Origin of the sequence: Siphonobacter sp. SORGH_AS_0500, from assembly GCF_031453245.1 — a bacterium.
Classification (GTDB): domain Bacteria; phylum Bacteroidota; class Bacteroidia; order Cytophagales; family Spirosomataceae; genus Siphonobacter.
Genome location: NZ_JAVIYT010000001.1, coordinates 4,125,459 through 4,183,129, shown reverse-complemented (window position 1 = coordinate 4,183,129; position 57,671 = coordinate 4,125,459). Strand labels below are relative to the sequence as shown.

45 protein-coding genes (2 of these 45 cut by a window edge) are annotated in these 57,671 nt (G+C 45.9%); 21 read left to right on the top strand and 24 right to left on the bottom strand.

The genetic code is table 11. The annotated features are described in order from the left end of the window. From QE357_RS17720 to QE357_RS17710, 3 genes are all read left to right on the top strand, one after another. A protein-coding gene (locus QE357_RS17720; RefSeq protein WP_106637407.1) for a circularly permuted type 2 ATP-grasp protein crosses the window boundary here: on the top strand, positions 1-1,695 show its 3' portion. The gene continues 864 nt to the left of window position 1, outside the view; only the last 1,695 of its 2,559 coding nucleotides appear in the window; its start codon lies beyond the left edge, outside the window; the stop codon is at positions 1,693-1,695. Continuing rightward, complete coding sequence (locus QE357_RS17715) at positions 1,685-2,581, top strand: transglutaminase family protein (RefSeq protein ID WP_106637341.1); 897 nt, start codon at positions 1,685-1,687, stop codon at positions 2,579-2,581. Before QE357_RS17720 ends, QE357_RS17715 begins: the two co-directional genes overlap by 11 nt. A 134-nt stretch (positions 2,582-2,715) precedes the next feature. After that, entirely contained in the window at positions 2,716-3,648 is a 933-nt protein-coding gene (locus tag QE357_RS17710; protein WP_106637342.1) for a homoserine kinase, read from the top strand. 169 nt (positions 3,649-3,817) lie between these two features. Here QE357_RS17710 and QE357_RS17705 read toward each other — a convergent pair whose 3' ends face one another. Then, positions 3,818-4,837 (bottom strand): SDR family oxidoreductase, encoded by a 1,020-nt coding sequence (locus QE357_RS17705; protein ID WP_106637343.1) that lies wholly within the window; start codon positions 4,835-4,837, stop codon positions 3,818-3,820. Positions 4,838-4,983: 146 nt separating this feature from the next. Here QE357_RS17705 and QE357_RS17700 point away from each other — a divergent pair, with 146 nt between their 5' ends. Next, a complete protein-coding gene (locus QE357_RS17700; RefSeq protein WP_309710264.1) occupies positions 4,984-5,793 on the top strand; it encodes a TerC family protein in 810 nt (269 codons plus the stop codon). Here the strand turns inward: QE357_RS17700 and QE357_RS17695 are convergent. Beyond that, positions 5,780-5,962, bottom strand: a complete 183-nt coding sequence (locus QE357_RS17695; protein WP_307141203.1) for a hypothetical protein — start codon at positions 5,960-5,962, stop codon at positions 5,780-5,782. The genes QE357_RS17700 and QE357_RS17695 overlap by 14 nt on opposite strands. 61 nt (positions 5,963-6,023) lie before the next feature. Continuing rightward, positions 6,024-7,193 carry an MFS transporter gene (locus tag QE357_RS17690; RefSeq protein WP_307141202.1) on the bottom strand — a complete coding sequence of 390 codons (1,170 nt, stop codon included), beginning with the start codon at positions 7,191-7,193 and terminating at the stop codon, positions 6,024-6,026. Positions 7,194-7,304: 111 nt separating this feature from the next. Here QE357_RS17690 and QE357_RS17685 point away from each other — a divergent pair, with 111 nt between their 5' ends. Continuing rightward, positions 7,305-8,513, top strand: a complete 1,209-nt coding sequence (locus QE357_RS17685) for an acetyl-CoA carboxylase biotin carboxylase subunit family protein (RefSeq protein WP_106637346.1) — start codon at positions 7,305-7,307, stop codon at positions 8,511-8,513. Between the two features lie 220 nt (positions 8,514-8,733). Continuing rightward, on the top strand, positions 8,734-8,979 hold the full coding sequence (locus QE357_RS17680; protein WP_106637347.1) for a hypothetical protein: 246 nt from the start codon (positions 8,734-8,736) through the stop codon (positions 8,977-8,979). 53 nt (positions 8,980-9,032) lie between these two features. On the opposite strand, the gene QE357_RS17675 is transcribed toward QE357_RS17680, so the two are convergent. The 3 genes from QE357_RS17675 to QE357_RS17665 all read right to left on the bottom strand — a co-directional run bounded on the left by QE357_RS17675 (position 9,033) and on the right by QE357_RS17665 (position 14,138). Next, positions 9,033-10,319 (bottom strand): hemolysin family protein, encoded by a 1,287-nt coding sequence (locus QE357_RS17675; RefSeq protein ID WP_106637348.1) that lies wholly within the window; start codon positions 10,317-10,319, stop codon positions 9,033-9,035. A gap of 347 nt (positions 10,320-10,666) precedes the next feature. Next, positions 10,667-13,645, bottom strand: a complete 2,979-nt coding sequence (locus tag QE357_RS17670) for an FAD-binding and (Fe-S)-binding domain-containing protein (protein WP_106637349.1) — start codon at positions 13,643-13,645, stop codon at positions 10,667-10,669. Positions 13,646-13,838: 193 nt separating this feature from the next. Continuing rightward, entirely contained in the window at positions 13,839-14,138 is a 300-nt protein-coding gene (locus tag QE357_RS17665; protein WP_309710250.1) for a hypothetical protein, read from the bottom strand. Between the two features lie 135 nt (positions 14,139-14,273). Between QE357_RS17665 and QE357_RS17660 the strand changes: the two genes are divergently transcribed. The 3 genes from QE357_RS17660 to QE357_RS17650 all read left to right on the top strand — a co-directional run bounded on the left by QE357_RS17660 (position 14,274) and on the right by QE357_RS17650 (position 17,669). Next, positions 14,274-15,740 (top strand): leucyl aminopeptidase family protein, encoded by a 1,467-nt coding sequence (locus QE357_RS17660; RefSeq protein WP_309710246.1) that lies wholly within the window; start codon positions 14,274-14,276, stop codon positions 15,738-15,740. 586 nt (positions 15,741-16,326) lie between these two features. Next, positions 16,327-16,833 carry a transposase gene (locus QE357_RS17655; RefSeq protein ID WP_309704884.1) on the top strand — a complete coding sequence of 169 codons (507 nt, stop codon included), beginning with the start codon at positions 16,327-16,329 and terminating at the stop codon, positions 16,831-16,833. A 2-nt stretch (positions 16,834-16,835) separates the two neighbouring features. Further along, positions 16,836-17,669 (top strand): IS3 family transposase, encoded by an 834-nt coding sequence (locus QE357_RS17650; RefSeq protein ID WP_309704883.1) that lies wholly within the window; start codon positions 16,836-16,838, stop codon positions 17,667-17,669. 353 nt (positions 17,670-18,022) lie between these two features. On the opposite strand, the gene QE357_RS17645 is transcribed toward QE357_RS17650, so the two are convergent. Beyond that, the gene (locus tag QE357_RS17645; protein ID WP_106637352.1) at positions 18,023-18,649 is read right to left on the bottom strand and encodes a DUF4230 domain-containing protein; all 627 of its coding nucleotides are present in this window, start codon (positions 18,647-18,649) and stop codon (positions 18,023-18,025) included. 292 nt (positions 18,650-18,941) lie between these two features. On the opposite strand from QE357_RS17645, the gene QE357_RS17640 reads away from it, so the two are divergent. From QE357_RS17640 to QE357_RS17630, 3 genes are all read left to right on the top strand, one after another. Further along, positions 18,942-20,612, top strand: a complete 1,671-nt coding sequence (locus QE357_RS17640; protein WP_106637353.1) for a sodium:solute symporter family transporter — start codon at positions 18,942-18,944, stop codon at positions 20,610-20,612. Positions 20,613-20,791: 179 nt separating this feature from the next. Further along, positions 20,792-22,615 carry a family 16 glycoside hydrolase gene (locus QE357_RS17635; RefSeq protein ID WP_309710240.1) on the top strand — a complete coding sequence of 608 codons (1,824 nt, stop codon included), beginning with the start codon at positions 20,792-20,794 and terminating at the stop codon, positions 22,613-22,615. Positions 22,616-22,670: 55 nt separating this feature from the next. Further along, on the top strand, positions 22,671-24,683 hold the full coding sequence (locus tag QE357_RS17630) for a plastocyanin/azurin family copper-binding protein (RefSeq protein WP_309710237.1): 2,013 nt from the start codon (positions 22,671-22,673) through the stop codon (positions 24,681-24,683). A gap of 63 nt (positions 24,684-24,746) precedes the next feature. Here the strand turns inward: QE357_RS17630 and QE357_RS17625 are convergent, their stop codons facing one another. Continuing rightward, the gene (locus QE357_RS17625; RefSeq protein WP_106637356.1) at positions 24,747-25,859 is read right to left on the bottom strand and encodes an AI-2E family transporter; all 1,113 of its coding nucleotides are present in this window, start codon (positions 25,857-25,859) and stop codon (positions 24,747-24,749) included. Positions 25,860-26,049: 190 nt separating this feature from the next. Between QE357_RS17625 and QE357_RS17620 the strand changes: the two genes are divergently transcribed. Then, positions 26,050-28,194 carry a S9 family peptidase gene (locus tag QE357_RS17620; protein ID WP_309710233.1) on the top strand — a complete coding sequence of 715 codons (2,145 nt, stop codon included), beginning with the start codon at positions 26,050-26,052 and terminating at the stop codon, positions 28,192-28,194. Positions 28,195-28,318: 124 nt separating this feature from the next. Beyond that, complete coding sequence (locus QE357_RS17615; RefSeq protein WP_309710231.1) at positions 28,319-29,167, top strand: TraB/GumN family protein; 849 nt, start codon at positions 28,319-28,321, stop codon at positions 29,165-29,167. A gap of 5 nt (positions 29,168-29,172) precedes the next feature. Here the strand turns inward: QE357_RS17615 and QE357_RS17610 are convergent, their stop codons facing one another. The 3 genes from QE357_RS17610 to QE357_RS17600 form a co-directional block, all read right to left on the bottom strand. Beyond that, positions 29,173-29,337 (bottom strand): hypothetical protein, encoded by a 165-nt coding sequence (locus tag QE357_RS17610; RefSeq protein ID WP_309710229.1) that lies wholly within the window; start codon positions 29,335-29,337, stop codon positions 29,173-29,175. 602 nt (positions 29,338-29,939) lie between these two features. Continuing rightward, a complete protein-coding gene (locus tag QE357_RS17605; RefSeq protein ID WP_309710226.1) occupies positions 29,940-31,793 on the bottom strand; it encodes a hypothetical protein in 1,854 nt (617 codons plus the stop codon). Between the two features lie 54 nt (positions 31,794-31,847). Then, positions 31,848-32,387 (bottom strand): GNAT family N-acetyltransferase, encoded by a 540-nt coding sequence (locus tag QE357_RS17600; protein ID WP_309710223.1) that lies wholly within the window; start codon positions 32,385-32,387, stop codon positions 31,848-31,850. A gap of 112 nt (positions 32,388-32,499) precedes the next feature. On the opposite strand from QE357_RS17600, the gene QE357_RS17595 reads away from it, so the two are divergent. Continuing rightward, the gene (locus QE357_RS17595) at positions 32,500-33,078 is read left to right on the top strand and encodes a Maf family nucleotide pyrophosphatase (protein WP_309710220.1); all 579 of its coding nucleotides are present in this window, start codon (positions 32,500-32,502) and stop codon (positions 33,076-33,078) included. Here the strand turns inward: QE357_RS17595 and mtgA are convergent. The 3 genes from mtgA to QE357_RS17580 all read right to left on the bottom strand — a co-directional run bounded on the left by mtgA (position 33,075) and on the right by QE357_RS17580 (position 35,936). Further along, positions 33,075-33,785 carry a monofunctional biosynthetic peptidoglycan transglycosylase gene (gene mtgA, locus QE357_RS17590; protein WP_307141185.1) on the bottom strand — a complete coding sequence of 237 codons (711 nt, stop codon included), beginning with the start codon at positions 33,783-33,785 and terminating at the stop codon, positions 33,075-33,077. The genes QE357_RS17595 and mtgA overlap by 4 nt on opposite strands. Before the next feature lie 123 nt (positions 33,786-33,908). Beyond that, positions 33,909-35,042 (bottom strand): radical SAM family heme chaperone HemW, encoded by a 1,134-nt coding sequence (gene hemW / locus QE357_RS17585; RefSeq protein ID WP_309710215.1) that lies wholly within the window; start codon positions 35,040-35,042, stop codon positions 33,909-33,911. Between the two features lie 123 nt (positions 35,043-35,165). Continuing rightward, positions 35,166-35,936: a class I SAM-dependent methyltransferase gene (locus QE357_RS17580; protein WP_106637363.1), complete on the bottom strand. Its 771-nt coding sequence runs from the start codon at positions 35,934-35,936 to the stop codon at positions 35,166-35,168. A gap of 226 nt (positions 35,937-36,162) precedes the next feature. Between QE357_RS17580 and QE357_RS17575 the strand changes: the two genes are divergently transcribed. The 4 genes from QE357_RS17575 (at position 36,163) to QE357_RS17560 (ending at position 39,814) form a co-directional block, all read left to right on the top strand. Next, entirely contained in the window at positions 36,163-37,437 is a 1,275-nt protein-coding gene (locus QE357_RS17575) for a GWxTD domain-containing protein (RefSeq protein WP_309710207.1), read from the top strand. Then, positions 37,413-38,255 carry a 23S rRNA (guanosine(2251)-2'-O)-methyltransferase RlmB gene (gene rlmB, locus QE357_RS17570; protein WP_106637365.1) on the top strand — a complete coding sequence of 281 codons (843 nt, stop codon included), beginning with the start codon at positions 37,413-37,415 and terminating at the stop codon, positions 38,253-38,255. The genes QE357_RS17575 and rlmB overlap by 25 nt, the downstream gene beginning before the upstream one ends. A 220-nt stretch (positions 38,256-38,475) precedes the next feature. Next, a complete protein-coding gene (locus tag QE357_RS17565) occupies positions 38,476-39,078 on the top strand; it encodes an RNA polymerase sigma factor (protein ID WP_106637366.1) in 603 nt (200 codons plus the stop codon). Next, positions 39,068-39,814, top strand: coding sequence for a hypothetical protein (locus tag QE357_RS17560; protein WP_106637367.1), 747 nt, complete (start codon positions 39,068-39,070; stop codon positions 39,812-39,814). Before QE357_RS17565 ends, QE357_RS17560 begins: the two co-directional genes overlap by 11 nt. 94 nt (positions 39,815-39,908) lie before the next feature. On the opposite strand, the gene QE357_RS17555 is transcribed toward QE357_RS17560, so the two are convergent. From QE357_RS17555 to QE357_RS17525, 7 genes are all read right to left on the bottom strand, one after another. Beyond that, the gene (locus tag QE357_RS17555) at positions 39,909-42,701 is read right to left on the bottom strand and encodes a CHAT domain-containing tetratricopeptide repeat protein (RefSeq protein ID WP_309710202.1); all 2,793 of its coding nucleotides are present in this window, start codon (positions 42,699-42,701) and stop codon (positions 39,909-39,911) included. Between the two features lie 879 nt (positions 42,702-43,580). Beyond that, positions 43,581-45,539: a maltotransferase domain-containing protein gene (locus QE357_RS17550; protein WP_309710199.1), complete on the bottom strand. Its 1,959-nt coding sequence runs from the start codon at positions 45,537-45,539 to the stop codon at positions 43,581-43,583. 94 nt (positions 45,540-45,633) lie between these two features. After that, positions 45,634-48,027: a TonB-dependent receptor gene (locus QE357_RS17545; protein ID WP_309710196.1), complete on the bottom strand. Its 2,394-nt coding sequence runs from the start codon at positions 48,025-48,027 to the stop codon at positions 45,634-45,636. Between the two features lie 63 nt (positions 48,028-48,090). Beyond that, positions 48,091-49,230 (bottom strand): DUF3179 domain-containing (seleno)protein, encoded by a 1,140-nt coding sequence (locus QE357_RS17540; RefSeq protein ID WP_106637371.1) that lies wholly within the window; start codon positions 49,228-49,230, stop codon positions 48,091-48,093. 33 nt (positions 49,231-49,263) lie between these two features. Beyond that, positions 49,264-50,820: a phosphatase PAP2 family protein gene (locus QE357_RS17535; RefSeq protein WP_106637372.1), complete on the bottom strand. Its 1,557-nt coding sequence runs from the start codon at positions 50,818-50,820 to the stop codon at positions 49,264-49,266. 6 nt (positions 50,821-50,826) lie between these two features. Then, positions 50,827-51,675, bottom strand: a complete 849-nt coding sequence (locus QE357_RS17530) for a hypothetical protein (protein ID WP_309710190.1) — start codon at positions 51,673-51,675, stop codon at positions 50,827-50,829. A gap of 286 nt (positions 51,676-51,961) precedes the next feature. Beyond that, positions 51,962-53,416 carry a sodium:solute symporter gene (locus tag QE357_RS17525; RefSeq protein WP_106637374.1) on the bottom strand — a complete coding sequence of 485 codons (1,455 nt, stop codon included), beginning with the start codon at positions 53,414-53,416 and terminating at the stop codon, positions 51,962-51,964. A gap of 310 nt (positions 53,417-53,726) precedes the next feature. On the opposite strand from QE357_RS17525, the gene QE357_RS17520 reads away from it, so the two are divergent. Both QE357_RS17520 and recR read left to right on the top strand, forming a co-directional pair. Continuing rightward, a complete protein-coding gene (locus tag QE357_RS17520) occupies positions 53,727-54,020 on the top strand; it encodes an ATP-dependent Clp protease adaptor ClpS (RefSeq protein WP_369804180.1) in 294 nt (97 codons plus the stop codon). Positions 54,021-54,121: 101 nt separating this feature from the next. Next, positions 54,122-54,730: a recombination mediator RecR gene (recR, locus tag QE357_RS17515; protein ID WP_309710185.1), complete on the top strand. Its 609-nt coding sequence runs from the start codon at positions 54,122-54,124 to the stop codon at positions 54,728-54,730. A gap of 221 nt (positions 54,731-54,951) precedes the next feature. Here the strand turns inward: recR and ispF are convergent, their stop codons facing one another. The 3 genes from ispF to QE357_RS17500 all read right to left on the bottom strand — a co-directional run. After that, on the bottom strand, positions 54,952-55,431 hold the full coding sequence (ispF, locus tag QE357_RS17510) for a 2-C-methyl-D-erythritol 2,4-cyclodiphosphate synthase (RefSeq protein ID WP_106637376.1): 480 nt from the start codon (positions 55,429-55,431) through the stop codon (positions 54,952-54,954). 148 nt (positions 55,432-55,579) lie between these two features. Next, entirely contained in the window at positions 55,580-56,266 is a 687-nt protein-coding gene (locus tag QE357_RS17505; RefSeq protein WP_106637377.1) for a hypothetical protein, read from the bottom strand. Positions 56,267-56,463: 197 nt separating this feature from the next. Next, a protein-coding gene (locus QE357_RS17500) for an aspartyl protease family protein (RefSeq protein WP_309710179.1) crosses the window boundary here: on the bottom strand, positions 56,464-57,671 show its 3' portion. It continues 40 nt past the right edge of the window; the window shows 1,208 of its 1,248 coding nt (coding positions 41-1,248); the start codon falls outside the window, past its right edge — the gene reads right to left on this strand; it ends in the stop codon at positions 56,464-56,466.

Here is a 57,671-nt window from a genome sequence, read left to right as displayed (position 1 = left end):
GATGATGAGTGGTGCGACCCACTGGAATTGCGTTCAGGTTCGCGTTTGGGAGTAGCCGGATTATTGCAGGTCATGCGGAATGGAAACGTACTGGTGATTAACCCTCCGGGGACCAGTATGCTGGAGAACTCCGCTTTAAATGCTTTTTTACCTTCCATTTCCCGGCACTTTTTAGGGGAGGAATTAATTCTACCTTCGGTAGCTACCTGGTGGTGTGGTCAGGAAAAAGAACGGGCGTATGTACTGGAGCATTTGCATGAATTAATTATTAAAAAAGCGAATCGGAAACAAGTATTTAGATCGGTATACGGAAGGCAGTTAACGCACCAGCAATTGCAGGAATTGAAACAACAAATCCTGCAAAACCCAACGGAATACGTAGCTCAGCAGGAAACAAGTTTTTCAACTACTCCGGCCTTCGTTGAGGATCATATCGAACCTCGTTATGCCGCTATTCGGGCCTTTCTCACGGCCACGCCCACGGGGTATCAGGTTATGCAGGGAGGGCTGACCCGAAGTTCACCTATCAAGGATAAATTCACCTTTTCCAATCAATACGGAGGCTTATCAAAAGATACCTGGATCATTTCGGATGAAGCAGAGGTGATTCGCGAGCGTATCAAGTTACCAGGTTTACTATCTCAGAAAGCTCAGTCTTCGCTGCCTAGCCGAAGTGCCGAAAATCTCTATTGGACGGCTCGTTACGCCGAGCGGACTATGGTAGCCAGTAGCTTTTTAATCATTACCCTTAATGCTCTGAATTTTCAGCGAAATTTTGGCAGTACGAATAAGACCGAACATATCGAAATTCTTCTGAAAACCGTTTCGCGGTTGATTCGAATGGAAAATGGATTTACGGACGAAAATAAAGAAGCGTTTGAAAATCCATATCCCTTGATTTATGAAAGTATTGCAAACGATAATCAACGGGGTACGATAACGTCGAGCATACAGTCTTATATGAAAGCCATTATAGCCGTTCGTGATCGCTGGAATCAGGTAACGTGGCGAACCGTTGATAACATTGAAAACATCAATCAGCGATTAAAAAACATTCATACTCGTCAAAATCCAAACGATATTCAGAACGCGTTGAATACGTTGCAGAATAACCTGTTTACCTTCTACGGACTTGTTAACGAAACGCTTCCTCGAAATCACGGTTATTACCTGTTTGAAGTAGGAAAACTGGTCGAACGTATTCTTTCGAAAGTAACCATTCTTCGTTCTATTTTCAGTACGAAGACGGAACAGTTTGTAGAGACGGAATTGATGGAGGCGGCTTTAATGAGTCACTTTGCCTTAGTGAATTATCGATTAGCGTATAAGTCAAATTTTGAGATGGAATACGTACTGGATATGCTATTATTAGATCAGCAGGTACCGACTTCTTTATCTTATTTATTAAAAGCTCTAAACGAAGCTCTTAGCAAATTACCTCAAAATTCAGAACGATTGAATGAAGCTCAAAAAGCAATTTTACAGGCTTCTACACAGTTACAATTAGTAGATGTTAATGAACTGAATAAGGTTATAGAAGCGGATAAACCGTATTTAAAATTAGATCAGATGCTTTTGGATATTTATGGCCATGTAAGCACCGTTTCCAACTTCATTGCGAATCTATATTTTAAACATACGTTCACGCAGCATTCAATTACAGATACTTTAATGGATGTAGATAATGATTTATAAGCTCATTCATAAAACGCAGTATAATTATACGGGTGATGTCAATAGTTATCACGGTATCGCCTGCGTTATGCCCAAGACGTTTCCTAAGCAGAAGGTTACTAATTTTTCGCTGATTATTAGTCCGATGCCGGATGAAATTAATCAGCGAATGGATTATTTTGGTAATACATTACATCACTTTTCAATTCATAAACCACACCAGCAACTGAGCGTATTAGCCACTAGTTTAGTGGAAACCCGCTCTACAATTATTACGGATTTATTCATGACGAATCGCCAGGTTCGGGAGCAAATTCAGCGGAATCTGGTGGTGAAGAATGAAGTGCTGGAATATACCCTGCCAAGTCCCTACGTGCAGTGGGATGCCGAAATCAGGGATTATGCTTCGGAATGTTTTCGTGAGGATCAGTCATTTTATCAAAGTGCCCGGGAGCTGTGTCATAAAATTTACACGGATTTTAAATATGTTTCGGGCTTCACGACGATTCATACGCCTTTGAAGACTGCTTTTCACGAACGCAAAGGCGTTTGCCAGGATTTTTCTCACCTGGCTATTGCCTGTTTTCGGAGCTTGGGCTTTGCGGCTCGTTACGTAAGTGGGTATCTGGAAACCAAACCGCCACCGGGTAAAGTTAAGTTGCAGGGGTCCGATGCTACCCATGCCTGGGTTTCGGTGTATGCTCCGGGTATTGGCTGGTGTGACTTTGATCCGACCAATGATCTGGTTCCGCAGGAACGGCACATTACCACGGCCTGGGGGCGGGACTTTGGGGATGTTTCCCCGCTTAAAGGTATTCTTTTTAGCGGCGGCAAGCATACCATTAAAGTTGGAGTGGATGTCATTCCGGTTACTTCGGACGAAAAGCAACTTTTGAATACCTTCTAGGGATGGTTTAAAATTCAGGATAAGCGTTTTTTAGACGGTATCCATCAAACTCATTTTGTACATTTGTCGGAAGTTCTCACCCTCACGTATTGAGGCGACTTTCGCAGAGAAAGGCCTTTAGTTCTATTCTTTTCATGGAATCCATCAAAGTTTTCGCTCCGGCGACCGTAGCCAATGTAGCTTGCGGATTTGACATATTTGGTTTTGCCGTCGATAATCCCGGCGACGAAATTATTCTTCGTAAAAAAGCTACTCCTGGTTTGGAGATAGTGAAAATTGAAGGTGATCAAGGGCGTTTGTCGCTTAATCCTGAAAAAAATACGGCCTGTATTTCGATGCTGGCTTACATGAAACACCTCAATGCCAATCAGGGGGTTAGTATTGAGTTACGTAAAAAAATGCCCCTGGGCAGCGGTCTGGGCTCTTCGGCGGCGAGTTCGGTGGCCGGTGTTTTTGCTTTGAACGAACTGATGGGTCGCCCTATGGAGCAAATTGACTTGTTGCCTTTTGCGATGGAAGGCGAGCGTTTTGCCAGTGGTACTCCCCACGCCGATAACGTAGCTCCGAGTTTGTTAGGTGGTTTTATTGCCATTCGTAGTTACGAGCCTAAACTGGATGTGATTAAAGTAGATACCCCAGCCGAACTTTTTGCGACGATTGTCCACCCACAAATTGAGGTGAATACCCGGGATGCCCGTAACATTCTTCGCAAGGAAACTTCGCTTAAAAATACGATTACTCAAATGGGTAATGTGGCTGGTTTAGTGGCTGGCTTGATGAAAGGTGACTACGGTCTGATTTCCCGCAGCTTGGTAGATGTTATCATTGAGCCCGTTCGCTCCATTTTGATTCCCGGATTTAATGAAGTGAAAGCCGCGGCTATCGAAGCAGGTGCTTTAGGTTGCAGTATTTCAGGAGCGGGTCCTTCGATGTTTGCTTTAAGTAAAGATCGGGATTCGGCTAAGAAAGTGGGAGAGGCCATGCAACGGGCCTTTGCCAGTGTAGACATTGCCAGTGAAATTTACGTATCCAGCATCAACCAAAATGGTCCGGTGGTGATTGGTTAAATTTTTACTATACTTGAAAAAAGGATCGCCAGATTTTAAGTTCTGGCGACCCTTTTTTATTGAAGAACTTTCCGAAAATGAGTCGGATGATAACTCAACTATAGTAAGCTAACTACCCAGACGCGATAAATCGGCGTCTCTACGAAGGTAATTCAAAACAGTAAACGAACTAGATTTCGTTATTCTGAATCGCCGCTTCGTTGGTTGGTTTTGAGAAGCCGTTGTACGTAAGCTTTGATTCGACTTCGTAGCCTTTTTTTCGGGGATTCATGGCTTCAGGGACGGCATCGGGTAACAGACGATTCAGCAGGCTGAACAGATCTGTCGATAATTCCGGGAATCGATGGTCCAGGAATGACAGCACTTTTGCAGGCCAGCTAATGGTAACTTCGGCTCGGCCCTGTTTTAGGCCTTCAATAATTTGCTCCGCCGCATATTCAGCACTAACACTTAATACTGGGAGCGAATCAGCAATTTTAAACCAGGCGTATTCTTTGTGGTGTTTGCCCTTAATGATGGCGTTTCGAGGGCTTCCCGTTCGCATCAGTCCGGGGTAAACGGTGGTAACGTGAATACCCTGACTCAGTAACTCGGCCCGAAGCCCTTTGGAAAGGCCGCTTAAGGCGAATTTACTGGCTGAATAAGGCAACAGATGAGGAATGGCTACTTTTCCGCCAATCGAAGAAATGTTAACGATACGTCCTTCTCCACGACCTTGCATATGAGGTAAGACCGCCCGAATGGCGTGTAGTGGACCGAAAAAGTGAGTTTCCATCGCTTCATCATATTCCTGAAGCGACATATTATCGATGGGTCCTACCTGAATAACGCCAGCGTTATTAATCAATGCATCAATTCGACCGTAGTAATCGAGCGTTTGCTCGATCATTTCCTCTACTTCTTCCGGGTTTGTCATATCACAGGCCAGGGTAATTACCTCAGCCCCCAGATCGGCAATGTATTCTTCGGCTCGACGGAGCTCATCCAAATCGCGAGCGACCAGTACGAGCTTCGCTTTTTGACGTGCCAGTTGGCGGGCTAAAACTAATCCCAGACCCCGTGAACCTCCCGTAATGACGAAAACTTTATTCTGAACTTCGAAGCGACGGCTGGAACGAACCATTTGTCGAATGGCCCAAACGACGCTTACTCCGATAGCGAGAGAAATAAAACGAGAGCTGCGTGCCATAGTATTTTCAAGATTGGTTTGTTTTACATTTAATCAAAAATCCATTCCAAACCGCTTATTCACCTTCGATCCTATTCCGGGTGGTGGAACGGCAGTTTTAATCCAGATTTAAGCTTTCATTATTATCAATTTATCCACAAGAGATCATGGACTTTCCCAATTTGGCCGATCCCGCAGTACTCATAAGCTTATTAACGCTTTCGTTTCTGGAAATTGTTTTGGGGGTGGATAACATCATCTTCATCTCCATCATCGTTGGGAAGCTCGAAAAGGCCCAGCAGAAACAGGCCCGAACCATTGGTTTACTACTTGCGATGGTGTTTCGGATTGTTTTGCTTTTCGGGATTACCTCGCTATTACGGCTGACGACGCCTTTGTTCGAAATACCCTTTTTACACGAACACAACTCTGAGGAGCTGGTAGGTATTAGCTGGAAAGATTTGATTTTGCTGGCAGGAGGGTTATTTCTGGTGGCGAAGAGTACGCTGGAAATTCACCACAAATTAGAAGCGTCTTCTGACGAAGCTAGTGGTGCAAAGCCCAAATATTCTAAACTCAGTGCGATTATCGTACAGATTGTACTCGTGGATGCGGTCTTCTCCATCGACAGTATCCTGACCGCCGTTGGACTGGTTGAGAACGTCTGGATTATGGTTATGGCCGTTGTCGTTTCCATGGCAATTATGCTGGCCTTCTCGGGTGTTATTGCCGATTTTATCAACCGGAACCCAACGCTTCAGATTCTGGCTCTGTCTTTCCTGATTGCTATTGGAATTATGCTCGTCGCTGAATCCTTCCACCAGGAAGTGAATAAGGCCTATCTCTACGTAGCAATGGCCTTCTCGCTAATTGTCGAACTGATTAACATGCGAATGCGGAAGAATACGGAAATGGTGAAACTCAATTCCGACCGCATGCCGTTTGAAGATCGCGAAGAACCGCTTAAGCCGCAGTGAGGCTATATTTTCGGCGAAGGGGATTAATCAGAAATTTCTTTTGAGCCGTAAAACTGTCTGGATGCATTTGTTCGAATAACTGTTTCCATTCTTCAAAACGCTCAGGTTCTGCTTGCTGGAAGGCCTGAGCGTTTATTTTTTTCTGGGTAAGGTAGGCTTCAAAAGTCATTGGCGTTTAGCGTTTAAAGTTGCGAGTCTAGCGTTTTGTGTAGTAGCTTCTATTCTTTTTCTCAACGTTGCAAGGCTGGGGATTTTCGGAAGGCCATGTAAATCCAGGCTCCGAAGGTAATAATTGCCGCTATCAGGAAATTGACAAAGTAGCTGTTTCGTAAGTTATTATGTAACCAGCCTGAGGTTAAGGCCCCAATGCCGATGCCTACTTCCAAAGCAATGTACGTCGTAGCCACGGCTCTGCCCCGATGAAGTGGATTGGAAAGATCGACCGTCCAGGCTTGCAGGGCGGGAATGTTAAGTCCCCAGGGAATACCAAACAGAATCGCCATCGCTAACACCATGTAAATAGTAGAGGCAAAAGCCAGCCCAGCCATCGCTGCTACCTGAATCAACACTGAAATCCGTAACACGGCTACCCGTCCGTAGCGGTCGGAAGCTTTGCCCGCTACCAATCGGATCAGTAAGGATGAAACGGTGTAGGTCATGAAAAACAGCCCCTTGTTGTAAATTCCCACGGATAAGGATAAATCCGGGCCAATGGTTAAAATCAGTCCCGTAGCATAACTAACCAAAAGCGTTACCAAAGCCGGAGCCAATACTTTGGGGTCAAAAATTTCGTGTTTTTTAATAAGTAATAATCGCGGAGAAAACCGATGCCGGTGTTGAAGCGTTTCCTTCAGATTAGCCAGAATACCAATCGATAAAAAGGCAAAAAGTGATGAAACGTAAAACATGGTATCGATGGAAAAGGCAGCCGTTAGCCAACTGCCCAGTGGAGGACCGGAAGACATGCCAATACTGGCCGAGATTCCCAGCATACTCAGAGCTTCGCCGCGGCGGTCTTCGGGCATAACGTCGGCAACGTAAGCGGAAGTAGCGGTAGGCTTAAATCCCGTTGAAAAACCATGAAATAACCGCAGTAATAAAAAAGCATAAACGCTGCTCATGAAGGGATACAGCAGTCCGCAAACAAAACAAACCAGCGAGCCGAAAGCCATGATAGGCACGCGGCCAATGGTATCCGTAAGTTTTCCTGAAAAGGGTCTGGAGATGCCGGCTGTCAGCGTGAAGAGACTAATAACCAGACCAACGTATTCCCGACCTCCGAGGGCAGACAAGTACCCCGGCAGTTCGGGAATCATCATGTTAAAGCTGGCCGTGAAGAGGAAATTACTGGCACAGAGAAGCCAGAATTGAAAACTATAAATACTGCGGCTGGAATCCATCCCGCAAAAGTAATAGATTGCCAATGGCCCGGAAGAATTGTTTTTGATTTGGCCGCGAATCCGCCCGGGAAGTTCTATCTTCAGAAACCGTTAGACCAAAACCAGCTCTCTATGTCGCTCTCTTTTTTGTGCATTGCTACTTACTTCAAGGGAAATGAATTTTTGAAATCCTGCAAAGAAGCGGGAAATCAAGTGTATTTATTAACCGAAAAAAAACTGGAACATAAGCCTTGGGTTCGGGAATTCATCGATGAAATTTTTTTCGTAGAAACACCCGAAAATGGAGTCTTAAATCTGGAAGAATTAGTGAAAGGTCTGGCTCATACCATGCGAAGCAGGAAGATCGACCGCATTGTAGCTCTGGATGATTTTGATGTAGAGAAAGGGGCTTTTCTAAGAGAAACATTCAGGATTCCGGGCATGGGCCAAACCACCGCTCGTTACTTCCGTGATAAACTGGCCATGCGGATGAAAGCCGCCGAAGCGGGCCTGCGAATTCCAGCGTTTACGGCTTTATTTAATGACGTAGAAGTAACCGCTTTTGCTGATTCAGTAACGTATCCCGTCGTCATAAAACCTCGGGGCGAAGCATCGACTTCGGGGATCAAAAAAGTGTATAATCGGCACGAACTCTGGGAGGCTGTCCATGCGTTAGGCGAGCGGCGGCATGAATATCTGGCCGAGCAGTTTAAACCCGGTCATGTATATCATGTGGATGCTTTAACGTATCAGGGAAAAGTGATTTTCAACTGGGCGAGTCAATACCTCGACACGCCCATGGAGGTAGCTCACGGCGGGGGCATTTTTCGCTCGGTAACGGTTCCTTTCGATTCGCCGGAGTCGAAGGCTTTGCTGGCGTTTAATGAAGAATTGTTACAGGCATTTGGGCTGGAATATTCCGCCAGTCACAGCGAGTTTATTCACTGCCACGAAGACGGACAGTATTACTTTCTGGAGACGGCTTCACGGGTGGGCGGGGCTCATTTAGCAGAGATGGTAGAGGCCGCCAGCGGCATTAATCTCTGGCGGGAATGGGCCCGGATGGAAACAGCAGTTGCTGGAAAGTTAACCTATACTTTACCTGAAATCCAACCTAACTATTCGGGTATAGTGATCTCCCTCATCAATCAGGCTCGCCCGGATTTAAGCAGCTATGACCGACCCGAAGTCTATTGGAAAATGGATGAAGAGTATCATATTGGATTAATAGTGAATGACCTAAGTCGGGAGAAAGTCTTGGCTATTTTAGAAGAATATACGTTAAAAATATACCATGAGTTACATGCCTCAGCACCCCTCCGGGATAAACCTACTCATTGATAGTTAATGACTACTTAACTGTTAGGCTGCAAGCATACTAAACATCGGCTATTTACTGCACCTCATCGGGTAAAATTTGAAATTCGTGTAAAATGCTCCGCTGGCTTTTTTAAAAGTTGTTGATTTGCAAATATTTCTTCCCGATGATATCCAGAAAGTAGTGTGCACACACTTATTAGTGATGATTTATTTCCAATCTACAGCCCTAACAGTTATGAAAATGTCAAGTTCATTAAACCCTTCTGCTAAGCCTGCCAATGCCTTCTTTTTTGACGGAAATTTATGGTTTGGACTTGTTGATTCACAAGAGCGTTTAGTAGAATTACAATCATACTATCCTACGAAGAAATATTTACAGGCTCGCCTGTTTACGAATGAGGGCGATGCGTATCCTTGTTTTGGCTTTAATGGAGACGGTATTTCTCTGGAAGTGTTTCTTACTCAACAGGAAATGGCTATTGGGTAAATAAGGTTGATTGCCAAAAAAGAGGCCGTTCCACTGGAACGGCCTCTTTTTTATTACTCATCAAGATCGGTTAATTCCGAAACCAGTACTTTATCAATGCGTTGGCCGTCCATGTCGATTACCTCAAACATGAGGTTACTCCAACGGAAGTGCTCGCCTTCCACTGGAATTCGACGGAGATGGTGAAGAATAAAGCCAGCTACGGTAGAATAGTCTTCTTCCAGAAAATCACGGATGTCCCGGCGACCCATGCGGGTTAGAAAGTCAATAAAGGGCATTTGAGCTTCCACCAGGAAAGAGCCGTCTTCCCGTTTGACGAAGGTAAAATCAATCACCTCCGCATCGGGCATGTGGCCTACAATGGCTTCAAAAATATCATTAACTGTGACCATGCCCTGCAATACGCCGTATTCATCCACAATAAACCCGTGATGAACTTTAGATTTTCTGAATTCATCCAGTACCTGATACGCCGAAATGTTTTCGGGGAGGAAGACAGGCTTATGAATCAGGCTTTTAAGCGGTGTGCCGGGTGAGGCCAGATATAGATCTTTAACGGTGATAACGCCTATCATTTTGTCGAGAGACTTATCACCGACCGGGTACACCGAATGACGTTCCTGCTTGATTTTCTGCTGTACCTGTTCTACCGTATCGTTGATATCGATCCAGGCCAGATCACTGCGGTGCGTCATGAGCGAAACAATGTGCCGATCACTAACATTAAAAACGTTCTCAACGATTTCCTGCTCAATTACGTCAATCGTGCCCTGTTCCAGTCCTTCATTGACGATGGCTTTGATTTCTTCTTCTGTAACCATGCTGTCATCGCCCCGGCGAATGCCTAAAACTTTAACAATCAGATTAGTAGAAATAGAAAGTAACCAGATAAAAGGGTACGTCACGCGGGAAAGCAGCGACATAGGCAGAGCCAGGGTCTTGGATATACTTTCAGCTCGGGTCAGGCCAATGCGTTTCGGAACCAGCTCACCGATTACTAAAGTGATGTATGTAATGAAAACCAGTAATAAAACCCGGGAAATGGTATTTGCATAAGGGGCGATAATCGTAAACTGACGAAGCCATTCGGTGAGGTTACCTTCCAGTTTTTCCCCGGAATAAATACCCGTCAGAATACCGATAAGGGTAATCCCAATCTGTACGGTTGAAAGAAAAGTATCGGGTGCTTCGGCGAGTTGGAGGGCCTGACGGGCTCGGGTATCGCCTCGTTCGGCGTCATTTTTAAGACGTATTTTTCGGGCCGAAACTAAAGCAATTTCAGCCATTGAAAAAATACCGTTAACAACAATCAGGAGTAATAAGATAAGTAGTTCGGTCATGGACGAGCCGGGAAGTTCAGACCAAATATCCGCTAAAAAACATTGCCAACAGCAATTATTTTCATGAACGACTTTCTGATAGGACAGTTTGTCAAATAACTAGGTAAAAGGGGAGATACCCGGAGCTCGGTGCAAATACCTTAATGCTGCCAGCAAATTGCTGGCAGGCATTCTTAAGGACTCCTTTTTGGCGGTAAAGGAGGGCAAACAGTATCGGAATGATGTGAAGTACTTATCTCAATGAATATAAAACCTTAGGGAATTAATAATGTTTTTATTTGCTTAAATAATAAATGAAGTTATTCTTAAGTGTTTGTTTATCAATTGATTGTAGTTAGATAAAGTGATTATTTATATTCGTTACTAATAAAAGCTTCCCAAAGAATTTCGGCGGGATGTTGAGCTATTCTACCCGTTCCATCTTTAATCTGATGTCGACAGCTAGTGCCGGGAGCGGCAATGGTTACGTCATCAGGCTGTTTCCGAACGGTAGGGAATAAGACCAGTTCACCAATCTGCATGGAAACTTCATAATGTTTGGCTTCATACCCAAAACTACCTGCCATGCCGCAGCAACCTGAAGGAATCAGATGAACTTCGTATTGGCTTGGTAATGAGAGAATTTTCTTTGTGTGGGTTAAGCTGGACAAGGCCTTCTGATGGCAATGCCCGTGCAGTTTGATGAGCCGTTTTTCGTACGTAAACTGATCGGATTTAATGTTTTTTTTGTCTACTTCCTGAGCCAGAAACTCATCGAAAATGAAAGCCCGTTCGGCAATTAGCTTCGCCTGTTCTTTTAATTCCGCAGGCACTAGTTCTAAATACTCATCGCGAAGTGTCAAAATGGCCGAAGGCTCCAGTCCAACGATGGGGGGGCCGTCTTTGATCGCTTCGGTTAATAATTCAACGTTTTTAATGGCAATTTTACGAGCTTCTTTCACCATACCTTTAGACAGGTAAGTGCGGCCAGACTCAACGTGGTAAGGAATCTCGACCTTATAGCCCAAGCCACTTAGTAACAGAATGGCTTTTTTGCCGACTTCAACGTCATTATAGTTGGTAAATTCATCACAGAAGAAAAGAATCCGTTTGAATTTAACCCGTCCCGTCGAATTCAGACGGAATTCGTGCTGGGCAAACCACTGCCGTAGGGTTTGCTGGGCAATGAGCGGCATGGAGCGTTCAGGAGCAAAACCCATCACTTTTTTGAGTATCGAAGACGGGAATTTGCTCGTCATGGCCCAGTTATACAGACGCGGCATACGACTACCCATGCGGGACAATCGGGTAAAGTTACCGATCATTTTAGACCGGAACGGAACGCCGTGAGCATCGTAATAATGCTGCTGAAATTCAGCCTTTAGCTTGGCAACATCAACGCTACTGGGGCATTCGGACTTACAGCCTTTACAACTCAGACATAAATCCATTACATCCTTAATTTCCGGATGATCGAATGGATTCTTTTGGGTTGAATTCGTCAGAAATTCCCGAAGAATATTCGCCCGGGCCCGGGTAGTATCGTGTTCGCTGCGGGTAGCCATGAAGCTGGGGCACATGGTTCCGCCGCTTAATTCCGTTTTACGGCAATCGCCAGAACCCGAACATTTTTCAGTTAAGCGAAGGATGTTTTCCTGCTTGCTGAAATCAAAATAAGTATTGATTTTTCGAACGGGTTTGTCAGCTTCATACCGAAGAAACTGGTTCATCGGCGGGGTATCGACAATCTTACCAGCGTTGAAAACACCATGAGGGTCAAAGAGTTGCTTGACTTCGCGGAAGAGGGCATACACTTCCTGACCCATCATTTGCGGAATAAACTCGCCGCGTAATCGTCCGTCCCCGTGTTCCCCCGAAAGCGAGCCCCGGTATTTCTTCACCAGTTCAACGGTTTCCGCTAAAACCTGACGAAATAACTGCTGCCCCTGGGAGGTTTTCAGGTTAATCATGGGCTCCACGTGCAGTTCTCCGGCTCCCGCGTGGGCGTAATAACTGGCGTGGATGTTATGCCGACGAAGCATCTCTTCGAGCTCGGCAATATAATGGGGTAACTCCTCGGGAGCTACGGCACAATCTTCAATCAGGTTGACGGGTTGCGTGTCGCCGGGCAGGTTACGAATCAGGCCCAATCCTCCTTTTCGTACTTCCCAGACCTGTTTGGTTTTTTCACCAAAAATGACCGGAGCGGCAAAGCCAATTTGCTGATTTCTCAGGCTCGTCACAAACTGATCTACCTGTTGCTGAAGATCCTGTGGTGTTTCGGCCATGAATTCAACCATCAGAATAGCCGCCGGATCGCCTTCAATAAAAAAGCGATTTTTACTCTGCTCGGGGTTATCCTTCGTGAAATCCAGAATGTACTTATCCACCAGTTCCGAAGACATCGGTTGGTACTTCAAAGCAACCAAATTGGCCTGAAGCGATTCCTGAATGGATCGGCAATGCACGCAAACTACGGCTACTTCGCTGGGAGGTAAAGGGATGAGGTTAAGCTTTAACTCCGTGGCCAGAGCCAGTGTCCCTTCAGAACCGGCGAGTAAATGGCATAAGTTAAAGTCAGCTCCCCCGGCGGTAAAGGGCTCGTTCTCAAGTAAAGAATCGAGTGCGTAGCCCGTATTGCGACGGGTAAGCGATTTTTTAGGAAAACGATCTCTGATCTGCTGTTGATTCGTGGGGTCGGACAGGAGCGTATGAAGCCCCTGATAAATCGAGGTCTCCAGCGAATGCTCCTCAGCTTCCCGCTTCAAGTCATAACGCCAGGGAGAAAGGGCCTTGAATTCTGCTTCCGAACCATCGGCCAGGAATACTTTCGCGGAAAGCAGATGGTCGCGGGTGCTGCCCCAAACCATACTATGCAGACCGCAGGAGTTATTGCCCACCATGCCGCCAATCATGGCCCGGTTGGCCGTAGACGTTTCGGGCCCGAACATGAGCCCGTAGGGAGCGAGGGCTTTATTTAAATCATCACGAATAACGCCGGGTTGTACACGTACCCAGCGAGCTTCGGCATTGATTTCCAGAATTTCCGTGAAGTATTTGGATAAATCAACCACAATTCCCGAGCCAACCACCTGCCCGGCTAGTGAAGTGCCAGCGGTTCGCGGAATTAGGGTAACCCGATGATTACGAGCAAAGGTCAGTAGATTCTTTACATCCGTAATCGACTTTGGGATGGCGACGGCCAGTGGTTTTTCGCGGTAAACGGAAGCATCGGTAGCATATAGAATTCGCTGAGCTTCGTGCTCTGTCGAATTCGTATAATACAGTTCCCCTTCAAAGGCTACTCGCAGTGCATCGAAACTGGAAGCCGTAATCGTATCAGACATGTTACTTTACCCAACACAAGGCATGCACGGTAAACGATGTGTATGCCAATCAATAAATCTACAAATTTCAAAGACTGTCTTAACCGGATACGGTGGGAGTTAATTTATAAACAAAGTTAATGCACTTCGGGAATTGACGGGCGGATGCTAAAGTAAAATCTGAAAATTTCAATGGTTCGTGCAGGTAGACCCCTTAGGAGAGGAGGGATAAATGGTGATGAACCAGACTTTCCCATTCTTTGTCAAGACTGCCAGAAGGCATCGATGCTGCTGCCCGACGATACCAGTAACCCGCGTTCCACTGATCGCCTTCTTTCCGATGTAGATAGGCGTGGATGCGGTCGTAGGCAGGGGTTCCTTCGGCAGACTGGGCAATCTCATGGGCTGATTCCCAGTCGTCTTTACCGTCATGCCATAAAGCTGTTAGTAAAGGGGATAGGCCAGCAGGGGGTGTGTCGAGCGAAAGACTTTGCTGAAAAGCTTCGTAAGTCATGGTTGATTTTTTAATAAGTCATGAGTACTAGCGAAACTGATTTTGTCGATCAGACTTCAAATGAGCTTCACAAAATATGCATACCTTAGATTTAAATAGCAGTCAAAACTAATGAAACTGTAAACGATTTTGAAAATGAATTTTCTGGCGGTTTCCCAATTCTCTGCGGATACGCAAACCATTATTTATCCGGTACGAAAAGAAGAACTGGCTTCTCAACTGGCGGTTATTGCCGAACAGACGGCCTTACCCCTGGCAGTGCTTGAAACAGAGGTAAAAGCTGAAAAAGCGGAGATTACTACTTTTTTTTCGGGCGAAAAGCGAATCTATGTGCTGGGCTTGGGCTCGGAGGCTAACTCCCATCACCTCATCAAAGCCTTCCGAACGCTGATTTTCAAGCATAAAACAAAAGTAGGTTCGCAAATCGGTATTTCGTTGCAGAACCGGCCCGCCGACTGGACGGAATTCGTTGTTAACGGAATCATCTTAGGGACTTACGATTTTGGCCTCTACAAGTCTGATCCTAAAACGCCAGTTGCCTTATTCGAACAAGGAACGGTTGAGCTGTTAAGTGCCGAGGTCAACCCTGAACTGATTGAAAAAGGCAAGAGCATCGCCGAAACGCAGTTGCAATTATTCACGCTGTTGAATGCTCCCTCCAATTTCAAAACGCCACAAACGCTGGCAAGCTGGGCCATGCATTCGGGCGAGAAATATGGGTATAAAGTTCGGGTTTTTGATTCCGGTGAATGTCATTCCCTGGGCCTGTTTGCCCTGCTGGCCGTAGGACAGGGAAGCAAAAGCGAACCTGAGTTTATCGTCATGGAGTACAAAGGCGAAGGAGCAACCCAAAAGGTGGGACTGGTGGGCAAAGGAGTAACCTTCGACACGGGCGGCATTTCCATCAAGCCCTCCGAAAACATGCACCTGATGAAATCCGACATGGGCGGAGCGGCGGCGGTATTAGGAGCGGTGGAAGTAGCGGCCAAACTGAAGTTACCCATTCACCTGATCGGGATCGTCCCGACTACCGAAAACAGCGTGGATGGCGAAAGCATGAAGCCCGGCGATGTGATCCAGTCCTACGCTGGGAAAACCATTGAAGTAACTGACACTGATGCGGAAGGCCGCCTGATTCTGGCCGATGGCTTAACTTATGCCGTTAGAAACTTCAAGCCTGACGTATTAATTGATCTGGCAACTTTAACGGGAAGTATCATTCGAACGCTGGGGTATCACGCCGCCGGATTATTTACCACGAGCGATCTCTTGGGTAAAAAACTCAAGCGGGCGGGAGAACGCACGGGTGAGCGGCTTTGGCGATTACCCATGTGGGAAGATTACGCCGATCACCTGAAGTCAGACATTGCCGATGTTCGGAATTTTTCGGGCGTGCCGCATTCTCAGGCCATAGCGGCTGCTAAATTTTTAGAGTTATTCGTTGAAAACCATACCGCCTGGGCTCATTTAGACATTGCCGGTACGGCTTATGGCGATATGGATCTGGCACCCCAGCGGGCCGGTACGGCTTATGGAGTTCGTCTGTTAACGGAATTTCTGACGCAGTTAATCAATGACAAAAGTCAGTCTTCGATCTGGTAATAAGCATTCCTTTAAAGACGCTTTCCGTCGACCTTTGCAGAGCATTTCTTAAGGTTGTGCTGGAACATTCGACTTAGGGTCTCAAAGCTGAATGTACCGTGTCTCTCAACCGGGCAACTCGTTTTATTAACGATACAAGTAAACAAAAACGCCAGTCTGTCTCAGGCTGGCGTTTTTTTTGAATGTTTGAATGTTTGAATGTTTGAATGTTTTTGCTTTCAGGGATTGATGTTGGGGTAGAGGCGGTTTTGGTTACTCCCGCTGTGGCTGGTGTCTTCACCAGCCATTAACAGTGGTTGGTGAGGACACCAACCATAGCAGATGATTGCCAATCCGCATAAGTATAGCAATCAATCATTTCAAGTAGAGCCGCGATTTTATTGCATCTGGTTAGAAGCGGTTTGGGGTACTTCCACCCTGGCTGGTGTCTTCACCAGCCATTAACAGTAGTTAGTGAGGACACTAACCAGGGCGGATGCTTCTGAATAAGGGGCGATTTTTAACACCCCTACGTTACTTTCATCTCCCAGCTAGAGGCGATGAAGTGGATTGCCCCCGAAAAGTTAGACATTAACTGAAAGGAGCAATGCAAAAGAAAAAGAAGTATAGTTATGCCTTTAAGAAAGCAGCGGTGGAAGCGGCCAAGTCGAGTAAAGCATCGATTCACGCCCTAGCCCGAGCTTACGGTATTCACGAGTCCATGCTACGACGATGGATCGATGGGTATGAAGCCTTTGGGCCATCGGCTCTGGCATGCGTTTCGCATCAACATCGCTATTCCGAATCGATCAAAACTGCCGCCGTTGCCGCTTTTCTGACTCAAGACTTATCTTTGCGGGAAGTTTGTTTGACTTTTTCTCTTCGCTCGACTAGTGTGCTTCGGGGTTGGATTAACAGGGCCCTGGCAAATTACCCCCAGCAGAGCGATGAGCTTAACGATTTCCCCCCTATGGCTTCATCCCAATCGAGTCGAGTGCCCGCCAGTGAATACGAGCGAGTCGTTGAGGAGAATAAACGACTGCAGGCGGAGGTGGCTTACCTAAAAAAGTTACGAGCCTTGATTCAGGCCCAGAAAAAAGGCAAAAAGCCCTGATTGTGCATGAATTAAGGCCTGATTATGATCTATCGCTGCTACTAAGGGCCGCTCAGCTCGCCCGCAGTACGTACTACTATCAACTCAAAAGCAGGGATAGGTTAGGCAAGTATGCTCCCCATAAACAGCGGCTGAGCCAGCTTTATCAGCAACATCAGGGACGCTATGGCTACCGACGCCTGACCTCTGTTCTACGGGCAGAAGGCTATACGCTCAATCATAAAACGGTGTTCAAACTCTTGGGAGAGTTGCAGCTCAGAAGCCGGATTCGCCTCAAAAAATACCGGTCCTATCGGGGAGAAAAGGCTCCCACCACTCCCAACCTACTGAATCGGGAGTTTACAGCAGAAAAGCCTTTTGCCAAGTGGGTGACCGATGTCACCGAGTTCAAAGTGGGTGCTCAAAAACTGTATTTATCCCCCATACTAGATCTTTACAATGGTGAGATTGTCAGTTATGATCTCTCGGAGCGAGCCAATTTTAAACAGGTAAGTCGGATGCTGGAAGAGGCCTTAGCTAAATTGCCTGCTCCTACGAGGCTCTTGTTACACTCGGACCAGGGCTGGCAATATCAGATGAAACCCTATCAGAGAAGACTGAAAAAGCAGGGTCTGATCCAAAGTATGTCCAGAAAGGGGAATTGTCTGGATAATGCGGTGATGGAAAATTTTTTTGGTACGCTTAAAAGTGAGTTATTTTACCTTAACAGTTATGAATGTATCCAGGCTTTAGAAAAAGACATCAGGCAGTACATTCACTATTACAATCACCAGCGAATCCGTTTGAACCTACAGGGTATGAGTCCCGTAGACTTCCGCATCAACGCTGGCTTTTAAAACAACCGTCCAACTTCTTGGGGCTAGTCCAAAGTCGCGTCTCTACGATAAAAATAGAATCTAAATGTCTGTTTGTCTGGGTTAGAAACGTGAATGAACATGAAGTATTAACCATACTTTTCATCGCGTATCTACCGTAATGAGTCAGCCATTTATAAAGACTGATAAAAGTCATTTTCTTCAGGGAAAGGATAACCCAATTTTGTAGTAAACATGGACAGATGAAGCAGTTGTAGAAACACGCCCCGGGTTTCTATCTACCAACTGTCAGGAGTGAAGTAGGCCGTCGAAAGACCCTTTGACTCATCTGAATCATTGCGTAACAAGTGGATTAATAGAAAAGCCGTTCTGTTTCAGAGCGGCTTTTTTAACGCCAGGGCTACTTCAGTACTAATCTGATCCTGACCTGAAAACTCAATGGTCCAGCCGGAAGTAATCGCCAACTGGCTCAGTAATAACTTCACCTGCTTTTCAGCTACAGCAGGCAACTCTGATGCCACCGCTTTATTATGAATCACCTGCTTGGCATCCGAGAAAAGCTTGGTGTATTCGTCTTTATTAAAGCGGTTGAACATGCCCTGATCGATGTCATAAATGGTATAATCCGAGTCAATGCTCAGAATTTCAGGTTCGGGTAATGATTCCACGCGAATGTGACGTTGGCCTTCTACCCAATGCATCCGCACCTTCATGAAATCATATCCCACCAACACCTTCGCTCGGGTTACGATTAATGCCTTTTTAGACCCCGCCTTCAAACCCATGAATAAATCCCGGCGGTCATTGTAATCGTGAATTTCTGAGAAATGCCCTTCTGCCAGCACAACCTTGAAAACTTTCTCAATCCGTTCGAGTAATACAGCCGATTCCGAACGAAGCATCTTATCCTGATTCCGGCGGGACTTTCCAAACACAAAAGCAATTCCAAAACCCGCAACGGCTCCTAACAAACCGATCCAGAAAAGCGATAGAAAATCCATAAAGACAGGGGTTGATGGTTGAAGTAAAAATACAATAGAACCGTTAGGGTAACTGCCTGTAAACTTGTCGTAATGCTGGTTTCGCTGATGATACCCTGAAAGGGATTCTTTTGTTTAATGATTGAGTAGCCTTCCACTACCGGTTTTAGTACAAAACATTGGTAAATACCGCTAATCCTACCTATTAATTTGATTATTCCGCGAAAACTATATTACTATTATCGGATATAAGCGGAAAACCCTTATTTTTCGAAGAATTTTTGTGTTAGGAATTCATATAAACTTACAACTAATGCCAGCTAAACAGCTAGATACGCTTGATTACATAGTCTTCCTGGTCTATTTTCTCATTGTTGCCGGTTATGGGTATTACATCTACAAAAAGAAACAGTCGGCTACCATGTCGACAACCGACTTCTTTTTAGCGGAAGGTTCATTAACCTGGTGGGCCATCGGGTCTTCTTTAATTGCCTCCAACATCTCTGCCGAGCAGTTCATTGGAGCTTCCGGTGATGGTTTTGCCATGGGGCTTGCCATTGCGACGTACGAATGGATGGCTGCGGCTACGCTGATTGTCGTAGCGGTCTTTTTTATGCCGATTTACCTAAAAAACCGCATCTTCACGATGCCCCAGTTTTTGACACAGCGGTATAACAACACCGTTTCCATGATTATGGCCATTTTCTGGCTGTTTCTCTACGTGTTGGTTAACCTGACTTCTATTCTCTTTTTGGGTGCATTAGCGGTTTCTACCATCTCGGGGCTGAACTTCACGGCCTGTATGTTTGGGCTGGCCATTTTCGCCATTATCATTACCATCGGTGGAATGAAGGTTATTGGTTTTACCGACGTAATTCAGGTTTTCTTCCTGATCATGGGTGGTTTAGCAACGACGTATCTGGCAATTAATCTGGTATCTACTGAAAATGGAACGCAGGGGTTAGTGGAAGGCTTCGATTTGATGTTAACCAAATCGGCGGATCACTTCCACATGATTTTCCCGAAAAATCACCCGCATTATGCTTCCTTACCCGGCCTGACCGTATTATTCGGAGGCATGTGGATTGTAAACCTGAACTACTGGGGTTGTAACCAATACATTACGCAACGAGCGTTAGGGGCTGATTTAAAAACCGCTCGTGAAGGAATTCTTTTCGCGGCGTTTCTGAAACTCCTCATGCCTTTGATCGTGGTATTACCCGGTATTGCGGCGTACACGCTGTATCAGCAGGGTTTATTCCAGCAGGAAATGCTCGACGCAACGGGCGAGGTGAATAAAGACCATGCGTATCCGGTGTTATTGAACCTATTACCGACGGGTCTGAAAGGCTTATCTTTTGCTGCGTTAACGGCGGCGGTAGTAGCCTCGCTGGCGGGTAAAGCCAACTCCATTTCAACGATTTTTACCCTTGATATTTATCGTAAATACATCGCTCCCGAAGCTTCCGAGCAAAAATTGGTAAACATTGGTCGGATCACCATCGTGGTGGCGATGATTATGGCCATCTTCATTTCTCCTTATATGGGGATCGATAAAAAAGGGGGATTCCAGTTTATTCAGGAAATGACGGGTCTGGTATCTCCGGGGGTGTTTGCCGCCTTTATCCTAGGTTTCTTCTGGAAAAAAACAAACTCAGCCGGAGCCTTATTTGCCATCGTAGGGGGCTTCCTGCTGTCTCTGTTCTTCAAGTATCAGTTACCTGAGTTGGTGAATCTCGAATTCCTGGCTCCGACGGGATTTGCGGTACAAAACGCAGAAGGCCTCTATGTGATTCCGTTCCTCGATACCATGGGCTTCGTCTTCCTGATTTGCGTGGCGGTCATGATTGTACTAGGCTTACAAAAACCAAGTAATAAAGGTCTGGAAGTAGACGCGGCCATGTTTAAGGTAAATCCAACTTTCGCGGTTGGAGCCGGTGCTATCCTGGTTTTAGTAGTGATTCTTTACACTATTTTCTGGTAGAAAACGAAAGCGTATTCCTTTTGATAAAACATTAATAATGCTCTTTCATGAATTCAAAAACACCCCGGTCTGTAAGGGCTGGGGTGTTTTGTGTTTAATTGACAATTAATTTGTGGGTTGGATGAGTATGTGAGGATTATTTTAGCATCTTGTTATAAAAATAGACAAACCAAAGTACAATGACACCTCTAATAAAACCCAAGACGACACTGCAATGGTTGTTGGGGTTAAGTTTGGGCTGGACGAGTTTATCCGCACAAACGACTTTGCCCTTAACCGACGTGTCGGCTTTTAAAAATCCTTCCAAAACCTGGGCTATCGTTGGGAATGTAAGTGGTTCCCCCAAAGAGACTTCTCTGAAAACCCAAAAAGGCACGGGAGTATTGGTGGCCATACCCGGAAAACAGGCCGGAGCCGCCGATCAACTGGTTACTCAACTGGAACACGGCGATGTAAAAGTATCGCTCGATTTTATGCTTCCTCAAGGTTCTAATTCGGGTATTTACCTGATGGGACGTTATGAAATCCAGTTATTCGATAGCTGGGGCGTGCAAAGACCCAAGCCTTCCGACTGTGGAGGTATCTACGAACGTTGGGATGAAAATCGCAAGCCACAAGGATACGAAGGCCATGCTCCCCGACAGAATGCAGCGAAAGCCCCCGGCCTCTGGCAACATCTGGACATTGAATTTGAAGCTCCGAAATTTGATGCTTCGGGTAAGAAAACGGCCAATGCCCGTTTTGTGAAAGTAGTACTGAACGGAACTACTATTCACGAAAATATTCAGTTATCGGGCCCTACGCGTGGTCCTCTTTTGGCTGAAGAAAAAGCCCGAGGTCCGTTGGTTTTTCAGGGCGATCATGGAGCAGTAGCTTTTCGTAATATTTCCATTGAAACACTTGATAAAGCTCCGGTGAAACTGGGACCCGTGCAGTATGCTTTTTATACGGGCAGGTTTAATACCATTCCTAAACTGGATACCCTAAAAGCAAAGCCTGTTCGGACGGGAACGGTCGAGAAACTCAGCAGTACGCTGGCCGATGGGAGGTCAGATTTTCTAATCGTCTTCAATGGGACGTTACAAGTTCCCGAAACCGATCAGTACGAATTCATCCTACAATGGATGGAAATGGGTCAGTTGATGATTGACGGAAAAACGATTTTCGATGGAATGCTTTCCTTTGATAAGCCCCGTACAATTTCTGTCCCCTTAACCGCTGGCGAACATAAATTTACACTGCTGCATTCTAAAACGATGTCCTGGTTACCCAAGGTAATTGGTATCTACGTACAACGCAAAGGGGCTCATCGTCAGGAGTTACATGGCTTTGGCTCCGTGCCCGATACTGATCCGGTACCGGTTATCGCCGTTACACCCAAAGATCAGGTGGAGCAGATTCGCTCCTTTGTCTATGAGCCGGGTTATAACGAAGGCGATGGTCATAAAAAACTACGGGTATTACACATCGGTGATCCACAGGGCATTCATTACAGCTATGATTTGGATCAGGCTACGGTATTAACAAGCTGGCGGGGTGATTTCATAAACATGAGCGACGCCTGGCACGAACGCGGCGAAGCCCAAACGAGCGAAGCTTTAGGAGCCGCCCTATTATCCCTCTGGGGGACAGCTCCTGTGGGTACCACCGGCTCAACCACACCTGATTCTACCGCTGGATTGACCTATAAAGGTTACTTGCTGGACAATTTGGGACATCCTACCTTCCAGTATCAACTATCAGGTAGTGAGTTTATGGATTCCATTCTCCCCTATGAAAATGGTCGCGGCTTAAGCCGGACAGTTTCGCTGAAAAATGGAAACAACCTCGAATACCGATTGGCTAAGGGTAAGTCTATTACCTTGTTACAAAAAGGTTTATACCTCGTGGACGGACAGTACTATGTGCAAACTCCGGCTAAAGCTCAGGTAGTAACTAATAATGGCGGGCAAGAACTGCGAGTATCGAACAGCCCTTCAGTTAGCTACGATGTCATTTGGTAAATGCTTCCAGGTCAGAGCAAAAGATCCCGCAGGTTTACCTCTATCAAACAATACGATGAAGAAAATTTTTCGATCCTTAACGATAGCTTTTTCGCTGGCGACAACGGGCCTATGGGCTCAAACGCCAGCGACCGAAAATGATTATTACCAGTTACGAACGCTACCCATTCCGCAGGATGCCATTCTGGAAGTAGGGGGAATGACCGTATTACCCGATGGACGTCTGGCGGTTTGTACGCGTCGGGGTGAAATCTGGTTGATTGAGAACCCGTATCAGCAGAAGGGAACTGCTCCGTACTTCAAACGTTTCGCTCAGGGTTTGCACGAACCTCTGGGACTAACCTTCCGCAATGGTTCGTTTTATACCTCCAACCGGGGGGAGTTAACCAAGATTACGGACGAAGACGGCGACGGTCGGGCGGATCATTACGAAGCCGTGACGCAGTTACCCATCGTCGGTAATTACCACGAATACAGTTATGGCCCGCTGTTCGATCCTAACGGCGACATGCTCGTGACGCTGAACGTGGGTTGGGTGGGTTACGGAGCCAGCCTTACCAAATGGCGGGGCTGGTTGGTGAAAGTGTCTCCTGATGGAAAAATTGAACCCATTTCAGCCGGATTACGCTCCCCGTCGAGTTACATGTATAATTCGTCAGGAGATCTGTTTTATTCCGAAAACCAGGGTGACTGGGTCGCTTCAGGCAAAGTTTCCCAACTGAAAAAAGGAAGTTTTAACGGTCACGGCGAAAGTCTGAAATGGACGAGTGACCCGGCTTCACCACTGAAACTAACCAAGGAGCAGTTACCTGATACGGGCGAACCCGTGGCGACGGCGGGGGAGAAGATTCCGCATTACCAGTATCCGGCCTGCTGGTTTCCGCACGTGTTGATGGGCATTTCCACTTCCGATATTATTGAAGACACAAAGGGTAACCTCGGCCCTCATTTCAAAGGCCAATACTTCGTCGGCGATCAGGGACACTCCAAAGTGATGCGGATGTACCTGGAAAAAGTGGATGGGGAGTATCAGGGAGCCTGTTTCCCTTTCCGTGAAGGCTGGGCCTCAGGGTTACTGCGTTTGCAATGGGGATTAGATGGTTCGTTAATTGGCGGCATGACCAGTCGCGGCTGGTCTTCAACGGGTAAAGCTCCGTACGCAATCCAGCGGTTAATCTGGTCGGGAAAAACGCCTTTTGAAATGCAGGAGATCCATTCCAAACCCGATGGTTTTGAGATTGTGTTTACCAAACCCGTTGATCCTGAAACGGCGGCTAATCCGGCGAACTACAAAATTTCGAGCTTTACGTACAAGTACCATCACCTCTACGGAAGCCCCATTATCAATGCGGAAGAAAGCAAAATCAAAGGCATCAAGGTAGCAGCCGATGGGCTTTCGGCCCGAGTGGTGCTGGAAGGAGCTTTCCGTAAACATTACATCTACGAGATCAAACCCGAAGGCGTCAAGTCAGCCGATCAGGAGTCGGTTCTGCATCCGGTAGGCTATTATACGCTGAATGCAGTAGCTAAGGGGGATTTGGTAACGGCTTCTCAATTTACGCCTTTCAAGGCTACGGCTGCGGTGCATCATCACGAAATGGCTGAAGCAAAAGCTGAAACTACGAAACCTGGAAAAACGGCAACGAAAGCCAGTTCAGCCAAGCGGGTAACAGAAATGCCTGCCAGTTGGTCCGCTCCCGATCAGGTCATTACGGTGGGAACCAAACCCGGACTGAAATTTGATGTTTCTGAAGTACAGGTACAGGCCGGAGCGAAGATCAAGTTTATCTTCAATAATAACGATGACATGACGCATAACTGCGTAATCGTAGCTCCCGGAGCGGTAGATGAAGTAGGAATGAAGGCTATCAACCTGGGCTTGAAAGGGCCTGATTTACAGTATGTGCCCGCTTCACCCAAAGTGTTGTTTCACACAAACTTGCTACAACCCGAATCCACGGAAACGATTTACTTTACGGCCCCGTCACAGCCCGGCGATTATACCTTCGTGTGTACCTATCCCGGTCATCACACGGTTATGCAGGGTAAACTGAAAGTAGTTAAGTAAAGGCTTGTTCATACGAAGGTCATTAACGAAAAAGAGGAAGCGAAATCGTTCGCTTCCTCTTTTTCATTCCTGTTCTTCCAGGGTAATATTTTTGGTGATTTTATAGACTCGTCTTTTTCGGTAAGGGGTTTCTTCTTCACCCATCAGCCGGCCCCAGGGTTTAAGCTCTTCCACCCGGTCGAAGATGATTTTCATAATCGCCAGATACGGAATGCAGAGGAACATACCGGAAATCCCCCAAAGCATTTCGCCGATGATGATGCCTAAAAAGGCAATGAGCGGATTGATTTTTACTTTGGAACCTACCACCAGCGGCATAATGATATTTCCATCCACGGCATGCACGGCGATGTAAACAATCAGTACCAGCACTACTTTCCCCAAACCAGCAGTGGCGAAGGTAATGAGCGTACTTAATAACAAAGCGGTGAAAATACCCAGGTAAGGAACCACATTGAAGACGCCCGTAATCACGCCCAGTAGTACCGCATATTTAACGCCGAGAAGCGATAAGACAGTAATGAAAAGGGCCGTGACAATCACCATTTGAATGAAAAGCCCAGAGATGTATTTTTTGATAATCGACTGAACCTGAGAAGAAATATCAATGACTTTCGCTTCGTGTTTTTCGTCAAAAACTGAGGTTAAGAACGTGAACAGGATGCGACGGTAATTGAGTAAAAAGAAAGTGAAAAGCAGCGTAAAACCCAGAAAAAGTAAAGTAGAAGAAAGCGTAGCCAACGTTGTAGCGACGACTACCGCACTGGTAGATAAAGCCTTTTCTGCACTTTCATTTAAGTACGTTAATTGTTTCTTAGAGTCAACATTAAACGTGGTGGTAATCCAGTCCTGTAAGTTATGAATGGAAAGGGCTACCTGCTTTTCCAGCAAGGGCCAGTCCGCCCACAAAGCACTGAGTTGATTACCAATGAAATACATAATTCCCGATACTACGATAATCATGAGCACCACGCAGATAATGGTACTCATGCTGCGTTTCAACCTCAGTCGATGTTCGAGAAAATTGGCAGCTGGCAAGAGCACCAGGGCCATTAAAAATGAAAAGAGCAGAGGTGCCAGCAGCGAATGCCCCAGAATAGCCAGGTATCCTAAGCTGATGAGTACTACCAGCACGAAGGCTAATTTCTGGATGAAAGGCAATTGGGTAGTTTTCATGGGGTGTTGATTTGAGGTAAGTACTCGATCAGGTAGATTTTTGTTCGAGATTAGGGAGAAAATAAATGGATTTTAATTTAAGCTACCTGTTAAGAAGAAATCGGGGTAGCAAAAAATCCTTTTTCAGTAAACTATGTATATTTAAACGGCTACTGTTGAGCCCCTTTGTGAGACCTTTCTACAAAAATGTATGAAACTTTTCTATTCACTTACGTATTTAGTAGCCATGGCAGGTCTATATTCCTGCACCTCTCAGTCAACCAAAGAATTAAGTAACGTGCCTACTCAAAACGACTTTCCTAAACCGCCCATAGCCCTTAAAAAGCCTGAAACCTTTACCGAACACGGATATACCCGGGTAGATGATTTCTTTTGGCTGAAAGACAAGAAAAATCCAGAAGTTCTTCAGTATCTGAAAGCTGAAAATGCGTATGCTGATGCGGTAATGGCGGCTACGAAGCCTCTTCAGGAAGAGCTCTACAAAGAAATGCGGAGCCGTATTAAAGAAGACGATCAGTCGGTTCCCGTGTTTTCGAATGGATATTATTACTATTCCCGTACCGAAACGGGGAAGCAATACGGTATTCAGTGCCGTAAAAAAGAAAGCTTATCGAATCCAGAAGAAGTGATTCTGGATGGTAACCAGCTTGCCGAAGGTCACGAAGCTTTTATCCTGTCTGGTATGCAGGTGAGCGAAAATCAGAACTTACTGGCTTATCAAAGTAATACTACGGGTTCTTACGCTGAATTTACGTTGAAAGTAAAGGACTTACAGACGGGCCAGGTATTACCCGACGAAATTGAAGACATCAGTGGATTTGTCTGGGGAACGGATAACCAGACGCTTTATTACATTACTTATGACGAGGCTCTGCGTCCGTATCGATTGTATCGCCATACGCTGGGTTCGAAAACGAAAGATGTTTTAGTATACGAAGAGAAAAACCCTTTATTCACGCTGAGTATCAGTCGGTCGAAATCTAAAGAGTTTATTATCCTCTATTCCGGCAGCTTCACGACTTCGGAGGTTCAGCTATTACCTACCTCAGATCCGAACGGGACGTTTGAGGTGTTTCTGCCTCGTCAGCAGGATGTGATGTATGGAGTGGACGTTCACCCGCAGCATTTTTACCTGACCTATAAGGACAAGCAGAACCTGAACCAGAAAATCTATGAGCTGCCCCGAACGGGTTATCAGGATCGGAAAAGCTGGAAGGAAATTGTGCCCCATGATCCGAAAGTAAAGATTGAGGATACTGACGTTTACGAGAAATACCTGGTCATTGAGGTGCGTAATAACGGCTTGCTGGAAATGCGGGTGCGTGACCTGGCCTCAGGAGCAACCAAGGCTATTAACTTTCCTGAACCGGTGTATTCAGCGTATGCCTCTGGCTTACCCGATTTCAAATCAACGAAATTCCGATATGGATATACTTCGCTGAATCGGCCCATGAGTATTTTTGAATATGACATGGAAAGCGGAAAAAGCACTAAGCTCAAGGAAAAAGAAGTTCCTGGCGGCTTTAACCCCGATGCCTACGAAGTAAAGCGTCTTTGGGCGAAAGCAAAAGATGGGGTGAAAATTCCAATGGCAGTAGTCTATAAGAAAGGCCTCGAATTGGACGGTAAAAATCCGGCTCTGATGACGGGTTATGGTTCGTATGGCATGTCTTCCGATGCGTATTTCGATAGTGATGTATTTAGTCTGGTTGATCGGGGTTTTGTCTACGTCATTGCCCAGATTCGGGGCGGTAGTGATTTAGGGGAGCAGTGGTACGAAGATGGAAAGTTACAGAAGAAGATGAATTCCTTCACTGACTTCATCGCCTGTGCTGAATACCTGATTCAGGAGAAATATACTGCTGCGGATCGCTTCGCCATTCAGGGGGGGAGTGCCGGTGGTTTGTTAATGGGAGCGGTTGTCAATATGCGACCTGAGTTGTTTAAGGTCGTCATTGCCGAAGTACCTTTTGTAGATGTGATTAATACAATGCTGGACACAAGCTTGCCTTTAACCACGCAGGAATACGAGCAGTGGGGCAATCCTACAGTAAAGGCTGATTATGACTACATCCGTCAGTATTCGCCTTATGATAATCTAAAGGCTCAAAAGTATCCCAATATTCTGGCGACGGGTGGTCTGAACGACTCTCAGGTAGGTTTCCACGAACCCGCCAAATTTGTAGCCAAACTACGGACCCTGAAAACGGACGATAATATTACCTTACTAAAAACCAACATGGGCTCAGGTCACGGCGGGGCAACGGGCCGCTTTGATTACTTAAAAGAAGTAGCCTTCCAATACGCATTCATCATAAACCGAATTGGCTTGTAACTAATTTGTTTAGAGTTTGGTGTTTAGGGTTTTTGAGTTATCTAATTACACATCTTGCTTTTGAGCATACAAATTATCAGATAATTTTAACCCTAAATACCAAACTCTAAACCCCCAACCCATTATGCGAAACTTCTTCCTCCTTATCTGCCTGATTTGTTCTTTTCAGAGTTTTGGTCAATCTGGTGAAAAGTCCTTGTTGTACGAAATTTCCGGCAAAGGGCTAACGCATCCTTCATACATCTACGGTACTTTTCATTTACTGTGTCAGCAGGATTTGAAATTGAGTCCTGTTACGCTGGAAAAAGTAAAAAATAGCGATCAGGTTTATCTGGAACTGGATATGGACGATCCGAAGGAAATGATGTCTATGATGAACAAAATGTACATGAAAGATCAGGGACTGAAGGATCTGGTTTCTACTTCGGACTATGAATATCTGAATGGCTTCTTTAAAGATTCGCTGAAAATGAATCTGGAATCGATGCAGAAAATGAAGCCTTTTGTCATTATGTCGATGATGTATCCCAAAATGCTGGGCTGTACACCCGGTTCGCCAGAGCTATTGTTTGTTCAACAGGCTACAACTGCAAAAAAGCCCGTTTTAGGACTAGAAACGGCTGACTACCAGTTTTCGATTCTTACCAAGCCCGGTGATAAGAAAGCCGCTGAGCAACTGGTTGAATTCGTGAAAGATTTCCAGAAGTCAAAGAAAGAATTTAATGAATTACTGGCTTTGTATAGAAGTCAGGATGTTGAGGCACTATACCTGGCGACTCAAAAAGACGAGCAATTTAAAGATCAGATGGAAGATTTGCTCTGGAACCGGAATGCCAACTGGGTTCCCATCATTACTAAAGCTATTCAGGAAAAGCCCAGCTTTTTCGCCGTCGGAGCAGGGCATTTGGGGGGCGACAAAGGAGTAATTGCTTTGCTGAAAAAGCAAGGGTATAAGGTCAAAGCGGTGAAATAGTTTGACTAGCGTTTGATTACGTTGGAAGAGGTTTGATGGTTCTCCCGCAGTCGCTCGGCTAGAGCTGAGTGACTGCGGAGGTGGATATGAAGCGTTAGACGAATGATGCCAGCGAAAAAGCTGGTATCGGTTGAGCTGAAGTATTTGGGGGTTGCCTCTCCTCCTGTCATCCAGAGCGAAGCGAAGGACCTTACTTAGGATTGAGTAACACTTTCTGGCTGCAAGTTAATCTCCCGCAGTCGCTCGGCTCTGGCCGAGTAACTACCTGGCTCTAGGCCTCTGCTGGTATGATTCAAGCCCGTATCAAGTTGCAAAACACGTTTACCGACCCAAAACAAGCTTGCTAACCTGAGCCAGAGCCAAGCGGCTGCTAGGGAACCTATGATGTAGTGAACGTAATTTAACCCGAAATTTTGATTTTGAATTGTAGAGACGCGACTTCATCGCGTCTGGCCGGGAAATGAAAAGAGCCCCACCGTGGTTGGTGAGACACTAACCACGGCACCGCTCTTTCGGATTTGCAATCCGAAAGCCTTCTGTAAGGAATTTGTAATCCCAATCAGCAACGATAACTGCCGCGTAACCAGACGAGATGAAAAGGCAGGTTCCACCTGCTGTTATCCCAAGCCTGTTAGTTCTAGGAAAGCGAAGGAACGCATTCAGGCCTTCGATTCTAAATGTTAGACAGCTTTTTAAGTTTTCGGGAAGTTTTTTATTGATCAAACTTCAAACCGAATCAAACCCTTCAAACTATAGACTAATGTTGTTCAATCTACCTGGCGGTTCGGAAGTAATCGGTTCGGTCGGGGGCTTCAACTCTAAAATCGGGCATTTGTAGGGTGGCTTCTCCGCTGCCCTGCGTACGGAAAGGCATGGTATTCCCGGGAATATTGGGATAATAACCCAGTCGAATCTGAAAGGTATTGAAGTTCAGGTTTTCGTTTCTGAAACGAATGCCCACCCCATACCCCTGATACATGTGCTGAAACAGGTTTTTGTTCGAAAAAGAAAGAAAACCCAGATCGGCGTACGTGTAGATTGCGGTTCGGAAGCCCATAATCTGTAAGGGAGAGAAAAACACACTCTGGAGGTTAATCACCAGTCGTTTATTGCCCCGTAAGAAGTTACTACGAATGCCTCGTAAGCCCTCTTCGTTATTGAGCGTCAGGTATTCATAGGCAAAGCGGTTAACACCACCGGTGTATTTAACGGTGATGAAATGTCTAAAATGCGACCGCTTGACCGCCATAAGCGGACTAAAGTAATTGCCTTCAATGTGAAAAGTGCCCTGCTGAGGTTCTCCATCTTCCATGTAACCACCGATAGACCCTAACCCATACACGTAGCCACCCTTTTTGTCGTTGATATAGGTGCCATGAGCCAGTCGTAGGGCCGAGTACGTTCGCAGCCCAAGGTCTGACTTCTCCTTACCCCAGGTCCAGGAAGCCAGGAATCCGATGGGAACGTCTTCGGTGCGACCGAAACCGTAGATCAATACGTCCCTTTGGTAATTTCGGTTAGAGTAACCTACACTGCCCAGGTATTGTCGGGACGTTGGAAAGAGAGGAGCCGCCTCTTCGGGAAGGTTATCCCGATTGATGTAACTATAACCGCTGGTGCGAAGAGCCACAATTAAACGTGAACGACGATCCAGTTTACGATCCCGGAACCCCAGCCGGAATGCTCGCCCCAGCCAGGCATCCTGATACCAGTAACGCAGAGTAGAACGAACCGTAGTATCAGAATTCGGGTCAATGAAAACAAATTTATTTTCTACCAGATAGGTGGCTTCAAAGGCTCCGGCGTACTGAATTTCGGGACGAATGAAGTCCTTCTCAATACGTCCGCCAAACCGTTTACGATCCCGAAAATCTTCGGCATAAAACTGTGTTGTCGTCAGCGAGCGACCAATGTAGGGCAGGGTATAACGGGAGAAAAATTCAAAGGGTTGGTAAGGAGCAGTGGCATTATAGCTAATGCCCGTTTTCCAGGCGTGAGCCATGCCTTGCACGTTTTTTTGTTCGACGGCAAAACTAAAGTTATTAAAGCCACCCGCACTGCCATCAGGAATCAGCGACCAGACATCTTGTGTAATTACCAGCACATCCACCAGGTCGCGACTACCCGGTACCGGAATCAGGAAAATACGAGCATCGTGAAAGATCGGCGTTTGCCGCATGATCCGTTCGTTATCCTTTAGTACATCGGGGTTCACTTCGTCGCCCGATTTAAAAAAGAGCAGCGATTTGGCAATGGTGCTTTCGCGAGTATCGTGGTGAAGTCGGTTGCCTAGTTTTTCTATCCAGCCCTGAGCAACACGAGTTGTATCGTAAACGGTAGGGCCAAACACTTCCAGCCGTTTGATAGAGATATTACGGATGTGTTTACCATCGTGAACCTTAAAGGGATTGTCTTCAATTTTAGATACACTCTGGCTCTGGGCATTTGTATTGTAAGGGTATCGAAACAGTAAATCATAAATTCCGCTGGTCCACTTCCGTTTTCGCATGGAATGGCGAAGGTTGGTGTAACGAATACTGTCTCGTTCGGCTGGGGTTAGTATTTTGATGGAATCTGCAACGGTTTTCTTAGGTTCCTGAGCCAGACAAGTATATGGCAATGCCATACATCCGATCAGGAATAGAAAGAAAGAAAAGATGCGTCCCGAAGCGATCAACTGTCACAAATATTTAACCATCCAAAAGTCACGTTGGCGACCAAATCCAAAGAGAAAATAGTGCCAGCCAAAACGTTCAAAGCCCATTTCTTCGTAAAAATTCAAGGCCTGTTCGTTTTTCTCCCAAACGCTTACAAAAACCGCCTGAAATTTATCCTCTCGAGCTTGCTGTAAAGCCAGTTCCAGTAACTGTTTTTCAAGATCGGCCCCTTTGTTTTTTTCGTAGACGTAGAGTCGCTGAAGCTCAACGGCCCTGAATCCTTTGAGGTTACGGGGCTTTTCGGTTTTACGATTCAGCTTGGCATACCCTACGGCCTCTTCCCCGTCCAGAGCAATCCAGAAGGGATGGTTTTTAGGATCTGCCAACTCCGATTGTACGCTTAATTTATGAAAATATTGGGTGATATATGCTTCCGTATCGGCTGAATTTTCGTGCTCGGCGAAAGCTTCTCTCAAGGTTTCCGTGGCAAGTTTTGCGATAATCTTTGCATCTTCTTTGGTGCCCGGACGAACCTGAACCGGTACTTTTGCGGTGTCGCTCATATCAAAAAAAGTTAGATCGTATCAACCGATCTGATCAGGGGGTTGTTTTAAATTCAGTGAAAACCTTTGGGTATAGCTGATCCAACAACCCCGGTCAATGAAATTCTAAACTATGCTTTTGCTCAATCAACCCTTAATTCTGGGTTCTAACTCTCCGCGTCGGCAGCAAATTCTGCGGGATGCAGGTTTTTCTTTTCAGGTACAGGTATTACCTACGGAAGAAGATTTCCCCGAAGATATGCCTAGTCAGGAAGTGCCTGTGTTTTTAGCCCGAAAAAAAGCAGAAGCATTTCGGCCTGTGTTAGAAAATAACCTGGTGTTAACAGCAGATACAGTTGTTCGAATCAACGAAAAAATATTAAATAAACCTACTGATCCAGCCGATGCCCGGCGAATGTTAAAGCTGCTTTCGGGTCATACTCACGAAGTAACTACGGGTGTATGCCTGATGAGTGCGGAACAGACCTTAAGCTTTGCCGACACAGCCCGCGTCCATTTTCGGGAATTAACGGATTGGGAGATTGATTATTACCTCGAAGCCTGCCGCCCTTTCGATAAAGCCGGAGCCTATGGCGTGCAGGATTTTATCGGAATGGTCGGTATTGATCGTCTGGAGGGATCTTATTTTACCGTGATGGGCTTACCCATCCACCGGGTTTATGAAGCCCTTAGTGCTAAGATCAGACGTTAAAAAACCAGGTAAGTTTTGCCGCCCAACGCTCGCATCTGGCGGGTAATAGCATTGGTGCGGCGGATTACATAACCGGAAGGGTTGGTAACTGAAAAGCGGTTGGGGCTGGGTAATACGGCGGCAATGCGGGCGGCTTCACTGCGGCTGAGCTGAGCGGCCGTTTTTCCATAAAACCGCTGGGCAGCAGCTTCTACGCCAAAAGTCATGGGACCCGTTTCGGCTACGTTGAGGTAGACTTCCAGAATTCGCTGTTTTCCCCAGATGACTTCGATTAACAAAGTAAACCAGGCTTCCATGATTTTTCGGAAGTAACTGCGGCCCTGCCAGAGAAACACGTTTTTAGCTACCTGCTGGCTGATGGTACTGGCTCCTTTGATGCGTCGGCCTTTCAAATTACCCTTGAAGGCATTCCCCATCATTTCAAAATCAAAGCCAAAATGCTGGGGAAAACGCTGGTCTTCTGAGGCAATGACGGCCAGGGCCATTTCGGGCGAAATCTCATCGTAGGAAGTCCAGTCGTAATGGATGGTGCCGCCATTACTGATTTTCCGATCAAGCATCGTCCAGGTAAAGGGGATGGGTACAAACCGGAAAATCAGTGTCCCGCCGATGGAAATCAGCAGAAAATAGAAAAGGATTTTGCCAAAAAAACGAAGAACCTGCTGAGGCCAGGAACGGTAGGTATTCGTTGGTTTGGGAGCGGGCATAGAGAACGTTGAGTAGTGGTCAGCTCTGCGTCTGAATAGGGTTTCTTCGGCAGTCAGCCGGGACGAGAGTACAGCAAAAATACACGCTGGCGGCAATTTTGACGAACGTACCCCTAAAAAACCCTAAACCCAGAATAACTCCTCGGCTACGCGATCGGCAAATAATTTGCCCGCTTCGGTTAAGTAAATCATGGATTCTTCTTCCCGAATCCAGCCTTTGGCTTTTAACTCAGGTAATACGGTTTCCATGAAGCTAAAACCTGCTGAAGAAAGTTCACGCATCCGTTTCAGACTCGTTCCCCAGTGGGTACGGAGGCTGGTTAACACGTATTCGTTAATCAAATCCTGTTCACTAAGCTCTTCGATCTCAGCGGGAATCTGTTCCCGTTGAATAGCAGAGACGTACTGCGTGTTGTGCGAAAGATTGTGCTGTCGGCTCTGCTGTCCATCGTAACTATGAGCCGACGGCCCAACGCCTAAGTAAGGGTGCTGAAGCCAGTAACTGCTATTATGCTGGCTATGACGACCAGGACGGGCAAAGTTGGAAATTTCGTATTGCTCATAGCCGTGTTTGCGTAAGGTTTCCAGTAAAATTTGAAACTGCTCCGCCGCGAACGAATCGTCAATGGGGGCAATACGTTTGCTTTTTAGCCATTTACCAAAAACGGTTTGCGGTTCGATGGTCAAGCAATACGCCGAAATATGGGGCACGTTTAAGTCCATAGCCTTAGCCAGATCACTTCGCCAGATGGCGTGCGGATCGGCTTCGCTGGATGGAATGGCGTAAATTAAGTCGATAGTAATGTTTTCAAACCCCACGTCCTGGGCCATACGCACGCAGTGCTGAGCCTCTTCTGCCGAATGAATGCGATGCAGATGCTTCAAATGGGGTTCGTGAAAAGACTGAATGCCAATGCTTAATCGATTAATCCCCACCCGTTTGAATATCCTTAGCTTTTCCAGTGAAAGATCATCAGGATTGGCTTCCAAGGTAATTTCAGCGGCTGGGTTAACCGAAAACTGCTCGTGGATGGTGCGAAAGATTTGCTGAAAATCAGCTTCTTCCAGAAGTGAGGGAGTACCGCCGCCAAAGTAAATGGTGTCGAGTTGAGGGCTGGGTAGGTAATTCCTCCGCAAAACAATTTCCCGGCTAATGGCTTCCACCATGTCAGTTCGTCCGTTCAGAGACGTACTGAAATGAAAGTCACAATAATAACAAGCCTGCCGGCAAAAGGGAATGTGGAGGTATAAATGCATTCAGTTTACAATTTTCAGTTGTCGGTTTTCAGTTTTAGTAAAAGAGTGTTATGCTCTCTCAGTTAATGCCAAGCTAAAAATGGTCAGATCATTAATTGAAAACAGAAAACCGACAACTGAAAACTACTTGGTTGCAACGTAAAAAAAGTCGAAACAATTCTCGGCGTCGTTGTTTAGGAAGTAATCTTTGTAGGTAATGTCAGAAACGAGGGTATTATCAGACTTCTGAATGAGATTTCGGCTTAGTCGATTGGCAATGTCGTAAGGAACCTGTAACCAGCGACGGGGCAGGCGATGCTGAAGATCGAAAATATCGAAACGCGTAATCTTCTGAACGGACTTTTTATTCTGCTCGTAGTAACTCCAGACTTTTTCATTGCCATGAATACCCTTGGTATCAATGGTGGGGAAGTACTTCAGGATTAGATTTTTTAACTCCGTAGCCGAGTATTCACGAACGTGCCAGGGGTTCACTGACAGGGAATATTTCCGGTTAACCGTGGTCAGAATCAGTTTTCCTCCGGGCTTCAGAACCCGATAGGCTTCACGGATAAAAAAGTCGTCATCTTCGATGTGTTCGATTACCTGAAAAGTAACGATGTAATCGAAATGATTATCGGGAAGATTCTTCAGTGGTGGCAGAAACATATCAATGAACTGAAAAGCCGGATATTGCTGACTTAACTTGTTCATCAAAGGCTCGTTTTTATCCACGCCCGTGTAATGCTGAACCGAAGGAGCCAGTACTGCCACGCCGCGGCCCGTACCGCAACCGATTTCCAAAAGATTTCCACTCACCAGCCCGGCGGCTTCAATGTAGGGGAATAACAAACGTTGGTGAATGGGGTTATCTGAGGCAATTTCAGAAGACGCAATCTCAGTGGTTTTGTACATGGTATCAGTAAAACGGACGAGTAACGTATCTGGATAGAAACGAATTCCGCTTAAAATTTCGTGATTCAGGATTCAAAAATACCACCTTCCCGTCAAAACCGGAAAATTTCTGAGCGATTGAAAGTGAGAAGTAGCCATTTTTTCGTTATAGCTTTCAGACAAGCCCCTCATTTTCGGGGTGATCTTAAGAAAATAACGCATCTTTGTACCATTCGTCCATGAATTCATGAAACACCTGATTTACCTAAGCTCCATCTTGATCGTATTGGCTGGCTGCAAGTCGTCGTCCGTCAAGACCCAATCGCGTACGGCAGTGCCCGGGGGAAGCTCCGTAAACCGTTCGTCTGATGCATTTTTGTTTTCAGTACGAAGCCGTTTCCTGGATAATGGTTCTCAGATTCGTACGTACATTCACATTCAGCCGGATCGCGAGTTATCAGCGGCTGAATTCGCTCAGGAATTTCGGGTTCGTTTTAAAGTATTACCCGATTATAACAGTCGTCAGGAATTACAGTCCAACAAGCAACTTACCTTAGCCGAAGGTCAGAACTTCACCCGAAAGAAAAATGCTGAAGGATCTTACTTCACCGTCTGGTTTGATGTTCCCAAGCCGGAAGGGCAGGTTTATACGGGCGTTGTAATGACGGAAATTACCGATGCCAAGGGAGGCATGTCCACGCACGATACCTTCGTTCGGTTCCGTTCGGGAAAAGTAGGCGATTATTATGCCCTTTTTGACGCTCAAGGAAAAACGCCCTTACTGGAAAATTTCGTTCGCCAGGGCGATACGGTTCAGCTCGCCAGTTTGAATAAAATCGATACAAGTTTTTATATCTTTCATTACAACTTCGATTTTGACGTCGCCCTGCCGCCCATGGCTACACTGAGGCCTCAGCCTAAGCGACTTTTTGTAGATTCTTCCGCTCGGATTGCCACGAATAAAACCTTCCGCATCAATCAGGAAGGGTTGCATTACATCGTTCGGGACACGACGGATACCTATGGAATTGGTATTATTGGCGTGGCCGATCGATACCCTCGGTATACCTATCCGCAGCAACTGGCCCGCCCGTTGGTTTACATGAGTACCAATCAGGAAATCAATGACTTACGGAATGGACCTGAGGCTAAACGTTCGCTGGATCGGTATTGGCTGGCGGTTTCCAACGGAAATCAGCAAACAGCTAAACGGACCATCGCCTCATTTTACCGACGTGTAGAACGGGCCAATGCTCTGTTTACGTCTTACAAGGAAGGTTGGAAAACCGACCGAGGAATGGTCTATATTATCATGGGGACACCCAATCGTGTTAATCGCAGTAAAGACCGCGAAGTATGGGTGTACACCAAAAGAAATTCACAATTTTCAGAAATAAATTTTACGTTCAATAAACGGAACAACCAGTTTGTGGAAGACCACTATGAACTTTCAAGATTCGTAGAATTCCAGCCGATCTGGTATCCGGCCGTCGAAGCATGGAGAAACGGGGAAATCGAGTAGAGGGTGATGAGCCCAGAGCAAGGGTAGAGGGTGGCGAACATCGCGAGAAAAAGCCTTTTTATGCCCGGCCCAGACCAAGGCCACAGGGCGAGGCAAAGTCAGAGTTTATATTTGGTATTCAGCCCGTACTGGAGGCAATCCGGGCGGGAAAGGAAATTGATAAGCTTTTAGTTCAGCGAGAGCTGGGTAACGTAGAAGTGCTGGAGTTTGCTCGTTTGAGAAACATTCCTACGCAGAAAGTTCCCAAGCAAAAGCTGGATCAGATTACCCGTAAGAACCACCAGGGGGTTATTGCCTTTATCTCAGCGATTCATTACGCCAAACTGGAAAATGTCGTTGCTGATATTTTTGAGCAGGGTAAAACGCCCTTACTATTGGTGCTGGATCGGGTCACGGACGTTCGAAATTTCGGAGCCATTGCCCGTACGGCTGAATGTGCCGGAGTTCAGGCTTTAGTCATTCCCGCTAAAGGGGGAGCCCAAATTAACTCTGATGCGATGAAAACGTCGTCAGGAGCTCTGAACTTCTTACCCGTCTGCCGGGAAAACGATTTACTGGAAACGGTTCGTTTCCTGCAAAATTCGGGTATTCAGGTAGTCGCCTGTACGGAGAAGGTTTCCAAGACTTTGTACGAAGCCGATTTTTCGGTACCCACGGCCATTATCCTGGGGTCGGAGGAAGATGGCATCTCAGATCAGTTACTACGCACCGCCGATGAATTGGTAAGTATTCCAATGGCGGGGCGAGTGGCTTCGCTGAACGTATCCGTAGCGAATGGAATTATTCTGTACGAAGCCATCCGTCAGCGAATTTCATAAGATTTTCTTAAAATAACAGGAAGGCCATTCTACCAAGAATGGCCTTTTTTTACGCCTAACGGCAAAAACAGATGGCTTGAATTGACTGGAATCAGAAACTCGGAGGAGTTCAAGTTTGTTATTTTAATTAAAAATTAAGTATCTGAAAATCAGATGTTTGTAAGTAGAGTTAAATTTTTTTTAGAAAGTTAAGGTTACATTTTGCTCGCTCGATTGATATATGCAAAATTTCAAGGTATTGACAGGAACTCAGAGCCAGGAACAGTTAGTCGCTCGGCTCCGTTCGAATGATCGTCGCGAATTAAATGAGGCTATTCGGGATGTATATAATCATCATATCAGCCCTGTTCGATACTTCGTTATGCAAAATGGGGGGGATTCCCACGATGCTGACGACTTAGTACAGACTACGGTTCTCAACTTCGTACAGGCTGTTCGAAAAGGCAGCTTTGAACTGCAAGAGGGAACAACGATTGAAGCGTTTTTATTTGTATTGGCCAAGAACCGTTGGCGGAATACATTAAAACAGCGTGGGTTGATGCGTGAGTACGTTCAGGAGATGGAAGCAACAGGTAAAGGACAGGATTCCTGGGATGCTTCTGCCCAGCGGATCATGGAAGAACGGGAAGAACAGGAACGTTATATACAGTTATTTAAGCTCCTTGGGGAGAGGTGTCAGACGATACTGACAGCCTATCGCCGAGACGGGCTTTCTATGAAAGAAATTGCCCAGAAGATGGGGTTCGAAAACGAACGCGTTGCCATTAATGAAAAGTACAAGTGTTTACAAAAACTCAAAGCCCTCTTTCGCTATGAGACCTAAATCAGGCCAGGAGCAAATGGAATGGATTGAATCCTACCTCCAGAATGCTCTCTCTCCCTCCGAACGTGAAGAGTTCGAAAAGGAGTTGAATACCAATGCTGAATTTGCCCGCGAAGTTGAATTTATGCAACAGGCCGATTCGGTAATCGATGATTTTTTGCTGGCTGATCTGGTCGCAGAAATTCATGCGGAAAAAGTAGAAGAATGGAATACAGAAACTGAGGAGACTGAAGAAGAAACCCCTGTTATTCCTTTACATACCCCCAATCGGGCCGCTGTGCCTTGGTGGAAATGGTCCGCTGGTACAGCCGCTGCGGTAACGATAGCTTTCACGACGTATATTACCCTCAGTCCAATTCGTGTAGGTGATACGCTGAATCAGGCTTTACGGGGCGGCGAGGCCAGAATTTCGGAGCAACCCAGTCGTATTTGCTTTGAGAATTTCTATGCCGGTCGATCGTTCGTTATGACTCAACAACCGACTCATGCTATTCCAAGACTTCAGCAAGTGATTGATTGTGAGGTTCGTCCTTACTTCAAGGATGCTTCCAGATGGTATCTGACGGTTGCCTATTTACAGGATAACCAGCCTGAAGAAGCAGAAAGCATGTATCAGCAAATCATCAGCAACCCCGAATTTAGCTATGACATTAGCTGGTTAGACCGGCAAAAAATTAGCTGGCAGATCAGAATCGCTAAATGGTTCGGTAAAAGTGAAGAAAAAACAATAGGATAGGATTCCTGTTCAACCTATAACCATCTGTTAAAAAATTAAAGAGTACAAGCAACATCCAACCCCAAAACCCTTCCTTCGTCCCGGGGAAGGGTTTCTATTTTTTAGAGGTTAATCGATGGCGAGCCAGAAAAATAAGGAGGAAAATTCCGCCGAGCAACGTAAAGCCTAAAGCAATGCGGCCTATGTTTGTCCAGTGCGATTGATAGACGACCGATGCGTCGCCAATCAGCACCAGATTGGCCCAGAAATAAGGATGATCGTAGGACGCTCCGAGTGGGGAAGCAAAAAAATCCAGCTTAGCTTTTTGTAGAGCCTGATCGATGGGTAACCCCTGGTGCAGATGAAAATAAAGTCGTTCGGATAAAAAGGCCGAAGATTGATCGTGGGCATTCCAGAGCGTCGTTACTACACTGGGACAGCCGCCGTATAAAAACCCCCGGGCCAAACTCATCAGTCCTTCTCCGCGATGCAAACGTCCACGACCTGTTTCGCAGGCACTCAGCACTACCATTTGTGTATGGCTGAAGGAAAGGTTGTAAAGCTCGTCGGTATAAAGTTTATAGTTGTGATTGTTAGGATAGAATGCAATAAACGAACGCTCTGCCTCTTTATCATCCGTTCGGGCATGGGTAGCGAGGTGAATGACTTCTGCTGCTTTATAATGGTCTAAAAATTCAGCTTTAGTAGCCCCTTTATTCACAAACTGCGTTCCGCCAACGGCCTGAATTTCTTCCAGCGAAGCAGGTAATGGATTTAGGGATTTGTCCCGCATGGGATTTTTCTGGACGGAAGAATCCGAAAAAGGAGCCATCGCCAGAGCCTGTTTAGTCCCTCTGGTCAATCCGTTGATCTGTTGGATCTGAGCCATAGAGGCTCCGTAGGCATAACGAATAGAGTAATTTTTCAACAGGTAATCCCGACCACTGGTACTTTGCTCCAGCACTTCAAAAGGCAGATAATTTAACTCCTTATCCCGAATGATAATGAGACGATCAATTTTGGACAAGAATGCTTTAATGGGTTGGAAAAGACTATTATAGGCAAGATTGGCCCATTTGTGGCCCTTATAAGGATCTAGTCCGGGGTTATCATAAAGACATTGCTGAAGATGGGCAATGACGTTTCTTTCATTAGGTCCGAAAGGAATTTCAACCCATTTAACCTGTTGCGAAGTAATAACGAATGCGTACAAACTACGAGCCGTCATAACGTACGAAAGCAAGGCTGTAGTAGGATCGAGGAGGTCTTTCTGAAGGGTAGCAATCTGCACGGGTTGACTAGCCCGAAGCTGTTGCAAGGGAATGAATTTTCGAAGCTTTTGTCGGAGCTTATCCAGCTTTAGCTCTTCTTCGAGCATTTTATACTTAATCGGTTTTTTTTCCTGTTCCGACAGGGGCTGCATTAATTGAACCTTTAATGCCGAAATCGAAGATTTAAGCTGACTTTCTTCGATCCGCAGCGGTTCCGGAACAAACGTTTTCTTCAAAGCCTGTTCTCTTCTGGCGTCTGAAAGCGTTGAACCTCTGGTGCTTTCAGTAAAATGAAAAGCCTGCTTTAAGTAATAAGGCTGCTTTGTTTTCTGATATAAATCAAAGGCTGCCGACAGAGCTTCTTCACTGACGGCAGCTATCTGTTGACCGAACAAAAGTTTAGTATCAGCTACATCGTAATTCAGACGAATACGTTCGGCCAGTTCTAAGGCTAACTGGTAGGATTGAAAGCTGGGTTTTAAGTAAAGATTCTGGTTAGGTAATTGCCTGAGAACAGCAGCTTGGCCAATGAGCGATTCAAGCAAATCAGGCTCTGAAATTATGCCATTATTCAGGTCGGGCAAATCCTGAAACGACTGGAGTGTCGAGCCTATATATACGGCATTCATCGCATAACGATAGTTATTCAATGCTCCGGTTAAATCATTTTGCTTTTGCAGAAGCTTAGCTTTATCTCTGTAGATGAGGGATAGATACGTATGGTGTTTTCCCCACCTTCTCAGGCCCAGTTCAAGCGATCTATTATAAGCCGATAGAGCTTTCAAGTTTTGGTCAATTGCGGCATAATATTGTCCCCAATTCCTCCAGAGCATAGGTTCTGAGTCAAATGCTTCTTTAACGTCTTCCTTCTTGTATAAATTAATAAGGTTCTGAGCCTTAGTTAAATATAGTTTTACCTGGGGGAATTTGTTTAACAGAAAATAGATATGGCTAATATTGATTAGGTAAGAAATAGTTGTGACCTTTTCCTTACTGTTCTTGAGGCTGGGCAATGCAATGGCTAAAGCCTGATCATACTTCCCCAGATTGACATAAAGTCCGCTCAAATTATTTTCAAGGTAGGTGTATAATGCCTCAAGCTTGTATTGATAGGCTACATGAAGGGCTTTTTGAAAATTGATTTCAGCCTGACTGAAGTCACCAATATTGTTATAATCCATGCCGTGCTGATTATAATAAGCAGCCACGTACATGGGGGTCTGATTAACTAAAACCGGCTTTTGTTCCAGAAGCCGATCGGCTAGTGAATAGTAATATTGGGCAGAGTCGTTTTTGTAAAGTGTTGAATAAAAGTAGCTTAGGTTTGAGAAAGCTTTGAATCGAGTAGAATCTAAGGAAGATTTAGGAATGATTTTTAAGGCTTTCGAGCAATAATAAATAGCCTCGGAAGAGTTACCATTGGAAAAATTGAGATTACTGGACTCCACTAATAAATTGGCTTCTGAAGAAATATCTTTTGCCTGAGCGGCTAACGATATAGCCTGATTATATAACGCTACAGCTTTATCATTGTATCCTTTCTGATAAGCATCTTCTGCACCGGCCTGTAAAAGCTGAATTTGTTGCTGATAAGACAAAGATTTTTTCTGTGCGGACGCATTCGTTAGAATGAACATCAACACCCCTATAACATAGCTAAGATTGATTCTATTCTTTCCGAATAAAAACATATAATTATTCGCAATTTTTTGCTTCAGCAAAATAAAGCAAAATACAAATAAACCCTTAAAAACGCCAAAACCTTCGGAAGCCTGGCGGTGCGTTCCGAAGGTGATATTTTGGCTAATGCAGTACTGCTTAAATGCGGATGCGTTGGATACAAAGACGCAGTACTATATTTTTAGGGCAGGTGGAAATTCCGTGTGTCCTTATATTGTTATTCTACCTATCGACGAATGATCGGAGTAGGAGGGAAATCGCTTTCAGAGGCATCTTGCACGACTCCTGACTTGGGCTTTGTAGGAGTGATTTCTTCTTCACGCTGGCATGAAGTAAACGAGAAAAGACTAACTGACAGCAACAAGCTGTATACAGAAAGGCGTGCAATTTTTTTCATTTTATTAAGTTTTATGTCCCGAATTCACACCTATATCAATCGGGAAGGCAAAATGTAACCTAGGGAAACGAAATTTTTTTTTACTTATCGTTTAATAATTTTATAAACATCTGACTATTAATGATTTGTGATAATAAAAAAAATATAAAATTTTTCAGAAAAGATTTTTTGATCTTTCTATCCAACCCTGTTTTCTTAAGTTGTTGATTGTACTTTTCTAAGAAATACTCCTTAAGTAATCTTTTACTTAGGGCTGTTTTTTATCGCTTCTTTGCTCATCCGCTTCCGGCTCAGGATTGTTTAGCTATGAGCTACTTCGAGACAAATGCATGGCTCTACAGCTGAAGGCCGCAGAAGCTGAATGTAGAGCTCAGGTTAAAAGCAAAATGCATTGCACGAACAAGCGGCATCCGTTACTACGCTATACGTCTCTTCAGAACTAATCTTCAATTCGAAAGAGATGCATGGGTAAAATAGTGGGGTCGAGCTCAATGTAATTCCATTCACCCTGCCATTGCCAGCGGTTATCCGTTAATAAGTCATGAACGGTGAAGGGTTGATCTGCCTGTTTTCCGATTAAGGAGAGCGGAACTTGGATTCCCGCCGATTGCCGATGGTGCGGGTCCAGATTTACAACGCATAAGATGCGATTCCCATTCGGATGAGTTTTTAGATAAGCTAGTAAAGCATCGTTGGTAATGGGAACGAAGCTTAGATTGTTCGTTCGTTGCAAAGCTGAATTTTCCCGGCGAATACGGTTCAGTAGTCGGATGAAAAGCGTTAGTTTGTTTTCGAGCGTCCAGTCCCAATGTCTGATTGCATATTTTTCAGAATTCAGGTATTCTTCCCGACCCGGATAGGCTTCGTGAACCATATGCTCAAAACTGGGCCCGAAAATGCCGCAGTTGGAAGACAAAGTGGCAGCCAAGAAATAACGAGTCAGGAAAATGGGCTCCAGACCTGTTTGCAAGCTGTATGGGTTAATATCATGCGTATTAGGCCAGAAATTGGGGCGTAAATAATGCCTGACGTTGGTTTCGGTCAACTCTTTCAGATAATCGGTTAATTCTGATTTATGATTTCTCCAGATGAAATAGGTATAACTCTGATCAAAGCCCAGTTTTGATAATTCCTGCATTTTGGCCGGACTGGTAAAAGCTTCGGCCAGGTAAATCAGATCAGGATGGGTTTGTTTCGTTTCTGTAATCAGCCATTCCCAGAAAGCAAAAGGTTTACCGTGGGGCTGATCGGCCCGAATAATGCGAACGCCCCATTCGGCCCATTGGAAAACCAGGTCGCGAATAGCTTTCCATAGATTCTGCCAATCATCGGTTTCAAAATTCAGACAATAACTGTCTTCGTATTTATGCGGTGGATTTTCGGCAGTTTGAAAAGTACCGTTATCCAAAGCAATGAACCAGTCGGGATGTTGCTTAACCCAGGGATGATCGGGCGAGCATTGAATGGCTAAGTCCATAGCAATTTCAATACCCTGCTGCTGGGCTGCTCTGATTAAGGCCTTAAAATCAGCCAGCGTGCCTAGTTCAGGGGCAATGCTGTCGTGGCCTCCCTGCTCGTTTCCTACGGCATAAGGAACACCCGGGTCCGTACTTTGGGCAGGAGCTGTATCATTTTTTCCTCTCCGAAAATGACGACCAATGGGATGAATCGGTGGCAGGTGTAATACGTCAAATCCCATTGAAGCAATTCTGGGTAATACCTCAATGGTGGTTTGGAAGGTCCCTGATTTTAAAGGGTCGGTAGAAGTGGAGCGGGGAAAAAGTGAATACCAGGTAGAAAAAACGGCTTTTTCCCGACTTACAGATAAAGGGAAGGGTTGAGCATATGTGCTGACGTGATCGATAAGGGGATAATTCTCAATCCACTGCGTCATTTGCTGACTCAGAGCTTTGGTAACTGCTTCCTGATGCCGATCGGGATTTTGGAATAATCCAATGGCTTCCTGAATGAGGTAGTGATCTTCGGGTGAAACCTGAGCTAAAATGCGTTTCAGGTAATGAATTCCTATTTTCAATTCATCTTCGACGGGCTGAAAATCGCGGGCGTGTCGGGTAATGTTTCGTTGCCAGGTTAGAAAATGATTTACCCAGGCCTCGAAAGTATACGAATAGAGTCCGATTTGCTGGGGGTAAAACGTGGCTTCGTACCGATCATTTCCCAGCGACTGTAAAGAAACACGCTGCCATTCCGTTTCGGATTCGTGTCGGAAGAGCAGGTAACCCGAAGGCAGATCAAAACCGTCTACTAATAAATCCACCTGAACAGAAACAGGATCATTTACAATCGCTTTGACGGCAAAACGTCCGCCGTCTACTTCAGGACTTACCCGGGTAATTAATACCCGTTGCTGACCTGCCCAATGCTCTAAGGAATGCATAGTAACTAGCCGAAAATGAAAAGGTGGCAAGGAAATTCTTTTGCTAAAAAAGTGAAGAATTTCCGTGCCACCTTATTAAGAAGGCTGGTTAATTTTAGATTTTTAATCCAACCGTTACCTGTACACTACGACCATCTGATGACCAGATGCCCGGTCCGGGATACATGGTTGGACGTTTGGTAAAGTAACTTTTGTTAGTGAGGTTACTAATTCCACCCCGAATCGTCAGGCTTCGATTGAGGCGATAAGTAGCATACCAGTCGATCAATACATACGCAGGAACCAGGCCTACGCCACCCGTTGCCGATGGTTTTACCGTATTTAAAGGATCGGCATAGGTTTTGGATACGTAGCTGTATTGCAGGGTGGTTGAAAAGCCCTGATGACTCACTTGCAGGCCATTCCGACTGATCCATCGAGGAACGGACTCAATACGATTGCCGCTGATATTAATATTCTCAGCTCCGTTCGAAACGAAACCCTTGATATAACGGCCATCCATGTAGGATGTAGAAGTAAATACTGAAACGCGGGTACGGGGACGCTGGATGAACGCGTATTCTGCGTAGGCTTCAATCCCGCGAGTGCGGCTATCTCCAATGTTGGTTTTATAGATAAAGGACTTCGCTCCTTCGGTAATAATCTGACTGCCCAGACGGTTCCGATAGAGTAGATCAAAAGCGGTAATATCAAAAGTGAGGCGATCATCGAATTCTTTTCCACGAATCCCCATCTCAGCATTAGAACCACGAGCGTCGGAAGTATTAGGGTTGGCTCTTTCAAGAATGGAACCGGGAATAATGTCCTTGAAAACCGCTGGACGATACGCCTGGGCCCAGCCACCATACAGATTTACACTTTTGCTCAGGCGGTACTGGCCATTTATACTTAACAGAGGAAAACGATGACTCAATTTGGGTGGAATGGCTGAAGCATCTGTGTAAGCCAGTCGTCCAGAAAGATTTGTAACCCCAGTTTCTACTCGAATGCCGGGCGTAAGACTGAACTGAGGGGTTATCTGAAAAAGGTTTTCCGCAAAAAATGCTATGTTATGCGTTTTGTAGTGCATGTCGCGTCCATAATCACCAGTAATGCTCAGATCGTAATCAGTGCCCGTGGTACCTCGGCCTAACTGACGACGATGAAGATCGTTATTAATTAACTGCACGCCGCCAATGAAAGTAGCGGACATACGCTGAATTTGATACCGATGCAGCATTCGTGTTTCGAAGGTATAACTATGAAACTGATCGCGGTCTACCTGACGATTAGCATATTGACCCGTTACGCGACTGATGGTATCTAGCCGAGTAGCAAAACCTTCGAAGGTAACACTGTTTCGCTGACCCAATACAGCCGAAGCCGTAGCCTGGAGAGTTGTTCGGGGAGAAATAGTCCAGTCGAGCCGTAAGGAAGGTAAATAAATATCAGGACTAAAGTAGTTGCGGGAACGAGTGGATTGACGCGGGTCCTGAGCAAACTGAGCATCCGTCAGCGGACCAGGAATGTGATACTGGTAATAGGACCGGCCTAACTCAGCCCGTAGAACGAGGTTAGAACGGAAGGCATAATTCAGACTTACAAACTGTCCTTCAGCAATAGAATTTCCATTTTTACGATACCCATCCGAAGTCCGGCGGTGGTAATAGGCGTTGTAACTCAGCTTTCCTACGGTTCCGCTGAGTCGATGGAAGGTGCTTTGTAAACCGAAAGAACCGATGCTGTTGATGGTTTCGTAAGCAACCGCCCGGCTTGAATCGGGCCCTTTCAGCACGTAGTTCAACATGCCGCCAAATTGAGCTCCGTATTGCAGGGAAGCGTTTCCACGCACCAATTCAATCCGTTCGACAGCTTCGAGGGGTAATGAAAAGTGACTGGCTGGATAGCCGTATAAATCCGAATTGGTCAGAACGCCGTTGGTGCGAATGTTATATTCCCAGCCCCGGTGCGGATCAAGACCCCGGGTGGCCAGGTTAATCTGGTTTCCCGAACCATCCATATCATACGCAAAGGCACCCGGAATTTTAGCAAAGACCTGGCGGACGTTTTTTTCGGGAATATTGGCATCCACCTGATTCAACGAAATGACCTCCGAGCGTTTGCCTGAAAGCAGATACGTGCCCTGCACATCCGCCATGGGTTTTACAGAACGGTCGGCCCCTTCCCGTACGGATACTTCCTGTAGGTTTTCAATGAATTCATTCAGGGTAATGATCAGTTTTTGCGAAGGACTTTTCTGAACGGTAATGAGCTGCCGAAAGGTCTGGAAACCAATATGAGAAGCCCGAAAAGTATGCCGCCCGGCGGGTAATTCGATTTGGAAATTTCCCGCCGCATCACTTTCCAGCGTTTTTCCGCTGACCCGAATAACCGTACCGGGCAAGCCCTCTCCATTCGTTTGCTGAACCCGTCCCTGAATAAGGGTTTGAGTGAAAGCAAAGCAGGGGAAAAACCATAGAATGAGGAAAAATGAAGTAAAATTTTTCAAGGGTGTTCTGGGGATAAAGTGAAAAAACGGCTGAAGATTCTAAATTCTCAGCCGTCAGAAAAGTTAATACCTCTCGGTTTTGGGATGAAACGTTCGCCAGCTATGCCAGAATTCCTGAGAAGCCAGCAGAGGTCGCAATCGTCCCGAAGACGAACGTCCCGCCAGATCATAGGCATGGCCCGTAGTAATAAGTGAATCCTTTTCGAGGTGATAAGTGGTATTCACGTCGGGTCGCTGATAGGCGAAGAAGCTGGCATTATCTTTAGCCAGTACGAGCAAGACGGGAACGTTACCCACGACATCATTAATCACATGCTGATTTTTCAGACGGTTCCAGTCGTAAGCCTTCGAAGCCTGACCTGCGTCAATACCCACTACCCAGGATTTATCGTGCCAGGATTGATGATCGGTTCCTGTTAGCTCATCCGTCTTCGTGCCTTCTTCGTACTTGAAATCCGTTTCATACTGAGCTGCATACGCAGGATCACCCTGGAAAATCAGACTGTTGGGATGTAGCGTTAACCATTCGCTCAGGGTTGCCTGCTGGCTTACCACTTCGGGTAAATGCGTTCCGGTTAATGAACCAATCACGGCTTCCCCGTTGGCTTGTCGCCACCAGCTATGCGTATGGGTATCTTCAAAAAGAGCATTGTAATGATCCATTCCTACCAGCCGGAACGTTTCAGGCTGACCATCCACGAGCGAACTAAACACACGTCCCGTTCGACAAACGGAGCAATAGGTAACCAGGATGGGCGTTCCGGCAACAGTATCCCGAACCTGATGGTGATAGGCGAGAAACGGAATAGGATAAGCCCGGGCTTCCTTACCCATCACCACGCCGAGAACCAAATGTTTAGGATCGACGTGATTACCAGAGGCGGGGGCTAACTGAACCATATCCGGCTCATGAAAGAGTTCTGCCGCGTCCAATTTATAGTGAATCAATGAAACGAGTACGGCAGTAATAAGCATAGAAAGGATAGGGATCCATTTTTTACCGTAAGCCGTAAACGTTGGGATAACACCGATTAAAATTAATAATGCAGCCCCAACGCGAAAGGACCACTGCCAGCGGTTAAGAAAATAAGCCACTTCCAAGTGGGGCATTTCCTGACTGCCGGGCAGCGGCATAATGAAATAAATGTGCATTAACTCAAATAATACCAGACCGACTAATCCAGCATAAAATAAAATCTTCATAGTGAGCAAGGGTAATGAAAAGTAATCAGTGACTTAACGCCCGGCTCCGTCACTCTGAGCTCGCTTAATGGCGTACTGACCGATGGCATTTCCATGTGTTAATCCTACTTCCGAATCCGAGCGGTAGTGAATACAGCCATAAATCCGGGATATAGAGGCTTCATTGGCTAGAACCATCATGGCATCAGCTTCGTTCGGAAACAGGTAGGCTAAAACGGTAGATGCTGCTCCCGAGAACGTTGAATGACCAGAAGTGAAGCTGGGGAAGTTTGGTGTGCCAATCGTTGAGCGTACCGCATGGTCAACCTGAAAGGGCCGTGGGGTATAATAATAAAACTTCGTATCCCAGCAGGCAATACCGGCATCCATTAACGAAGTGCCTACCAAAGCCATGGTACGGGCAGCCCGTAACTCATTTTCTTTATACTTGCGAGTCAGGTTAGCGGCTTCGCGATTCCAGTGTCCGGGAGGGGTGAAACTGCCCACGCCGTCCGACCAGTAGGAAGCGATGCGGTGTTGCTCGCGGGTCAGGGTTTTGCCCATCCCACGTAGCTCCTGAAGGTCTTTTTCAAAACCTGCCGATCCCAAAGCTGGCGGCGGGCTGGGCCGCATGGCTACTTTTTGAGTTTCGTTGAAATTCCAGGTTTTTACATTACCAAAGGTGGGCAACATCGGTGGCCGGGCTGGTGCATCCAGACTTACCCATTCTGTTTTCAATCCACGAGCTTTGGCAGCAGAGATCATAGCCGGAACCGCCGACTGATTATTGGCTGCTCCCATACCATCGGTTTTGGCTCGGGCGATTACCTTGGCAGCTATGGCTTTTCCTAAAGCTTCACCCGCATCCAGGTCGCTCTGAACATTGGCTTTGCCCCAGATCCGGCTGTTACGGTGGGCTTCGTAATAAGCATTGAGTTTATCCACTTCACCGGGAAACATCACCTTCAAAATTTCCAGCGAAGCCGCCGCCACCACCGCATCTTCGGAAGGGTAGGAAGGTAAACTGCTGACGGGTAAAGTAGCAGTAATACTGGCATCTACTTTCGAAGGAGCCAGGCGACTGTATTGGTATTTATACTTCCAGGCCGCTACCAAAGCGTCGTACTGGGCTACGCCCAGATAGGCAAACATCCGGGAAGCATACGGAGGGTTACAAAAGGGAAATTTAGGTTCGGCCTTTGGGTTCGCGGGATCGGGGACGGGATATTTCTTCTGAATTTCGTCGTATACCGGTGGGAGGTTATAATTAGCTGCCAGCGTCCGGGCTATTTCGTTCCAGCGATAAACGCCACCAACAGCCCAGAAATCAACCGTTTTTTGTTGTTCAGGCGTAATTTTTAAATCTTTTAAGGACTGAAGTTCAGCTTTATAGCTGGATGATTCGAGGGCTTGTGGAGCAGAAACGGTTACCTCGTCGGTAGAGCTCAGCACAATGGTTTTCCACTGGCCCCCATTTTCGTCGAGCCCGGCAGGCTCATACACTTCCAGCGTAGGCTGGTCAACGCTTTTATCGCAACTAGCCAGAAAAAGTACCGATCCGGCCAGGGTTAACAATCGTAGAAATTTATAAGGCATGGTTAGGAGAGTCATAAGGGCTTACATAATGATTTTTTTACCTGTCACACTAAACGTATGCTGAATACCCACGGTATACATTCGGGCCTGACCTACGTTTCGTCCTGCCGTTACCTGACCATACTGACCGAAGAGCGAAAAGAACGTCCCGTTTTTCAGGTATAAATGAACCTTGGCCATACCACCCAGCGAAGTCTGATTCATGCGGTTGGTAGGAAAGGGCATGTCCTGCCGACGAATATCATCGCCGCTCTGATTAGTCATGTTCTCGATAAAGCCTTCTACCTGAACGTATTTGTTTATGTAACCTAAACGAGCCGAAGCATCTACCACATCTGGCACGGCCACTTCATGGGTATCATACACTTTGCCACCTGCCTGATAAGAATCGCGGTCAATTTGGATATTACTGCGGCGAATGTACCCTCCGTGAGCGGTCAGGTAAATGCCTTTGATTTTGTAATGAAAAATACCTTTGATTGACGCCGTTTTCGAACGAAGACCAATCGAGTAAGGCAACATGTCAGGGATATAGGTGTTCATCGGAATAGAGACGCCGCCCGTGGCCAGTAAGCCAAAAGTGCCGATGGAAGTTTCTGCTTTTAAAGGCCGGTATTTTAACCACAACGAAAGATCCTGAATACCTTCCTGACGAGAAAAGTGACCCCCGTCGGACTTATTCCAGATGTAGGGTAATCCGGCCATAACGTTGAGATTTTTGGTGAGCCCGTACGCACTCATCAGCATGACGTTCTGACCAGTAAAGGTGCCAAGGTTGGCATTGCGGCGTTTAAGCGTGCCTTCCCAATACTGATCCCATTGACTGTTGGAATAACTGGCAACGTTACAAATCAGGGTTTTACCCATCATGATTCCGTCAGTGGGAGTTTGTGCGTAAAGGCTACTAGTCCACAGGAGAGTAGCCCATATCCCTAATCTAAGTGATCTTAGATAAGTAAAAAAAGGCATATAGTATGATTTTGGGGGAGTGAATACTTAAAATTTGGGTTTAAAGATACTATACAGTTTGGATATAATGAACGAACGTAAGTCTTTGAAAAACAAATTTTAAGCAAGGTATATTCCAACAAAAAACGCTACTTCCCTTCAAATGATAGAGAAATAGCGTTTTTACTCAGATTTAGCGGAGTAATATTTAGAAAGATAATTCGCGTTCGGGCTTTTTAAGTAATAATAATCCGCCGAAAGTAAGCAGTCCGTTTAACAATAGCTTTTCGAAACCGAAGGTATAATGGAACCACTCCTGCGAATGATCCACCAAAATGTACGTGACGAGGGGAGAGATTAGACAGACAAAAGGCACATAACGATCTTTCACGGACCATTTGGTGTAAAGCCCGAACGTATACAAACCCAGCAAAGGCCCGTACGTATAACCAGCCAGGTCAAAAATCGTCCGAATCATAGATTGGCTGTTGAGCTGTTTGAAGAGAATAATCACCAGCAGGAATAGAAACGAAAACATCAGGTGAACCCAGGTCTTGATGCGTTGGCGTTGTTTTTCGGGGTAATTCTCAATATTCAGGAAATCAATGCAGAACGAAGTAGTAAGGGCCGTCAGGGCGGAGTCGGAGCTGGCGTAGGTAGCAGCGGTAATGCCCAACAGGAATGTAATGGCTGCAATAGGTCCGAAGTGATTACCCAATGCCAGCATCGGATATAGATCATCTGATTTGGCCGGAATGGCAATACCCATTTGTTCAGAATAGACCAGTAATAATGCTCCCAGATTCAGAAACGCAAAGTTCACGATTACCAGCACGACGCAAAACCAGAGGATGTTTTTCTGAGCTTCTCCGATATTCTTGCACGTGAGGTTTTTCTGCATCAAATCCTGATCCAATCCCGTCATTACGATGGCAATGAAAGCTCCAGAAACGAAATCTTTGAAGAAGTTATTCTTGGGAGCCCAGTCCCACACAAAAACTTTAGAGTAACTCTTGGATTGAACGGTCGTCCAGAGCGAGCCAAAATCCAGATTTAACTGTTTGGCAATCAGGAAAACGGTGAGGAAAACAGCAGTGACCAGAAAAAAGGTCTGGAGCGTATCCGTAATGATGATGGTTTTAACACCGCCTTTGAAGGTATAAATCCAGATGAGGAGAATGGCGAAAACGACCGTTCCCTCAAAAGGAATACCGAAACGATCAAAAATGGCCAGTTGCAATACCTGCACGGCAATAAACATCCGTCCCGCCGAACCCACCGTTCGGGAAAGCAGGAAAAAGCCCGCCCCGGTTTTATACGACCAGAACCCAAACCTTTTGTCCAGATAGGTATAAATCGAGATCAGGTTCAGCCGGTAATACATGGGCATGAGTACCGTGGCGATGACGAAGTAACCCACCAGATAACCCAGGATGACCTGAAAATACGTGAATTGGGAGGTACTCACATTCCCCGGAACGGAAATGAAGGTAACCCCGGAAAGCGAAGTGCCAATCATTCCAAACGCCACCAGATACCAGGGCGATTGTTTGTTGGCGGTAAAAAACGTGTGTGTGTCGGCTCCGCGGGAAGTATAGAACGAAACGGCCACCAGCACTGCAAAATAACCCAGGAGAATAGCAAGAGCCAGGTAAGCATTCATGAATGAAACAGGGACGAGTAATAGAGGTACCTAACGTAAATAAGCCTTAAATATGACCAAATATTTGCAAAAGCGATAGGAGAACGGCAAAATTGAAGTTTTGGGAAAGGCTCAAGAACGGCAATTAGGCCGTGTAAAAGGCTTAGGTAGAGTCGAGTAAAGAAGCGGTTGGCAAGCTCACGAATTTCGTTTTTCATCAATTGTTTTTATTTAACTAAGAATCTAAAACTTCTATGAACCTTCGGTTGGGGATGCGGGTTATAAAGGTTAAATTTGTTCTCATTAAGTAACTGATTTACTGGAAATAGCCATGTGGATGAACACCTTACCGAAACCTTGGGAAGAAGAAGGCGTAGATGTTCTGGAAGAAGTGGAAGATACTCAGGAACATGATCTGATGGTCTTCAATGACGATGTCAACACGTTTGACTGGGTGATTGATACCCTCATTGATGTCTGCGGTCATTCGCCCGAGCAAGCCGAACAATGTACGATACTGATTCATTTCAAAGGAAAATGTTCAGTGAAAAAAGGAGCCTTTGAGGAATTGGCTCCCATGCGTAATGCCATTTGTAACCGGGGCATTAGTGCCGAAGTGGTTTAACAAAATCAACAGTAAGAATGGGCCGGTCAGGAAGCAAATTTCGGGGTACTTCCCCACGGGAATTTGACTAGTTCAGGCCATTCAACTAGCCAGCATTTCTCTTGAATTATCCATCCAAACTTATTGAAGACGCCGTCGAAGAGATTAGTAAACTTCCGGGAATCGGAAAAAAAACAGCTCTCCGTCTGGCTTTACATTTGCTCAAACGCGAAGAACAGCAAACATCTCAACTAGCAGATGCTCTGGTTAGTATGCGTACGCAGACGCGTTATTGCCGACAGTGTCATACCATTGCTGATGAAGATTTGTGCCAGATTTGTGCCAACCCCCGTCGGGATGCCCAGTTGATTTGCGTGGTGGAAGATACCCGCGATGTACTGGCCATTGAAAATACAGCTCAGTTTCGCGGGGTATATCACGTACTGGGTGGTTTGATTAACCCACTCGAGGGCGTTGGACCCACTGAATTGCAGATTGAATCTTTAATGGAGCGAGTGGCTGATCCGAAAAATGAAATTCGGGAAGTGATTCTGGCTCTAAGCCCCACGATGCAGGGTGATACTACGTCGTTTTATTTAACGAAACGCTTGCGTCAATATGCCGTGAAGATTACCACCATCGCCCGGGGTATTCCTATTGGTGGTGATTTGGAATATGCCGATGAAATTACACTGGGCCGAAGTATTATTGGTCGTGTGAGTTACGAATAGGAAAACGGCTGACGAAAATCGAGTGCCTCAAAGTAGTGTGTAACTGCTTTGGGGCATTTTTTTGTTAGCATTTTTCAGGAGTCACAATCACGGCTTGTGTCTCCTGAAAAATGCATAGGCGAAGGTAGGGGTCTTTCTTTGGAGGTACACGTAGAGCCTCGACGAGATGCATTGCGTCGCTACGTAATTTCATCTCAATCGCGGGCCATCTCAATTGTTTATTATTTTCGCTCAATTAAGGCAACGGCGTGAGCGGCAATTCCTTCTTTCTTGCCCACAAAACCCAAATGCTCGGAAGTAGTCGCTTTGATGGATAAATCTTCTTCTGAGATGTTCATCACCTTCGCTAATACCTCCTTCATGGTTGGGATGTGAGGATTAAGCTTAGGCTCCTGAAGCACGACAGTAACGTCAATGTTACCCACCTCATATCCCTTTTCACGGATCATTTCCAGCACCCGGCTTAGCAACACTTTGGAATCAACGCCTTTCCACTGCGGATCTTTATCCGAAAAGTGGTAACCAATGTTACGCAGGTTGGCGGCTCCGAGCAGGGCATCGCAAATGACATGACAAACCACGTCAGCGTCTGAATGTCCTTTAGCTCCGTGCGTGTGAGGAATCAGAATTCCACCTAACCAGAAAGGCCGGTTTTCTTCCAGTTGATGAACGTCGTAACCGTGACCAATTCGAAATGACATAATAAATAGCTAAGGTAAATTTGAAAGGCAAAACTAAAGCAAAGCCCCGATTTTGTCGGAAAACTTTAGTTAATAACTTGAATGGCCCCAGCAGTAGTAACAAAAATGGCCGATTCATCATCGGCCATTTTTTAAAAGTATATAAAATCTAATCGCCTAAACGAACGCGTAATGAAACGAGCAAATAGGGTAAGAAACTGTAATTACGCATGTTATGCTCAATTTTGGGAATCTGATCGGGGATGGTTGTTTCGTCAAGTAAGCCATTCGTCCAGAAATCAATTTTAGGACTTCCGAGGTAATAACAGCCCAATTCAAAACCAGCACCTACGCGTTTGCGGGGAACGGCCCGGCCTACCCCAATGCCGAGGTGAGGGGTTAACTTCCACCACTTCAAGCGAATTTCTACCTGACCTAAGTCTTCCGGGTTAATATTGACATCATCAATGACTAAACCCGTTTCGGAGCTCCCTAAAACGCTGTACCTGGGATTAATCTGGTAAGCGATACCGCCCGTTATGCGGAAAGAACTGTGCAGGGAAGGGTGGTAATCTGCCTTGATTTGAGCCAGGTTCATGCGTACCAAAGGCGAAAACTGAGCCTTGGTATCTTTGTTGATCTCAACGTTAAAGGGCTTCTTGTAACCGATGTGCGTATAACCCAGGCGAAATTGCCAGTGTGAGTCATCGCTGTAGCGGTAACCAAACTCTCCGCCGTATCCCAGTGTACCACCGAGTACGCCAAAAGAGAATTTACCGGGAGGATCGATAGAGGCCTGAACCTGAGAGCTTAACAGCAAGAAGATGATCGAGGGAAGAAGATAACGTAGTTTCATAAACGTGGCGGCGTTTGGTTGACTTGTGTTAAACCAAAAATAGGCATAAAAATTAATGCCTAGCCTTTTTCCAGGTTAAGAAATTTACGAAAAGGGGCTAATGAAATTATTAATTTGTTAAACCATAAAGCGATTTATACAAGAATGTTAACCTATGTTTGAACTCTGTGATCTATACGTTACTTAAGGAGAAATGCTCAGATAATTCGTTTTAAGGTTAAAGTAGTAACCAGGAGTTCGCCTTTCCTACGGATAGCCATAATGATTTCTTTGCCTTCACCCCGCTGGAAAATTTTATATAAATCAGACATGGTAATGGATCGGCAAAACTCGCCATCGACGCTAATGAGCTGATCTCCAGCCTGAAGCCCCGCCAGTGAAGCAGGAGAATTCAGCTCTACGCGTTCAATCATGAATTCATCAAAATGCGAACCTCTGGCTACGATGTCTATGCCGCTCATGTTATGCTCAAAAGCTTCCCGAATTCTTCGACGCACGGGTTTCAGAACGATGTATCGTTGCGGGTAATTGAAAGTTACTTTGAATCGCCGGAGTAATTCGCAACCGATATTTCCCTGACGATCAACGGTCTTGGAGAGCTTCATTCCGTAGGCCAGGCTATCGGGAAAGGAGGCGATGATGTTATTCAGTTCCAGATGACCAATCTGAATTTTCTCTACTCGGCCGAGGCTGCCGTTAATAACGCCATTCAGTCCTCGGCCCAACTGCGTGCGAATGACCTTGTTAGGTAAAGGAATCTGATTGCGGGAATTGACATCCAGCGAAAGGGCGTGGCCCGCTCCGGTATCAATCACGACTTTGATGGGAACAGTTCGCTTCTTATCGACCAGAGCGACGGCGTTGAGGTAAGGCTTGGCATCTTCGATGGTAATGGGAAACTGATCGCCTTTTTTCGCTCTATAGCGGTAATGGCTGGGTTCTTCAAGGATTAACTCCTTACGGGAAAAATCAATGGTAACCACAAATTGATTGAATAGCTCGTAGCCAAAGATGCCGTGAACGGGTATGCCTACGTATTCCGAAATTTGAAGAATATCATGATCCAGCACTACAATATTCTGGTTGAAGCCTTTCATGTAACCCATTTGAATGCGGTTGCCTACCATGACTGTAGCCGATAGGTCGGACCCTTCACCGGCCCCGGAAATGTGCACTCGCCGCACGGGTTTCATATGCCGGACGGCGGGAACTTTGGGATCAGTGATCAGGATGGTAGAAACGCCGGAATCGAGGATGAAGCGTAGCGTATCAGAATCATTGACCTTCATGGGGACAATGATGAGATTAGAGTGAAGTTCGAAGGGAATTCGGGTTGTTTTGTGACGTCCCTGAAGATGCAGGCCAAATCGTTCCTGAGCTTGGCAGAGCTCTGACAGACCGATTA

Excerpts from the sequence above, each read along its gene's own strand:
- QE357_RS17715 (WP_106637341.1), top strand. The coding sequence starts at position 1,685 with ATGATTTATAAGCTCATTCATAAAACGCAGTATAATTATACGGGTGAT.
- QE357_RS17710 (WP_106637342.1), top strand. The coding sequence starts at position 2,716 with ATGGAATCCATCAAAGTTTTCGCTCCGGCGACCGTAGCCAATGTAGCT.
- QE357_RS17705 (WP_106637343.1), bottom strand. The coding sequence starts at position 4,837 with ATGGCACGCAGCTCTCGTTTTATTTCTCTCGCTATCGGAGTAAGCGTC.
- QE357_RS17700 (WP_309710264.1), top strand. The coding sequence starts at position 4,984 with ATGGACTTTCCCAATTTGGCCGATCCCGCAGTACTCATAAGCTTATTA.
- QE357_RS17695 (WP_307141203.1), bottom strand. The coding sequence starts at position 5,962 with ATGACTTTTGAAGCCTACCTTACCCAGAAAAAAATAAACGCTCAGGCC.
- QE357_RS17690 (WP_307141202.1), bottom strand. The coding sequence starts at position 7,193 with ATGGATTCCAGCCGCAGTATTTATAGTTTTCAATTCTGGCTTCTCTGT.
- QE357_RS17685 (WP_106637346.1), top strand. The coding sequence starts at position 7,305 with ATGTCGCTCTCTTTTTTGTGCATTGCTACTTACTTCAAGGGAAATGAA.
- QE357_RS17680 (WP_106637347.1), top strand. The coding sequence starts at position 8,734 with ATGTCAAGTTCATTAAACCCTTCTGCTAAGCCTGCCAATGCCTTCTTT.
- QE357_RS17675 (WP_106637348.1), bottom strand. The coding sequence starts at position 10,319 with ATGACCGAACTACTTATCTTATTACTCCTGATTGTTGTTAACGGTATT.
- QE357_RS17670 (WP_106637349.1), bottom strand. The coding sequence starts at position 13,645 with ATGTCTGATACGATTACGGCTTCCAGTTTCGATGCACTGCGAGTAGCC.
- QE357_RS17665 (WP_309710250.1), bottom strand. The coding sequence starts at position 14,138 with ATGACTTACGAAGCTTTTCAGCAAAGTCTTTCGCTCGACACACCCCCT.
- QE357_RS17660 (WP_309710246.1), top strand. The coding sequence starts at position 14,274 with ATGAATTTTCTGGCGGTTTCCCAATTCTCTGCGGATACGCAAACCATT.
- QE357_RS17655 (WP_309704884.1), top strand. The coding sequence starts at position 16,327 with ATGCAAAAGAAAAAGAAGTATAGTTATGCCTTTAAGAAAGCAGCGGTG.
- QE357_RS17645 (WP_106637352.1), bottom strand. The coding sequence starts at position 18,649 with ATGGATTTTCTATCGCTTTTCTGGATCGGTTTGTTAGGAGCCGTTGCG.
- QE357_RS17640 (WP_106637353.1), top strand. The coding sequence starts at position 18,942 with ATGCCAGCTAAACAGCTAGATACGCTTGATTACATAGTCTTCCTGGTC.
- QE357_RS17635 (WP_309710240.1), top strand. The coding sequence starts at position 20,792 with ATGACACCTCTAATAAAACCCAAGACGACACTGCAATGGTTGTTGGGG.
- QE357_RS17630 (WP_309710237.1), top strand. The coding sequence starts at position 22,671 with ATGAAGAAAATTTTTCGATCCTTAACGATAGCTTTTTCGCTGGCGACA.
- QE357_RS17625 (WP_106637356.1), bottom strand. The coding sequence starts at position 25,859 with ATGAAAACTACCCAATTGCCTTTCATCCAGAAATTAGCCTTCGTGCTG.
- QE357_RS17620 (WP_309710233.1), top strand. The coding sequence starts at position 26,050 with ATGAAACTTTTCTATTCACTTACGTATTTAGTAGCCATGGCAGGTCTA.
- QE357_RS17615 (WP_309710231.1), top strand. The coding sequence starts at position 28,319 with ATGCGAAACTTCTTCCTCCTTATCTGCCTGATTTGTTCTTTTCAGAGT.
- QE357_RS17610 (WP_309710229.1), bottom strand. The coding sequence starts at position 29,337 with ATGACAGGAGGAGAGGCAACCCCCAAATACTTCAGCTCAACCGATACC.
- QE357_RS17605 (WP_309710226.1), bottom strand. The coding sequence starts at position 31,793 with ATGGCATTGCCATATACTTGTCTGGCTCAGGAACCTAAGAAAACCGTT.
- QE357_RS17600 (WP_309710223.1), bottom strand. The coding sequence starts at position 32,387 with ATGAGCGACACCGCAAAAGTACCGGTTCAGGTTCGTCCGGGCACCAAA.
- QE357_RS17595 (WP_309710220.1), top strand. The coding sequence starts at position 32,500 with ATGCTTTTGCTCAATCAACCCTTAATTCTGGGTTCTAACTCTCCGCGT.
- mtgA (WP_307141185.1), bottom strand. The coding sequence starts at position 33,785 with ATGCCCGCTCCCAAACCAACGAATACCTACCGTTCCTGGCCTCAGCAG.
- hemW (WP_309710215.1), bottom strand. The coding sequence starts at position 35,042 with ATGCATTTATACCTCCACATTCCCTTTTGCCGGCAGGCTTGTTATTAT.
- QE357_RS17580 (WP_106637363.1), bottom strand. The coding sequence starts at position 35,936 with ATGTACAAAACCACTGAGATTGCGTCTTCTGAAATTGCCTCAGATAAC.
- QE357_RS17575 (WP_309710207.1), top strand. The coding sequence starts at position 36,163 with ATGAAACACCTGATTTACCTAAGCTCCATCTTGATCGTATTGGCTGGC.
- rlmB (WP_106637365.1), top strand. The coding sequence starts at position 37,413 with ATGGAGAAACGGGGAAATCGAGTAGAGGGTGATGAGCCCAGAGCAAGG.
- QE357_RS17565 (WP_106637366.1), top strand. The coding sequence starts at position 38,476 with ATGCAAAATTTCAAGGTATTGACAGGAACTCAGAGCCAGGAACAGTTA.
- QE357_RS17560 (WP_106637367.1), top strand. The coding sequence starts at position 39,068 with ATGAGACCTAAATCAGGCCAGGAGCAAATGGAATGGATTGAATCCTAC.
- QE357_RS17555 (WP_309710202.1), bottom strand. The coding sequence starts at position 42,701 with ATGTTCATTCTAACGAATGCGTCCGCACAGAAAAAATCTTTGTCTTAT.
- QE357_RS17550 (WP_309710199.1), bottom strand. The coding sequence starts at position 45,539 with ATGCATTCCTTAGAGCATTGGGCAGGTCAGCAACGGGTATTAATTACC.
- QE357_RS17540 (WP_106637371.1), bottom strand. The coding sequence starts at position 49,230 with ATGAAGATTTTATTTTATGCTGGATTAGTCGGTCTGGTATTATTTGAG.
- QE357_RS17535 (WP_106637372.1), bottom strand. The coding sequence starts at position 50,820 with ATGACTCTCCTAACCATGCCTTATAAATTTCTACGATTGTTAACCCTG.
- QE357_RS17530 (WP_309710190.1), bottom strand. The coding sequence starts at position 51,675 with ATGATGGGTAAAACCCTGATTTGTAACGTTGCCAGTTATTCCAACAGT.
- QE357_RS17525 (WP_106637374.1), bottom strand. The coding sequence starts at position 53,416 with ATGAATGCTTACCTGGCTCTTGCTATTCTCCTGGGTTATTTTGCAGTG.
- QE357_RS17520 (WP_369804180.1), top strand. The coding sequence starts at position 53,727 with ATGTGGATGAACACCTTACCGAAACCTTGGGAAGAAGAAGGCGTAGAT.
- ispF (WP_106637376.1), bottom strand. The coding sequence starts at position 55,431 with ATGTCATTTCGAATTGGTCACGGTTACGACGTTCATCAACTGGAAGAA.
- QE357_RS17505 (WP_106637377.1), bottom strand. The coding sequence starts at position 56,266 with ATGAAACTACGTTATCTTCTTCCCTCGATCATCTTCTTGCTGTTAAGC.